At 72.1% G+C, this 55,401-nt stretch carries 51 protein-coding genes and 3 tRNA genes; 37 read left to right on the top strand and 17 right to left on the bottom strand.

What is annotated here, in order from left to right:
- Positions 1-143 precede the first annotated feature (143 nt).
- The 3 genes from ACTWQH_RS26015 to ACTWQH_RS26005 all read left to right on the top strand — a co-directional run bounded on the left by ACTWQH_RS26015 (position 144) and on the right by ACTWQH_RS26005 (position 5,169).
- The gene (locus ACTWQH_RS26015; protein WP_443289178.1) at positions 144-2,231 is read left to right on the top strand and encodes a SpoIIE family protein phosphatase; all 2,088 of its coding nucleotides are present in this window, start codon (positions 144-146) and stop codon (positions 2,229-2,231) included.
- Positions 2,228-3,157: a LacI family DNA-binding transcriptional regulator gene (locus ACTWQH_RS26010; protein ID WP_443289177.1), complete on the top strand. Its 930-nt coding sequence runs from the start codon at positions 2,228-2,230 to the stop codon at positions 3,155-3,157. Before ACTWQH_RS26015 ends, ACTWQH_RS26010 begins: the two co-directional genes overlap by 4 nt.
- A 290-nt stretch (positions 3,158-3,447) precedes the next feature.
- Entirely contained in the window at positions 3,448-5,169 is a 1,722-nt protein-coding gene (locus tag ACTWQH_RS26005; RefSeq protein ID WP_443289176.1) for a cellulase family glycosylhydrolase, read from the top strand.
- A 162-nt stretch (positions 5,170-5,331) separates the two neighbouring features.
- Here the strand turns inward: ACTWQH_RS26005 and ACTWQH_RS26000 are convergent, their stop codons facing one another.
- Positions 5,332-5,748, bottom strand: a complete 417-nt coding sequence (locus ACTWQH_RS26000; protein WP_443289175.1) for an alpha/beta fold hydrolase — start codon at positions 5,746-5,748, stop codon at positions 5,332-5,334.
- A 41-nt stretch (positions 5,749-5,789) separates the two neighbouring features.
- Here ACTWQH_RS26000 and ACTWQH_RS25995 point away from each other — a divergent pair, with 41 nt between their 5' ends.
- Together ACTWQH_RS25995 and ACTWQH_RS25990 are read left to right on the top strand one after the other, a co-directional pair.
- On the top strand, positions 5,790-6,548 hold the full coding sequence (locus ACTWQH_RS25995) for a Clp protease N-terminal domain-containing protein (protein WP_443289174.1): 759 nt from the start codon (positions 5,790-5,792) through the stop codon (positions 6,546-6,548).
- A gap of 63 nt (positions 6,549-6,611) precedes the next feature.
- Positions 6,612-7,601, top strand: a complete 990-nt coding sequence (locus tag ACTWQH_RS25990; protein WP_443289173.1) for an asparaginase — start codon at positions 6,612-6,614, stop codon at positions 7,599-7,601.
- A 27-nt stretch (positions 7,602-7,628) separates the two neighbouring features.
- Here the strand turns inward: ACTWQH_RS25990 and ACTWQH_RS25985 are convergent, their stop codons facing one another.
- Positions 7,629-8,927: an acetyl-CoA C-acetyltransferase gene (locus ACTWQH_RS25985; RefSeq protein WP_443289172.1), complete on the bottom strand. Its 1,299-nt coding sequence runs from the start codon at positions 8,925-8,927 to the stop codon at positions 7,629-7,631.
- A 113-nt stretch (positions 8,928-9,040) separates the two neighbouring features.
- On the opposite strand from ACTWQH_RS25985, the gene ACTWQH_RS25980 reads away from it, so the two are divergent.
- Positions 9,041-9,418 carry a nuclear transport factor 2 family protein gene (locus tag ACTWQH_RS25980; protein ID WP_443289181.1) on the top strand — a complete coding sequence of 126 codons (378 nt, stop codon included), beginning with the start codon at positions 9,041-9,043 and terminating at the stop codon, positions 9,416-9,418.
- Here the strand turns inward: ACTWQH_RS25980 and ACTWQH_RS25975 are convergent.
- Positions 9,412-10,128, bottom strand: coding sequence for a TetR/AcrR family transcriptional regulator (locus ACTWQH_RS25975; RefSeq protein ID WP_443289171.1), 717 nt, complete (start codon positions 10,126-10,128; stop codon positions 9,412-9,414). The genes ACTWQH_RS25980 and ACTWQH_RS25975 overlap by 7 nt on opposite strands.
- 81 nt (positions 10,129-10,209) lie before the next feature.
- Here ACTWQH_RS25975 and ACTWQH_RS25970 point away from each other — a divergent pair, with 81 nt between their 5' ends.
- The 5 genes from ACTWQH_RS25970 (at position 10,210) to ACTWQH_RS25950 (ending at position 13,852) form a co-directional block, all read left to right on the top strand.
- Positions 10,210-10,674: an SCP2 sterol-binding domain-containing protein gene (locus ACTWQH_RS25970; RefSeq protein ID WP_443289170.1), complete on the top strand. Its 465-nt coding sequence runs from the start codon at positions 10,210-10,212 to the stop codon at positions 10,672-10,674.
- A 29-nt stretch (positions 10,675-10,703) separates the two neighbouring features.
- Positions 10,704-11,942 (top strand): acyl-CoA dehydrogenase family protein, encoded by a 1,239-nt coding sequence (locus tag ACTWQH_RS25965; protein WP_443289169.1) that lies wholly within the window; start codon positions 10,704-10,706, stop codon positions 11,940-11,942.
- 163 nt (positions 11,943-12,105) lie between these two features.
- Positions 12,106-12,429: a hypothetical protein gene (locus ACTWQH_RS25960; protein WP_443289168.1), complete on the top strand. Its 324-nt coding sequence runs from the start codon at positions 12,106-12,108 to the stop codon at positions 12,427-12,429.
- 80 nt (positions 12,430-12,509) lie between these two features.
- Complete coding sequence (locus ACTWQH_RS25955; protein ID WP_443289167.1) at positions 12,510-13,160, top strand: DUF3105 domain-containing protein; 651 nt, start codon at positions 12,510-12,512, stop codon at positions 13,158-13,160.
- On the top strand, positions 13,157-13,852 hold the full coding sequence (locus ACTWQH_RS25950; protein WP_443289166.1) for a DUF305 domain-containing protein: 696 nt from the start codon (positions 13,157-13,159) through the stop codon (positions 13,850-13,852). The genes ACTWQH_RS25955 and ACTWQH_RS25950 overlap by 4 nt, the downstream gene beginning before the upstream one ends.
- A gap of 296 nt (positions 13,853-14,148) precedes the next feature.
- Here the strand turns inward: ACTWQH_RS25950 and ACTWQH_RS25945 are convergent, their stop codons facing one another.
- Both ACTWQH_RS25945 and ACTWQH_RS25940 read right to left on the bottom strand, forming a co-directional pair.
- Positions 14,149-14,424, bottom strand: coding sequence for a heavy-metal-associated domain-containing protein (locus ACTWQH_RS25945; protein ID WP_443289165.1), 276 nt, complete (start codon positions 14,422-14,424; stop codon positions 14,149-14,151).
- A gap of 141 nt (positions 14,425-14,565) precedes the next feature.
- Entirely contained in the window at positions 14,566-15,819 is a 1,254-nt protein-coding gene (locus ACTWQH_RS25940; RefSeq protein ID WP_443289164.1) for a PP2C family protein-serine/threonine phosphatase, read from the bottom strand.
- A 157-nt stretch (positions 15,820-15,976) separates the two neighbouring features.
- On the opposite strand from ACTWQH_RS25940, the gene ACTWQH_RS25935 reads away from it, so the two are divergent.
- Positions 15,977-16,513 (top strand): hemerythrin domain-containing protein, encoded by a 537-nt coding sequence (locus ACTWQH_RS25935; RefSeq protein ID WP_443289163.1) that lies wholly within the window; start codon positions 15,977-15,979, stop codon positions 16,511-16,513.
- Positions 16,514-16,596: 83 nt separating this feature from the next.
- Here the strand turns inward: ACTWQH_RS25935 and ACTWQH_RS25930 are convergent, their stop codons facing one another.
- Positions 16,597-17,898, bottom strand: coding sequence for a pectate lyase family protein (locus ACTWQH_RS25930; RefSeq protein ID WP_443289162.1), 1,302 nt, complete (start codon positions 17,896-17,898; stop codon positions 16,597-16,599).
- A gap of 222 nt (positions 17,899-18,120) precedes the next feature.
- On the opposite strand from ACTWQH_RS25930, the gene ACTWQH_RS25925 reads away from it, so the two are divergent.
- On the top strand, positions 18,121-18,609 hold the full coding sequence (locus ACTWQH_RS25925) for a hypothetical protein (RefSeq protein ID WP_443289161.1): 489 nt from the start codon (positions 18,121-18,123) through the stop codon (positions 18,607-18,609).
- A gap of 124 nt (positions 18,610-18,733) precedes the next feature.
- Positions 18,734-19,276, top strand: coding sequence for a hypothetical protein (locus tag ACTWQH_RS25920; RefSeq protein ID WP_443289160.1), 543 nt, complete (start codon positions 18,734-18,736; stop codon positions 19,274-19,276).
- A 21-nt stretch (positions 19,277-19,297) separates the two neighbouring features.
- On the opposite strand, the gene ACTWQH_RS25915 is transcribed toward ACTWQH_RS25920, so the two are convergent.
- From ACTWQH_RS25915 to ACTWQH_RS25895, 5 genes are all read right to left on the bottom strand, one after another.
- Positions 19,298-20,062, bottom strand: a complete 765-nt coding sequence (locus ACTWQH_RS25915; RefSeq protein ID WP_443289159.1) for a class I SAM-dependent DNA methyltransferase — start codon at positions 20,060-20,062, stop codon at positions 19,298-19,300.
- A 251-nt stretch (positions 20,063-20,313) separates the two neighbouring features.
- Positions 20,314-20,706 carry a type II toxin-antitoxin system VapC family toxin gene (locus tag ACTWQH_RS25910; protein WP_443289158.1) on the bottom strand — a complete coding sequence of 131 codons (393 nt, stop codon included), beginning with the start codon at positions 20,704-20,706 and terminating at the stop codon, positions 20,314-20,316.
- Positions 20,706-20,939: a hypothetical protein gene (locus tag ACTWQH_RS25905; RefSeq protein ID WP_443289157.1), complete on the bottom strand. Its 234-nt coding sequence runs from the start codon at positions 20,937-20,939 to the stop codon at positions 20,706-20,708. The genes ACTWQH_RS25910 and ACTWQH_RS25905 overlap by 1 nt, the downstream gene beginning before the upstream one ends.
- Before the next feature lie 282 nt (positions 20,940-21,221).
- A complete protein-coding gene (locus ACTWQH_RS25900; protein WP_443289156.1) occupies positions 21,222-21,998 on the bottom strand; it encodes a calcium-binding protein in 777 nt (258 codons plus the stop codon).
- A gap of 251 nt (positions 21,999-22,249) precedes the next feature.
- On the bottom strand, positions 22,250-22,951 hold the full coding sequence (locus tag ACTWQH_RS25895; protein ID WP_443289155.1) for a FadR/GntR family transcriptional regulator: 702 nt from the start codon (positions 22,949-22,951) through the stop codon (positions 22,250-22,252).
- Positions 22,952-23,230: 279 nt separating this feature from the next.
- On the opposite strand from ACTWQH_RS25895, the gene ACTWQH_RS25890 reads away from it, so the two are divergent.
- The 5 genes from ACTWQH_RS25890 to ACTWQH_RS25870 are packed head-to-tail and all read left to right on the top strand — an operon-like array spanning position 23,231 to position 30,314.
- The gene (locus tag ACTWQH_RS25890; RefSeq protein ID WP_443289154.1) at positions 23,231-24,847 is read left to right on the top strand and encodes an ABC transporter substrate-binding protein; all 1,617 of its coding nucleotides are present in this window, start codon (positions 23,231-23,233) and stop codon (positions 24,845-24,847) included.
- Positions 24,848-24,872: 25 nt separating this feature from the next.
- Positions 24,873-25,832 carry an ABC transporter permease gene (locus tag ACTWQH_RS25885; RefSeq protein ID WP_443289153.1) on the top strand — a complete coding sequence of 320 codons (960 nt, stop codon included), beginning with the start codon at positions 24,873-24,875 and terminating at the stop codon, positions 25,830-25,832.
- The gene (locus ACTWQH_RS25880) at positions 25,832-28,312 is read left to right on the top strand and encodes an oligopeptide/dipeptide ABC transporter ATP-binding protein (RefSeq protein ID WP_443289152.1); all 2,481 of its coding nucleotides are present in this window, start codon (positions 25,832-25,834) and stop codon (positions 28,310-28,312) included. Before ACTWQH_RS25885 ends, ACTWQH_RS25880 begins: the two co-directional genes overlap by 1 nt.
- A gap of 8 nt (positions 28,313-28,320) precedes the next feature.
- Positions 28,321-29,400: an oligopeptide/dipeptide ABC transporter ATP-binding protein gene (locus ACTWQH_RS25875; protein WP_443289180.1), complete on the top strand. Its 1,080-nt coding sequence runs from the start codon at positions 28,321-28,323 to the stop codon at positions 29,398-29,400.
- Entirely contained in the window at positions 29,397-30,314 is a 918-nt protein-coding gene (locus ACTWQH_RS25870; RefSeq protein ID WP_443289151.1) for a dihydrodipicolinate synthase family protein, read from the top strand. Before ACTWQH_RS25875 ends, ACTWQH_RS25870 begins: the two co-directional genes overlap by 4 nt.
- Before the next feature lie 59 nt (positions 30,315-30,373).
- Here the strand turns inward: ACTWQH_RS25870 and ACTWQH_RS25865 are convergent, their stop codons facing one another.
- From ACTWQH_RS25865 to ACTWQH_RS25855, 3 genes are all read right to left on the bottom strand, one after another.
- On the bottom strand, positions 30,374-31,495 hold the full coding sequence (locus ACTWQH_RS25865; RefSeq protein WP_443289150.1) for a sialidase family protein: 1,122 nt from the start codon (positions 31,493-31,495) through the stop codon (positions 30,374-30,376).
- 165 nt (positions 31,496-31,660) lie between these two features.
- Complete coding sequence (locus ACTWQH_RS25860) at positions 31,661-32,323, bottom strand: NAD(P)H-binding protein (protein ID WP_443289149.1); 663 nt, start codon at positions 32,321-32,323, stop codon at positions 31,661-31,663.
- Positions 32,324-32,369: 46 nt separating this feature from the next.
- A complete protein-coding gene (locus tag ACTWQH_RS25855; RefSeq protein WP_443289148.1) occupies positions 32,370-33,638 on the bottom strand; it encodes a hydrolase in 1,269 nt (422 codons plus the stop codon).
- A gap of 158 nt (positions 33,639-33,796) precedes the next feature.
- Between ACTWQH_RS25855 and ACTWQH_RS25850 the strand changes: the two genes are divergently transcribed.
- The 8 genes from ACTWQH_RS25850 to ACTWQH_RS25815 all read left to right on the top strand — a co-directional run bounded on the left by ACTWQH_RS25850 (position 33,797) and on the right by ACTWQH_RS25815 (position 38,668).
- Positions 33,797-33,869: transfer RNA gene (locus ACTWQH_RS25850), tRNA-Thr, on the top strand.
- Between the two features lie 21 nt (positions 33,870-33,890).
- A tRNA-Met gene (locus tag ACTWQH_RS25845) sits at positions 33,891-33,963 on the top strand.
- 94 nt (positions 33,964-34,057) lie between these two features.
- Positions 34,058-34,222, top strand: a complete 165-nt coding sequence (gene rpmG / locus ACTWQH_RS25840; protein ID WP_443289147.1) for a 50S ribosomal protein L33 — start codon at positions 34,058-34,060, stop codon at positions 34,220-34,222.
- A gap of 18 nt (positions 34,223-34,240) precedes the next feature.
- The gene (locus tag ACTWQH_RS25835; protein ID WP_443289146.1) at positions 34,241-34,729 is read left to right on the top strand and encodes an FAS1-like dehydratase domain-containing protein; all 489 of its coding nucleotides are present in this window, start codon (positions 34,241-34,243) and stop codon (positions 34,727-34,729) included.
- Complete coding sequence (locus ACTWQH_RS25830) at positions 34,726-35,160, top strand: MaoC family dehydratase (protein ID WP_443289145.1); 435 nt, start codon at positions 34,726-34,728, stop codon at positions 35,158-35,160. The genes ACTWQH_RS25835 and ACTWQH_RS25830 overlap by 4 nt, the downstream gene beginning before the upstream one ends.
- 115 nt (positions 35,161-35,275) lie before the next feature.
- Positions 35,276-35,830 (top strand): TetR/AcrR family transcriptional regulator, encoded by a 555-nt coding sequence (locus ACTWQH_RS25825; protein WP_443289179.1) that lies wholly within the window; start codon positions 35,276-35,278, stop codon positions 35,828-35,830.
- A gap of 170 nt (positions 35,831-36,000) precedes the next feature.
- Positions 36,001-37,452: an MFS transporter gene (locus tag ACTWQH_RS25820; protein WP_443289144.1), complete on the top strand. Its 1,452-nt coding sequence runs from the start codon at positions 36,001-36,003 to the stop codon at positions 37,450-37,452.
- 148 nt (positions 37,453-37,600) lie between these two features.
- Complete coding sequence (locus ACTWQH_RS25815; RefSeq protein WP_443289143.1) at positions 37,601-38,668, top strand: UDP-N-acetylmuramate dehydrogenase; 1,068 nt, start codon at positions 37,601-37,603, stop codon at positions 38,666-38,668.
- On the opposite strand, the gene ACTWQH_RS25810 is transcribed toward ACTWQH_RS25815, so the two are convergent.
- Both ACTWQH_RS25810 and ACTWQH_RS25805 read right to left on the bottom strand, forming a co-directional pair.
- The gene (locus ACTWQH_RS25810) at positions 38,665-39,693 is read right to left on the bottom strand and encodes an adenosine deaminase (protein WP_443289142.1); all 1,029 of its coding nucleotides are present in this window, start codon (positions 39,691-39,693) and stop codon (positions 38,665-38,667) included. The two genes, ACTWQH_RS25815 and ACTWQH_RS25810, sit on opposite strands and share 4 nt — an antisense overlap.
- A 37-nt stretch (positions 39,694-39,730) precedes the next feature.
- A complete protein-coding gene (locus tag ACTWQH_RS25805) occupies positions 39,731-40,990 on the bottom strand; it encodes a pyridoxal phosphate-dependent aminotransferase (RefSeq protein ID WP_443289141.1) in 1,260 nt (419 codons plus the stop codon).
- 140 nt (positions 40,991-41,130) lie between these two features.
- Here ACTWQH_RS25805 and ACTWQH_RS25800 point away from each other — a divergent pair.
- The 10 genes from ACTWQH_RS25800 (at position 41,131) to ACTWQH_RS25755 (ending at position 54,252) form a co-directional block, all read left to right on the top strand.
- A tRNA-Trp gene (locus ACTWQH_RS25800) sits at positions 41,131-41,203 on the top strand.
- A 66-nt stretch (positions 41,204-41,269) separates the two neighbouring features.
- Positions 41,270-41,539 (top strand): preprotein translocase subunit SecE, encoded by a 270-nt coding sequence (gene secE, locus ACTWQH_RS25795; protein ID WP_443289140.1) that lies wholly within the window; start codon positions 41,270-41,272, stop codon positions 41,537-41,539.
- Between the two features lie 45 nt (positions 41,540-41,584).
- Entirely contained in the window at positions 41,585-42,460 is an 876-nt protein-coding gene (gene nusG, locus ACTWQH_RS25790; protein WP_443289139.1) for a transcription termination/antitermination protein NusG, read from the top strand.
- A gap of 180 nt (positions 42,461-42,640) precedes the next feature.
- Complete coding sequence (rplK, locus tag ACTWQH_RS25785) at positions 42,641-43,072, top strand: 50S ribosomal protein L11 (protein ID WP_443289138.1); 432 nt, start codon at positions 42,641-42,643, stop codon at positions 43,070-43,072.
- 88 nt (positions 43,073-43,160) lie between these two features.
- Positions 43,161-43,877, top strand: coding sequence for a 50S ribosomal protein L1 (gene rplA / locus ACTWQH_RS25780; RefSeq protein WP_443289137.1), 717 nt, complete (start codon positions 43,161-43,163; stop codon positions 43,875-43,877).
- Positions 43,878-44,015: 138 nt separating this feature from the next.
- Positions 44,016-44,978 carry a hypothetical protein gene (locus ACTWQH_RS25775; RefSeq protein ID WP_443289136.1) on the top strand — a complete coding sequence of 321 codons (963 nt, stop codon included), beginning with the start codon at positions 44,016-44,018 and terminating at the stop codon, positions 44,976-44,978.
- A 266-nt stretch (positions 44,979-45,244) separates the two neighbouring features.
- Positions 45,245-45,784 (top strand): 50S ribosomal protein L10, encoded by a 540-nt coding sequence (gene rplJ, locus ACTWQH_RS25770; RefSeq protein ID WP_443289135.1) that lies wholly within the window; start codon positions 45,245-45,247, stop codon positions 45,782-45,784.
- 93 nt (positions 45,785-45,877) lie between these two features.
- Positions 45,878-46,267: a 50S ribosomal protein L7/L12 gene (gene rplL / locus ACTWQH_RS25765; RefSeq protein WP_443289134.1), complete on the top strand. Its 390-nt coding sequence runs from the start codon at positions 45,878-45,880 to the stop codon at positions 46,265-46,267.
- A gap of 506 nt (positions 46,268-46,773) precedes the next feature.
- Positions 46,774-50,256 (top strand): DNA-directed RNA polymerase subunit beta, encoded by a 3,483-nt coding sequence (rpoB, locus tag ACTWQH_RS25760; protein ID WP_443289133.1) that lies wholly within the window; start codon positions 46,774-46,776, stop codon positions 50,254-50,256.
- A gap of 96 nt (positions 50,257-50,352) precedes the next feature.
- The gene (locus ACTWQH_RS25755) at positions 50,353-54,252 is read left to right on the top strand and encodes a DNA-directed RNA polymerase subunit beta' (protein ID WP_443289132.1); all 3,900 of its coding nucleotides are present in this window, start codon (positions 50,353-50,355) and stop codon (positions 54,250-54,252) included.
- A 77-nt stretch (positions 54,253-54,329) separates the two neighbouring features.
- Here the strand turns inward: ACTWQH_RS25755 and ACTWQH_RS25750 are convergent.
- Positions 54,330-55,401, bottom strand: a 1,072-nt coding sequence (locus ACTWQH_RS25750) for an LCP family protein (RefSeq protein ID WP_443289131.1), incomplete at its 5' end; no start/stop codon positions are given.

Genomic DNA, 55,401 nt, shown 5'->3' with positions numbered 1-55,401 from the left:
GGGGAGTGGGCATTCCGAGAACCTTCAGCAGGTTTATCTTATATGTGGTGATATTGACCTATGGGCCCGTGGTGCGTCACGGCGACGCGCGCGGGGGTATGCCGCCGCGAGGTTTCCTGTGTGAGGGCTGAGGGTGAGCGACGATGGCGCACCGTGGCGATGCCGTTGTGGCTACGCTCACCGTGGACCCGGGCGGCACCGTCACGGGCTGGAGCGACGGCGCCCGCCGCCTGTTCGGCCATCCGGCGCAGGAGGCCGTGGGCCGCGCCATCACCGAGCTGCTCGCCGCCGACGCCTCCGACGAGGCGTGGCGGGCCCTCGCCGGGGAAGTCGTGTGGGGTGGAGCCGTCACCCTCCGCCGCCGGGACGGCCGCCGCATCGTCAGCGGCCTGCGGGCGTACCCGGCGCTGGACGCCGAGGGCAGGCCCAGCGGGTTCCTCCTGGCCATCGCCTCGGAGCCGGCCATGTTCGGCGAGGGCGATCCCCACCGGGCCCAGGAGCGGCTCGCCCTGCTCAACGAGGCGGGCGCGCGCGTCGGCACCACCCTCGACGTGCTCCGCACCGCCGACGAGCTGGCCGAGCTCCTCGTGCCCCGGCTCGCCGACTTCGTCAGCGTGGACCTGCTCGACTCGGTCTTCCGCGGAGAGGAGCCGACCGCCGGCCGCATCGACGTCGGTGCCGGGGTCGTCCTGCGCCGGGTCGCGCACCGGTCCGCCGACGAGGAGATCGAGCCCGTCATCGACCGGGGCGAGGCCGAGACCTACCCGCCCGACTCACCGCTGGCCCGCTCCCTGGCCGCCGACCAGCCCCTGCTGAGCGGCCTTGACGATCCCGCCTTCCTCCGGTGGCTGGAGAGCAACGACGCCAGAAGCACCCTCGTCCGGCGCACCAACACCCACTCCTGTATGGCGGTGCCGCTGCGGGCCCGCGGGGCCACGCTCGGCGTGGCCGTCTTCTGGCGCTGGTCGCGGCCGGAGCCCTTCGAACACGACGACCTGGTCCTCGCCGAGGAGCTGGCCGGCCGCGCCGCCGTCGCCATCGACAACGCCCGCCGCTACACCCGCGAACGCACCACCGCGCTCACCCTCCAGCGCAGCCTCCTGCCCGCCACGCTCCCCCCGCAGGCGGCCGTCGAGGCCGCCTTCCGGTACCTGCCGGCCTGGTCCCAGGCGGGCGTGGGCGGCGACTGGTTCGACGTGGTCCCGCTCTCCGGCACCCGCGTCGCCATGGTCGTCGGCGACGTCGCCGGCCACGGCGTCCACGCCTCCGCCACCATGGCCAGCCTGCGCATGGCGGTGCGCACCCTCGCCGACGTCGACCTGCCGCCCGACGAGCTGCTGACCCACCTCGACGGCCTGGTCACGCACCTCGCCTCCGACCACGGCTACCCCGGCGACCCCGGGGAGGTCGAGCAGCGCGGCGGCGAGTTCCCCGCCACCTGCCTGTACGCCGTCTACGACCCCGTCTCCCGCCGCTGCACCCTCGCCAGCGCCGGCCACCTCGCGCCCAGCGTCCTCTACCCCGACGGCACCGTCACCACCGTCCGGCTCTCCCCGGGCCCGCCGCTCGGCGTCGGCGGCCTGCCCTTCGAGACCACCGAGCTGGAGCTGCCCGAGGGCAGCCTGCTCGTCCTCCACACCGACGGCCTGGTCGAGACCCGCGAGCACGACATCGACGCGGGCCTCGCCCGGCTGCGCCAGGTCCTCGCCTCGCCCGCGCCCTCGCTCGACGTCACCTGCGACACCCTGATCAAGGAGCTGCTGCCCGAAGACCCCGCCGACGACGTCGCGCTCCTCGTCGCCCGCACCCGCGCCCTCCACACCGACCAGGTCGCCACCTGGGGCGTGCCCGCCGACCCCGAGCTCGTCGCCGACGCCCGCGCGCAGGCCACCCGGCAGCTCGCGGCCTGGGGCCTGGAGGAGGCGTCGTTCATCACGGAGCTGGTCGTCAGCGAGCTCGTCACCAACGCCATCCGCTACGGCGCCACCCCCATCCAGCTCCGGCTGATCCGCGATCGCACCCTGATCTGCGAGGTCTCCGACGGCAGCAGCACGGCCCCGCACCTGCGCCGCGCCCGCACCTTCGACGAGGGCGGGCGGGGACTCCACCTCGTCTCCCAGCTCTCCCAGGGCTGGGGCACGCGCCAGACCACCAGCGGCAAGACCATCTGGGCCGAGCAGCCCCTGCCCACGGCCGACGGGCACGGCGCCGCGTGGGAGGTGCTGGGGTGAATGACCGGCTCAACGACCGGCTCAACGACCGGCCCAACGACCGGACGAACGCCGGGCCCGCCGCCGCCCGGACGCGCGCCCTCGGACTCGTCTTCCCGCCGGCCGATCACAGCTACACCGCCATGCAGCTCGACTTCATCGGCCGCGTCGCCGAGGCCGCCCAGGCGCACGACTACGACGTGCTGCTCACCACCGGCAAGGAGGTCGATGACCCCCCGTTCCAGCGGATCCTGACGGACCGCCGGGTCGACGGCCTGATCCTGATGGAGATCCGCCTGGAGGACGCCCGCGCCGAACACCTCACCGCGCTGGGCTTCCCCTTCGTGAGCATCGGGCGCCCGCGCCGGGAGGACTCCTGGTGGGTGGACATGGACTGGGCGGCCCTCGGCCGCGGCTGCGTGCGGCACCTCGCCGAGCTGGGCCACCGCAGGATCGCCTTCGTCAACCGCTCGGAGGCGTTCTTCCGCATCGGGTACGAGTCCGCCCACCGCGGGCTCGACGGCTACAACCAGGGCATGGCCGAGCTGGGCGCGGAAGGCAGGGCGTACTTCTGCGGCGACGACGACGCCGCGGGCCGGGCGTGCCTGGAGCGGATCCTGCGGGACGACCCGGGCACCACGGCGGTCGTGTCGATCAACGAGGCGGCCCTGGGCGGCATGTACCGGGCCCTCACGCGCGCCGGCCGCGTCGTGCCCCGCGACTTCTCGGTCGTCCACCTGGCGGCCGGGCCGTGGGCGGAGTCGGTGACCCCGCCGCTCACGGCGGCCGACTACCCCGTCGACGACATCTGCCGGATCGCCGTCCAGCTGATGATGGAACGCCTCCGGGCCCCCGACACCCCTCCCCGCCACGTGCTGCTGAAGCGCTTGATCACCCTGCGTTCCAGCACGGGCCCGGTCCGCCCGGTGCCGGGCGTTCACCCGTGACCACGGCCGGGTCCGCGCCGTGCCCCTGTCCCCGGACCCGCCCCGTCGGGCCCCTGGTTGACGTGTCCACGGCGTTACGGCTAGCGTCCCGGTGAAACGAGCGTATCGGGTCAGAGTCGAACGTATTCGACACCAAAACCGCTCAGACTTCGCCCACGACTCCGGCCCGGCCACCACCACGCGAGGGCAGCCCAGCCGACCGTGCCCCCCATCCGTCGCCACCGCCCGGTCACGCCCCCGGGGCGCGAGCTGTCCCGACCCCCACAGAAGGGACGACCGTGAAGAGCCGCATGCACAGACTCCTGACCGCCCTGGCGGCGGTCCTCCTGGGCCTGGCGGCCCTGCCCGCCACCGCCCTTGCCACCAACGCCGGCGACGGCGCCGGCGAGGCGGCGGCGGAGCGAGGCCGCCCGCAGGTGACCGCCGCGCAGGAGACGGTGGCCGCCATGCAGCCCGGCTGGAACCTGGGCAACAGCCTCGACGCCACCGGCTCCGACGAGACCTCCTGGGGCAACCCGAGGATCACCCCGGAGCTGATCAGCAACGTCGCGGCGCAGGGCTTCAAGAGCATCCGGATCCCGGTGACCTGGGGCCAGCACCAGGGCGGGGCCCCGAACTACGCGATCGAGGCGGCGTACCTCGACCGGGTCGAGGAAGTCGTGAACTACGCGCTGGACGAGGGGCTCTACGTCCTGATCAACATCCACCACGACTCCTGGCAGTGGGTCCACCAGATGCCCACCCAGCACGACACCGTGCTCGCCCGCTACTCCGCGATCTGGACCCAGCTCGCCGAGCGCTTCCGCGACGCGCCGCCCGAGCTGCTCTTCGAGAGCGTCAACGAGCCGCAGTTCGAGGGCAGTTCGGGCGCCGCCCAGGAAGCCGAGCTGATGGACGAGCTCAACACCACCTTCCACACCATCGTCCGCGACTCCGGCGGCAACAACGCCGACCGCGTGCTGGTGCTGCCCACCCTCCACACCTCCTCCGAGCAGGCCCTGGTGGACGAGCTGGCCGCCACCATCGCCGCCCTGGACGACCCCAACATCGCGGCCACCGTCCACTACTACGGCTTCTGGCCCTTCAGCGTGAACATCGCCGGCTACACCCAGTTCAACGAGGAGGTCCAGGCCGACATCACCAGCTCCTTCGACCGCGTTTACGACTCCTTCGTCTCCCAGGGCATCCCGGTCATCGTCGGCGAGTACGGGCTGCTCGGCTTCGACACCGACATCAACGCGATCGAGCACGGCGAGATGCTGAAGTTCTTCGAGTTCTTCGGCTCCTACGCCCGCGAGAAGCAGCTCACCACGATGTGGTGGGACAACGGCCAGCACCTCGACCGCACCGCGTTCGAGTGGCAGGACCCGAGCCTGTACCGGCAGATCCAGTCGAGCTGGACGACCGACTCGGCGACGGCCTCCAGCGACCAGATCTTCGTGCGCGCCGGCCAGGAGCCGGAGGACGCGACGCTGACGCTGAACCTCAACGGCAACAGCCTGACCTCGGTCGCCAACGGCTCCGAGGAGCTGGTGCGCGGCGAGGACTACACCGTCAGCGGCGACCAGCTCACCATCGCCGCCGCCACGCTGGGCCGCCTGACGGAGGGCCAGGGCCAGGGCGTCAACGCCGCGCTGACGCTCCAGTTCGACGGCGGCGTGCCGTGGGACGTGAACGTCATCACCTACGACACCCCGGTTCTGGAGGACGCCGACGGCACGGCCAGCGGCCTGACCATCCCGGCGGCGTTCAACGGCGACCAGCTGGCCACCATGGAGGCGGTCTACGCCGACGGCACCAACGCCGGCCCGCAGGACTGGACCCCGTACAAGGAGTACGCCTACACCTTCTCGCCCGACTACGAGGCGGGACAGATCACCCTGAAGCAGGAGTTCTTCGCCGAGACCAGGGCCAACTCCACCATCAACCTGACGTTCCACTTCTGGAGCGGCGAGACGGTGGCGTACACGCTGACCAGGTCCGGCAGCACCGTCACCGGCTCCGCCGGCTGACGCCCGAGCCACGGCAGCGGCCGTGTGCGGTGACCTCACCGCACACGGCCGCTCGCGCCGTCGCTGACCACCGACCGCCAGCCGCTGCGCCCGCTCGCCCAGGCCCCCGGGGGGAGCTCGCCGCCGCACTCGTCGTCCGCGGCAGCACCGCGCCGCCACCCGTCACCCGGCGGTCCGCAGGAAGCCGACGACGCGCTCGCCGACCTCCTCCGCCCGCTCCTGCTGGGTCCAGTGCCCGCAGCCCGGCAGCACGGCCACCTCTCGCAGGCCGGGCACGGCGGCGTACATCGGCTCCAGCGAGCCGAAGCGGTACGCCGAGTCCCGCTCGCCGGCCACGAACAGCACGGGCTGCTCCACCGGCAGCGTCTCCACCTCGGGCAGCTCGTGCCAGTCCGCGTCCAGCGCCCGGTAACGCCGGAGGGCGCCCGCGAAGCCCGTGCGCGCGAACTCGGCGGCGTAGACGGCGAACGCCCCCTCCGCCAGCCAGTCGCACCAGCCCGAGACGGGCCCCGGGTCGGGCAGCGGATCGAGAAGGCCCGAGCCCTCGGGGGTGCGCAGCAGCCACTCCTCCGCGAGCACGGCACTTCTATCCATAACCCCCTGGGGGTTATGGTGGGGGCATGCCTAAGATCAACGTGTATCTGCCCGACGAACTGGCCGAGGCGGTCAAGGCCGCCGGCGTGCCGGTCTCCGCCGTCTGCCAGCGCGCCCTGGAGAACGCCGTGCGGCGCGTCACCGCCATACGGGAGACCGTGCTGGGGGACGTCGACGCCGAAGAACCGAGCGGCGCGCTGGCCCACTTCACCCCAAAGGCCCGCGCCGTGCTGGCCCTCGCCATCGAGCGGGCCCGCGAGGACGGCGCCCCGCGCATGGCGACCGGGCACCTGCTGGCAGCCATGCTGCAGGAGGGCACCAACCTGGCCCTCCACGTGCTGCGCGCCATGGAGATCGAGCCCGGCGACGTGGCCCGCGACCTGGACCGCCAGTGGCCCGAACGCCGCGAGCCCGCCCCCGAGGACGCCGACCCCCGGCGGTTCGACGGGCCCGCCGCCGCCGCGCTGGAGCTGACCGTCACCGAGGCGACCTCCCTCGGGCACAACTACGTCGGCTGCGAGCACCTGTTGCTCGGCCTGGCCACCGAGCCCGACGGTGTCGCGGGCGGCGTCCTGCGCGGGCTGGGCGCCGAGCCCCGGCTCGTACGCCGCGCCGTCACGGCGGCGCTGGCGGGCTACGTCCACCTGCGGGCCCAGCAAGGCCAGCAGGCGGCGCCGCAGGGAGGCGAGGCGCTGGCGGCGATCGTCCGCCAGGAGATCGCGCCCCTCGGCGAGCGCATCGCGCGGCTGGAGGAGCACCTCGGCCTGACCCCCGGCCATGACTGACGGGGACTGGCGGCGGCTGCTCCTGCTGGCCGCCCTGGTCTTCCTGGCGACGGGGGTGCTGTGGTGAGGCGCGTGCTGATGCTGGCGACCGGCGACACCCTCGCCTACGTCCGCGACCCGGACCGGCCGCGCGTCGCCGCGGGCGCCGAGCTGCTGGCGACCGTTCCGGCTGACGCTCGCCCGGCGCGGGTGATGGTGGAGGTCGAGGACGTGCTGGCCGAGCCGAGCTGGGACATCTCGACCGCGACCATGCTCCGCCTGGGCCGCCGGGCCCGGTCCGCGCTGCTGGACGACGGGTTCGACGGGGTCGTCATCACCCACGGGCCCGACACGGTGGAGGAGACGGCGTTCCTCGTCGACCTGATGGCGGGTCAGGCGACGTGGCGCGGCGGCATCGTCCTCGCCACCGCCGTGCGCAGCCTCGGCGAGCTCTCCGCCGACGGCCCGCGTAACCTCGCCGCCTCCCTCACGGCCGCCGTCGACCCGGCGCTGCGGGGCGCGGGCGCCGTCGTCTGCGTCGACGACCGGCTGCACGCCGCCCGCTGGGTGACGTACGCCGACGCCACCGGCGTGGCGGGCTTCACCTCCGCGCCCCACGCGCCGGTGGGCCGGGTGGCGGGCGGGCGCGTCGAGACGGTCTCGGCGCCGCCCGCAAGGCCGCCGGAAGGGGTGGGGGAGTGGGCGGAGCCGGAGCCGAACGTCGCCCTGATCGCGACCCATCCCGACGTCGAGCCCGCCCTGCTGACCACGGTCGTGGACGCCGGGGCCCGGGGCGTCGTGCTCGCGGGCACCGGCCGGGGCAACATCCCCGTCGGCCTGCTCACGGCGGTCGCCGAGCTGACGGAGTGGGACATCCCCGTCGTCGTCGCCTCGCGCTGCCACACGAGCGCGGCGCCGCTGGAGGACGGCCCGCTCGACATCGGCCTCGCCGCCAAGGTGGGAGCGATCGGCGCCCGTGGCCTGGCCCTGCCGAAGGCGCGCCTGGCCCTGATGGCCGCGCTCGGCGCGGGCGGCGGAGTGGCCGCCGCCCGCGCCTGGTTCGCGAGCCTGTGACCGTGCCGGCCCGGCCCGGCCCTGCCCTCAGCCCGCCCCTTCCAGGATCGCGGTCACGCCCTGCCCGCCCGCCGCGCAGAGCGAGATCAGCCCGCGAGACCCCGTTTCCCGCTCGTGCAGCAGCTTGGCGAGGGTGGCGACGATGCGTCCACCCGAGGCGGCGAAGGGGTGGCCGGTGGCGAGCGAGGAGCCCGCGACGTTGAGCCGCGCGCGGTCCACCGCGCCCAGCGGCTTGTCCCGGCCCAAGCGCCGCTCGCAGAACGCCGGGTCCTCCCAGGCGGCCAGCGTCGCAAGCACCTGGGAGGCGAACGCCTCGTGGATCTCCAGCAGGTCGAGGTCGGCCAGCGTCAGCCCGGCGTCGTCCAGCAGCCTCGGCAGGGCGTAGGCGGGGGCCATCAGGAGGCCGTCCTCGCCGGGCTCCCCGTCGAGGAAGTCCACGGCGCCGGTGCGCGCGTGGGTGACGTACGCCAGCACCGGCAGGCCGCGGGCGGCGGCCCACTCCTCGCTGGCCAGCAGGACCAGCGCGGCGCCGTCCGTGAGGGGTGTGGAGTTGCCCGCCGTCATCGTCTCGCCGTAGACGGGGCGGAGGCGGGCCAGCCGCTCGGGGGTGCTGTCCGGCCGCAGGTTCTGGTCGCGGGCGAGGCTCCGGAAGGGCGTCACCAGGTCGTCGAAGAGGCCGCGTTCCCAGGCGGCGGCCAGCCGCCGGTGGCTGGCGGCGGCGTAGGCGTCCTGCTCGGCGCGCCCGATGCCCCAGGCGGCGGCGGTCAGCGCGGCGTGCTCGCCCATCGACAGGCCGGTGCGGGGCTCGGCGTTGCGCGGGACGTCCGGCGCCACGTGCCGGGGCCGCAGGCGGCCGAGCGCGCGCAGCCGCCCGCCGAGGGAGCGCGCCCGGCGGGCCGCGAGGATGACGCGGCGCAGCTCGTCGTTGAGCCCGAGCGGGGCGTCGCTGGTGGTGTCGACGCCGCCCGCGATGCCGCTGTCGATCTGGCCCAGGGCGATCTTGTTGGCGAGGAGGATGACGGCCTCCAGGCCGGTGCCGCACGCCTGCTGGACGTCGAACGCCGGGGTGCGGCTGTCGAGTTCGCTGCCGAGGACGGTCTCGCGGGCCAGGTTGAAGTCGCGGCTGTGCTTGAGGACCGCCCCGGCGGCGAACTCCCCGATCGTCTCGCCGCGCAGCCCGAACCGGTCCACGAGACCGGCCAGCGTGGCGGCGAGCATCTCCTGGTTGGACGCGGTGGCGTACGGGCCGTCCGCGCGTGCGAAGGGGATGCGGTTGCCGCCGACGATCGCCACCCTTCTCGCTCCCCGTCCCAGTCCCACTCTCACCCTTCTCACTCCTCCCGCCGTGATTTAACTTCTCGGTAGACTTACTCCTTGGTAAGGAGGAATGCAATGGCCGACCGGTAACCTCGCGTCACGAGTACGCTGCGGGCATGACCATGACCAGCGCGCACGAGGTGGTCGCGGCCTACTGGGCCGCGGCGGAGGCCAGGGACTGGGACGCGTTCGGCGCGCTGCTCGCCGACGACGTGGTCTACCGCGGACCGCAGACCAGGGAGCAGGTGCGTGGCCGGGACGCCTACATCCGCTTCAACGTGGAGGGCTTCCCCTACGACTGGCACGTCGCGGTGCGGCGGATCGTCGGCGAGGGCCGGCATGCCGCGAGCTGGATCGACTTCACCGGGCCGGAGGGAACGCAGCCGGGCCTGTGCTTCTTCGAGCTCGGGGACGACGGCCGGATCACCCGCATCACCGACTTCTGGCCCGATCCCTACGAGCTGCCGGCCAGCCGCGCCCACCTGGTTGAACGCTACTGATGCCGCTCCTGGCCCGCCGGGGCCCAGGCCTCGCCCGCCAGCACGTTCCGCATCCCCACCCACACCATGTTCATCAGCCGCGTCGTGACCCGCTCCGGCGACTCCCCGGGGTGCCGCTCCATCCAGTCCGTCAGCGAGTCGGCCGCCCCGACCAGGGCGTGCGCCACGAAGTCGGCGTCCTCCGCGCCCAGCCGGGTGGCGGCCCGCGCGCGGCCCTCGGAGATGCCGTCGCCGATCAGCCCCGTGACCTCCGCCATGACCGAGCGCCGCGCCGCGACCAGCTCCGCCGCTATCCGCTCGCTCTGCTCGGGGGCCTGCCGGTGCAGCACCACCCAGCTGTCCCGGTGCTCCGCGACGAAGCCGAAGAACGCCGTGAGCCCCGCCGACAGCCGCTCCTCCGGCGCGCCCCCGGCCCGCGCCGCCTCGCGGAAGGCCGCCACCAGGCGCTGCGACTCGCGCTGGATGCAGGCGACGAACAAGCCTTCCTTCGAGCCGAGGTAGAGGTACACCATCGGCTTGGAGATCCCGGCCAGGTCCGCGATCTCGTCGACGACGGCGGCGCGGTAGCCGCGCTTGGAGAAGACCGGCAGCGCCGCGTCGATGATCTCCTGCTCGCGCACGCTGCGGGGCAGGCGGCGCCTCGGCCGGTCGGGGTGGTCGGAGGGGTCGGAGGGGTCGGTGTGATCGGTGTGATCGGTGTTCTCGGGCACCTTGTCAGGCTACTCACGCGGCACCTAATCTCACTCCCCGGTAAGTCTACTTTCCGGTAAGAAGCATGGGACGGGAGCGGGATGGACGACCTGGGCGGCCTGGACGGCCTCGACTTCGCGCGCGTGACACCGGCCGAGTTCGCCGCGCTCGTCAGGAAGCTCTCCGCCAGGGAGATGGCCGAGCTGATGCGCGGCGAGCTGCGCGCCCGCGTCCTGGCGGAGATCTTCGGCCGGATGGAACACGTCTTCCGCCCCGAGGCCGCCGGCTCCCTCGCCGCCCTCATCCGCTGGGAGGTCACCGGAGACGCCGACGAGCCCACCGAGGTCTGGGAGACGACGATCGCCGACGGCGCCTGCACCGTGCGGCGCGGCCCCTCGGACGCCACGCCGCGCACCACCTTCACCCTGGCCGACACGGAGTTCCTGAAGCTCGTCTCCGGCAACGCCAGCCCGGTCGTGATGTTCATGACCCGCAAGGTGAGGATCGGCGGCGACATCGGCCTGGCGAGCGGCCTCACCCGGATCTTCGACATCCCGAAGGCGTGAGGAGCAGGCGTGAGGAGGAGGGCAACGACATGACCGGTTTCTCCCTCGACCTGACCGAGGAACAGCGCGACCTGCGGGACTGGGTGCACGGCTTCGCCGCCGACGTCGTACGCCCGGCCGCCGCCGAGTGGGACGAGCGCGAGGAGACCCCCTGGCCCGTCATCCGGGAGGCGGCCAAGATCGGCCTGTACGGCTTCGAGTCGCTGGCCGAGATGTTCGGCGACCCCACCGGGCTGTCGCTCCAGATCGCCAACGAGGAGCTGTTCTGGGGCGACGCCGGCATCGGCATGGCCCTGTTCGGCACCTCGCTCGCCGTCGCCGGGATCTTCGCCGCCGGCACGCCCGACCAGCTCGCGGAGTGGGTGCCGCAGTGCTTCGGGGACGCCGGCGACCCGAAGGTGGCGGCGTTCTGCGTCTCCGAGCCCGAGGCCGGCTCCGACGTCTCCGCGCTGCGCACCCGCGCCCGGTACGACGAGGCCCGCGACGAGTGGGTGCTGCGCGGCCAGAAGGCGTGGATCACCAACGGCGGCATCGCGAACGTCCACGTCGTCGTCGCCTCCGTCGACCCCGAGCTCGGCGCCCGCGGCCAGGCGGCGTTCGTGGTCCCGCCCGGCACCCCGGGCCTGGCCGGCAACCGCAAGATCAAGAAGCTCGGGCTGCGCGCCTCGCACACCGCCGACGTCTTCCTCGACGACGTGCGGGTGCCCGGCCACTGCCTCCTCGGCGGCAGGGAGAAGCTCGACGCCCGGCTGGCCACGGCTCGCGAGATGGCCCGGGCGAAGGCCGCCGTGGGCGCGCGGACCAGGGGGCAGGCGGCGATGGCGACGTTCGAGGTCTCCCGCCCCACCGTCGGCGCCCAGGCCCTGGGCATCGCGCGCGCCGCCTACGAGTACGCGCTCGACTACGCGGGGCAGCGCGTGGCGTTCGGCCGCCCGATCATCGACAACCAGGCGGTGGCGTTCGCCCTGGCCGACATGCGCACCGAGATCGACGCGGTGCGGCTGCTGATCTGGCGCGCGGCCTGGATGGGCCGCAACGAGCGTCCCTTCACGGCGGGCGAGGGCTCCATGGCCAAGCTCCGCGCGGGCGAACTCGCGGTGAGCGCCACGGAGAAGGCCGTCCAGATCCTGGGCGGGGCGGGCTACAGCCGGGAGCACCCGGTGGAGCGCATGTACCGGGACGCCAAGATCTACACGATCTTCGAGGGCACCAGCGAGATCCAGCGCCTGGTCATCGCCCGCGCCATCGCCGGCCGCCACATTCCGTGATAAAGCCCCGATCCCGGCGGCCGCGGCCGGCGGCCGGCGACCGGCGGCGAAAGAGGCTCTGGGACGCGGCGCGGGCGTTTGGTAGGTTCATCAGAGTTACCCGTGACACTCAGGTTTGTTGGGGTGAAATGAACACCGCGTTGGCGCTCGGCGGGCCGAGCCGATGGCGCTGAGCCCTGCGCGCCTGTTCGTCGTGGCGCTCGCCATCCTGGCGCTGACGCTCGGCGGGCGCGCCGTGGCAGCGGAAACGCCACACACGGCCGCGCCCTGTGACCACTGTGTCCAGGACGGACGCCAGCACTGCACCGTTCCGAAGAACGAGGCCGTGCGCGACACCTCGCCCCACAAGGAGCACCGCCACGCGCCGGGCTGCGGGCAGCCGCACGCCCCCGCCTGGTGGGCGGCACAGCCCGCCGACACCTCCCGCCTCACCGGCGAGCCCCCCGGCGCGCCGGATCTTCACGAGCTGCAACGCCTGCGGGTGTAGGGGCCCCGGAAAGCGAAGCGAGTCAAGCGAGCGAAGCAAGCGATGCAGGCGAAGAAGACCAGGGAAGCGAAGGAGAGGCCATGAGTTCTCGAGCGAAGGCCAAGGACGAGGCCCGCCGAGCGCGCGTCGCGGAGATGCGGCGCGCCGAGCTGGCGCGCAAGCGCCGAATACAGATCATCAGCGTCGTCAGCGTCACCGTGCTCGTCGTGGCGGTGATCGTCGGGGCCGTGGCCCTGACCGCGGGCTCCAACGACGACGACTCCGGCGGCGGGGGCGGCGGGGAGCAGGCCCAGGCCGGCGACATACGCGGCGAGAAGGTCTGGGAGGACCTGGGCCGGACTCACGTGAGCGGGGACGTGGAATACCCGCAGAGCCCGCCCGTCGGGGGCGACCACCACCAGATCTGGGCCGACTGCGACGGGACGGTCCACGACGAGGAGCTCGTCGAGGAGGAGGCCGTGCACTCTCTGGAGCACGGCGCGGTGTGGGTCACCTACACCGACCAGGTCGGCGACAAGGACGTCCAGGAGCTGACCGACCGGGTCTCCTCGACCCCGTACTCGATGATGAGCCCCTACCAGGACCAGACCTCGCCGATCACGCTGACCGCCTGGGGCCACCAGCTCGGCGTTGACAGCGCCTCGGACCCGCGGGTCAAGGAGTTCTTCAAGACCTACGTGCAGGGCGAGCAGACCCCCGAGGTGGGCGCGGCCTGCACGGTGCCGCAGTGACCGGCGCGCGGCTGGCCCGGGGGTGGTGGGCGGCCGCGGCCGCCCTCGGGCTGGTCGCGCTCGCGCTGCTGGGGACGCGCGCCCTGGCGGACGGCGACGACGACGGGGGTGACGGCGGTGAGCCGGCGGTGCCCGCCGCCGACTCGGCGGACGTCGGCTTCTCCCGGGACATGGCCGTCCACCACCAGCAGGCGGTGGAGATGTCCTTCATCGTCCGCGACCGCACCGACGACCGCGAGGTGCGCAACCTGGCGTACGACATCATCAACACCCAGGCGAACCAGCGCGGCATGCTGCTCGGGCTGCTGACCTCCTGGGAGATGCCGCTGTCCTCCTCGGAGCCGCCCATGACGTGGATGGACCACGACATGGCGGACATGGGCTTCGAGCCGCACGACGGGGCTCTCATGCCGGGCATGGCCACGGACGCCCAGATCGAGGAGCTGCGCGAGGCGGAGGGCCGGGAGGCCGAGGTGCTCTACCTGCGGCTGATGACCGAGCACCACCGCGCCGGCGTGGACATGGCCGAGGGCGCCGTCGCGTCGGCGGAGGACTCCGTCGTCGTCCGGCTCGCGGAGGGCATGGTCGAGGGCCAGGAGTCCGAGATCCAGCTCATGGCCGACCTGCTCGACGAGCGCGGCGCGGGCGCCTCCGGCGGCGGGCCGTCGCAGGAGAACGAGCACCGGCACTGATGCGCGCGAGGCGCGCGGAACGCGGCGGCTTGGCGGGTCCGATGCCCTCGGCGTCGGACCCGCCGGCCATGCGCGGCGCCCTCGGCGTCGCGGCGCCGCCGGTCTGTGCGGGCCGTGCCCTGTGCCGCCCGCTGGTGTGCCCGCCTCCGCCCTCCGCCCTTGGCCGAGACTGCCCACGCCAGCGGGGTGCGGACCCGCGCCGGGACTGCGAGCTGCCCGACGGCGCGGCCGGGTCGACCGCTCAGGCCGCCTCCGCGACCGCCAGGTCACGGGCGGCTCGGCGGTGTCCGCTTCGGTCAGTGGCAGCCGCCGCCGCAGCAGCTCGCCGCCGGGGGCTCGGGCTCCTCGGCCGCGGCCAGCTCGTACCCCGCCTCGGTGACGGCCGCGGCCACCGCGGACCGCTCCAGCGGGGCCTGGCTCGCGACGGTCACCAGGCCGCTGGCGAGGTCGACCTGGACGTTCGCGACGCCGGGGAGCTTGCCGACCTCCTCGGTGACCGAGCTGACGCAGTGGCCGCAGGTCATGCCGGTGACGGTGTAAGTGGAGAGGGAGGTGGAGGTGGAGGTGCTCATGGTGGTGTCTCCGTTTCTGGCGAGGCGGGCGGCGTGGCGGTGCGCCGAGGCGCAGCTGACCCCAAAACTAAATACCCCTAGGGGGTATAAGTCAAGCAGCGATTCTCCGAGCGCGGTTCTCCACTGCCCGGCGGGCTCGGTCTACAGGCGCAGGATGACCAGGGCGATGTCGTCGGTGGCCCCGCCCTGCGGGATCAGGTCGGCCAGCAGGGCGTCGGCGAGGGTCTCGGGATCCGCGCCCAGGTGGCGGGCGAGGGAGTCGGCGAGCCGGGCCAGGCCCGCGTCGATGTCCTCGCGGCGGCGTTCGATCAGCCCGTCGGTGTAGAGCACGAGGGTCGCGCCCTCGGCGAACACGGTCCCGGCCTCGGGCCGGGGCACGTGCTCGGGGCGGGCGCCCAGCGGCGGGTCCGTGGCCTGGTCGAGGAAGACCACCGCGCCGTCCGGGCGCTGCAGGGCGGGGGGCAGGTGGCCGGCGCTGCTGTAGCTGAGCCGCCGGGCGTCCCAGTCGATGAAGACCTTCACCGCCGTGGCCGACTCCGCGCCCTCGACCGAGCGGGCGTACAGGCCGAGCACGTCGAGCGCCCGCGCCGGGCCGTCGGCGACGCGGGCGGCGGCGCTCAGCGCGCTGCGGAGCTGGCCCATGACCCCGGCGGCGGCCAGGCCGTGGCCGACGACGTCCCCGACGGCCACCGCCACGCGGTCGCCGGGCAGCTCGATCATGTCGTACCAGTCGCCGCACACGTTCAACGCCCCGACCGCCGGGCGGTAGCGCACCGCCACGCGGTGGCGGCCCACCGGCCTGAGGGCGGGCAGCATCGACTCCTGCAGGGTGAGCGCGACCTCCCGTTCGCGGGTGTGGGCGCGCCGCAGCCGCTCGTTGACCTCCTGCAGCTCCCGGGCGCGGCCGTACAGCTCGGCCTCCAGCACCGTGGCCCGGTCACCGTAGCGCCGGCCGTGGGCCCGGATCAGCTCCGTGACCTCCTCCGCCCGGTGCAGCACCAGCGCCACCTGCCCGTCCGGCCCGAAGACGGGCATGTTGACCAGGCTCCAGTACCGCTCCTCCCACTCGCCCGGCCGGTCGGGATGCTCCAGGTCGTAGCGCAGCAACGCCGTGGCGTCGCGCTCCCCCGTGGTGGCCACCCGCCGCAGCGAGCGGTACACGTCGCCCCTGGCGCTCGCGGCGGGGTCGTCGGGGTTCTCGGGGAAGGCGTCGAACACGTAGCGTCCGATCAGCTGGTCGCGGGTACGCCCCACCAGCTCGAGATACGCGTCGTTGGCGTCGACGTACACCAGCTCCGTGGTGAACAGCGCCAGCCCGCCCGGCACGGCGCGGAAGACCGCCTCGAAGTCGATCCCGGGGATCCCGGAGATCTCGGAAGTCCGGGAAGTCTTCATGATCGCCACCCACCCGCCCGCGACGCCGCGTCGAGGATGCTCGCCACTCCCACAGTAGGCACACCCATCACAAGAAGCAGGTCAGGAGCGCGGCGGTCCCGGCGGCGCGCAGGTCCCCGCGCCGCGCAGGTCCCCGCGCCGCGTAGGCTCGGTCGCCATGGACAACGCCGGTGATCCCCGGGCGCGGCCGCGCGAGCGGCTCGTGGCGTTGGGGGAGGAGCTGATCGACATCCACGAGGGGCTGCGCGGCGAACTGGCCCGGCTGCGCGAGGACCTCGGGGCTGGCCGGCCGCGGCGGCTCAAGGCACACTGCCTGGCGTTCTGCTCGGCGCTGACCGCGCACCACACGGGCGAGGACGGCGGAGCGTTCCCCGCGCTGGCCAGGGAGTTCCCCGAGTTGCGCCCCACCCTCGACAAGCTGGTGGAGGACCACGAGCTGATCAGCGTGATCCAGGACCGGCTGGAGCGGCTGCTGGACGGCGTCGCGGAGGAGCCGGACGCCGCCGAGGCCGCGCGGGTGCGGGGGGAGCTGGACGGGCTGGCCGCCATCCTGGAGTCGCACTTCGCCTTCGAGGAACGCCGGATCGTCGCGGCCCTCGACGCCCTCCCGCCCGAGGCGGGCACCGCCGCGAGCCTGCTCGGCGTCCCGGCCCGTCACGGCCGGGCCCGGCCCGGCCCGCTCACGCGCGACTGACGGGCGGCCCGAGCACGCGGTCGAGGTAGGCGTTGACGAAGACGCCCTCCGAGTCCCACGTGCCATGTCGCAGGTCTCAGATCTCAGGCCACGAGGCCGTTGACGTAGCGCTCGATGTTGCTGTACCCGCTGGCGTCCGTGTCGGCGGCGTCGGCGGCGTCGTCGGGGTTGAGGCCCTCGGCGGTCTCCCAGTCGTCCGGCATGCCGTCGCCGTCCGCGTCGGCCGGCGGGGTGCCGCCCTCCAGGCTGCCGAAGCCGCCGATGCTCTCCGGGTCGGTGATGATGGCGCCGGTCTGGTTGATCACGTCGTTCACCAGGCGGGTGTCGATGGCGTCGCGCGAGAGCGAGGCGCCCGCGCCCGCCACCACCGTGTCGTACGCCTCCTGGGCGGTCTGGACGGTCACCGGCGGGAAGTCGAAGGGCTCGTCCATGATGGTGGCCGGCCCGAGGTCCTCGTCGGTCGTCTCCCGGCCGTCGACCTGCCCGTTCACGTCGCCGTCGAAGTAGTTCCCCGCGGCGTAGATCTGGTAGTTCGCGTTGGCGCGGGTGAACGGGTCGCCGGTGGTCGAGGGCCCTGCGATGAAGTAGTTCCCCTCCGCGTTGGCGTTGGATATGCCCGCCGAGTCGCCGAGGATGTAGCCGTCCGAACCCCAGTTGTAGATCACGCTGTTGACGAACTGCAGACGGCCCTTGGACTTGGGGTTGCGAGTCTTGTTGTGGATATACAGGTTGTGGCTCAGCGTCACGCCGTCGCTCTGCACCAGGCCGCCGCAGGAGTGCGGGTCCAGGCCCTCGGAGATGATCGAGTGCTGCACGGTGACGTTCGTGCTGTTGTTGATCGAGAAGTTCTCGTCGCGGCCCCAGGACGCCGACACGTGGTCGAAGACGATGTTGCTGGCGCCGTCCATCGTCACGGCGTCGCGGTTCTGGTCGGGCGTCAGGCCGTGGCGGAACCGCATGTAGCGGACGATGACGTTGGACGAGTCCGAGAAGGAGACCTGATATCCCCGGGTGGCCACGCCCTCGCCCGGTGCGGTCTGTCCGGCGATGGTGATGTCGCTGGCGACGTGCAGCGGCTCAGCGAGTTCGATATAGCCGCCGACGTCGAAGACGACGATGCGCGGGCCCTCGCTCACCGCGTCCCGGAAGGAGCCCGGGCCGGAGTCGTCGAGATTGGTGACGTGGTATATCTCCCCGCCCCGGCCGCCGGTGGCCTGCGCCCCGAACCCCTCGGCCCCGGGGAACGCCACCGGAGCCTGGGCCGTGCCGTTGCCGCCCGGGGCCGGCGAGCCCTCCGCCGCCGTGATCGGCAGCAGCGCGCCCGACACGGCGACGGCCGCGACCACCCCCAAGGCGTTTCCGGCGTTGCTCCACCCGCGTGACACGCCCGTCACTCCCTTCCGACGACAGAGTCCCTCGCCTCTCCCGACCTGTTGTCGCATCCGGGCACGGGAAGGTTGCCGCCGGGCGGGCGCCACCGCCGGGGCGCCGCCGCCGCCACCCGTTCACCCGCCAGCGGTGGCGGCCGGGCCGGTGCCCGGCGACGCTCGAGCCAGCGCGCCGCCTCCGTGGCGCGCTCACGAGACCCACGGGAGTTGTCAGTCGTCATGAACAGGAATGCCCTCGCCTCCCTCGTGGCCCTCGGCCTCATCGTCACGCTGGCCCTGAACCCGTCGTCCGGTGCACTGGCCCACCCGGCTACCGACGCCGGCACGGAGGAGATCTGGACGCACTTCGGCTCTCTCAAGGGGGCCACCGCCGCCTACCGCGACGTGGCCGCGGCGGAGGCCGACGGCTACGTCCGGACCTCCGACTGCGTAGCCGGCAAGGGGATCCACTACCTCCGCACGGTCGCCGAGGGCCCGGACGAGCTCGACATCGCCCGGCCCAACGCCCTCGTCTACGCCCCCCGGGCCGACGGCAGCCTGGAGCTCCACGGGATCGAGTACGTCTCCAGGACCCCGGCCACCCTCTTCGGCGTCCCCTTCGAGCTGTCGAAGGCCGTGTACCACTACACGCTGCACGTGTGGCTCTGGGAGAAGAGCCCCGAAGACCTCTTCGCCGCCGACAACCCGCGCATCACCTGCGAGGCGTGAGGTGTGAGGGCCGAGGCGTCAGGGGCGAGGGGCGAGGGGCGAGCCGGGGAGGGCTCCCCGCGATTCCGTGCCACGCTGGCGGCAGCGGGCGCGGGAGCGCGGGGCCGAGCGAGGGAGACGGGCCATGGCGATGTTCGGTGGTCGGGGGAACGGGCGGCTGTCGAGGATCCCGCTCGCCCGCGACGAGCCGATCGAGCGCTGGCAGCGGCGGCTGGCCGAGGCCGGCCTGCGGTTGGTGGAGATCAAGCAGACCGACAGCGGGATCTACCAGACGCTCGCCGGCGACGACGCTGAGCAGGCCAAGGACTTCCTGCGGCACGAGACCGTGGAGAAGGAGCAGTACTACATCGTCGTCGAGACCCCGGACGGGAACTGGGGCGCCGACATCAACGGCCTGTTCCTCGAAAACCTGCGCCCCTGGCAGACGGACACCGCGACCGCCGAGTGCCGCGGCCAGCTCAGGGGCCTGATCGGCGGCGGCGAGGGCATCGCCGCCGCCGCCCACGGCTGGGTCGACAACTACCTGGTCCAGGTGGGCTGCGGACGCTGCGGCCACGAGTGGATCGACGGCATCCGCTTCCGCGACGCCACCCTGGTGCGGTGCCCCGCCTGCCACGCGCGCAACCTGGTCGACTCGGGGGCGGTCACCTACACCGAGTTCGGCTGATGTCGGACCGACCGACCGCCTTCACGCGGGCTTCTCCCACACCGACACGTGCTTCCCGCTTTCGCTGGTGAACGGCTCGCGGCTCCAGTCCGCCCAGCGGTCGCGCAGCCGCAGCCCGGCGATCCGCGCCATCAGATCCAGCTCGGACGGCCACACGTACCGGAAGGGGATCGACCGGAAGGAGCCCCGGCCATCGGCGGTGACGTCGACGTAGTTCGAGCTCATCGCCTGCGTGGCGGTGTCGTACACGTCGTACGCCCAGCCCGTGTCGCTCACGCGGAACGGCACGACGCTGTGCCCCGGCGGCAGCCTGCGCAGCTCGGGAACGCCGACCTCGATCACGAAGACGCCGCCGGGCGCGAGGTGGTCCGCCACATTGCGGAAGCAGGCCACCTGCGCCTCCTGCGTCGTGAGGTTGTTGATCGTGTTGAAGACCAGATACGCCAGCGAGAAGGTGCCCGCCCCCTCCACCCGCGTCGTGGCGAAGTCCCCGATCACGACCGGGATCGCGTCCCCACCGGGCTTGTCCCGCAGCCGCGCCACCATCGCCCGCGACAGGTCGATCCCGTGGACGCCCACGCCGCGCGCCGCCAGCGGCAGCGCGATGCGCCCCGTCCCGATCCCCAGCTCCAGCGCTGTGCCCTCACCGGCCAGCTCCGCGAGCACCCCGACGGCCGCGTCGATGGCCGCCGGGTCGAACGCCCCGCCCGACGACTCGTCGTAGGTCGCCGCGATGCTCTCGCCGAAGAAGCCGTCGTTCACATCATCGCTGTCCACGTTGACCACCGGCCGACCGTACCCCGCGCCGCCACCGCGACGCTCCCGGATTTCGCCGGGCGTCGTCGTGTCCCTCAAACACCACTCGTCGAGTCGGCGGACAGGCCGCGCCCCTCGTTCCGGGCCGGTGTGGCTACTGCGTCACCTCGTCCTCGCCGGGCCCGCCCGAGAGGGCGTCCGTGCCCGGGCCGCCGAGGATGATGTCGTCGCCGTCGGCAAGCAAACGCCATGGCGTCGGTTGATATCCGTGCGCATGGCTTTCACGACGGAGTGTCGACGGGCAGCCCTGCGGCACGTGCGGCGTCGGCCAGCCGCTTGTCGTAGGTAATGAACGAGGTGAGTTGCGGACGGATGGACAGGGCTGTGCCCAGGTGGATGGCGTCCAGACTTCGAACAGTCGTCGGCCGCACGGTTTGGGCCAGGATGCGGATGGCCGGGGCCATTTCCACCATGTCGATCAAGTCCAGGATCGAGGGGAGTCGTGTAACGGAGTGTGGGGCGTGACGCGCCAAGGCCCGGAATGACTCGATCTCCACTAGGACCGAACTGGTCCAGCCCGTCTCCGCTCGCTCGTCCAGCCAGTCCCTCAGCGCCTGCGACTCGGCTTCGGCGTGGACGAGTTTGACGACTGCGGCGGAGTCGAGATAGATCATCAGCGCTCTTCCCCGCGCTCTCGGGAGATCTCTGCGGCGACATCAATGCCGTCGGGTTCGCCCAGCGGCATGCGCAGAGCCGCACGTCGCATGGCGACCGCGCGTTCCCTGCGCATGGCGGTTTCCAGCACAGCCTGGCGGATGGCGGCCGATCGCGAGCTGCCATCATGGGTGAGGACGTCGAGAGCGTGCTCGGTTTCGGCATCGCTGCGGATGGTGATTGTGTCAGCCATACGACCAATGTAAGACAAAACGTCTTACGCGGCAAAGGGTGCGCCGCCGAGGGGCGAGTGGAATGGGGGGCGCGGTGGCAGCCTCTCGCTGTCCTCCCAGGCGGCAGACCAGCCTCCGGTGACGTGCCGTGCATGCGCGGCTGCAGGGAACACGAGTATCTGGGAGTCTGCCCCTAGACGCCGCCCTGGCAGCCCTGCCGTAGGCACGTCTCGCGCGGTGAACCACGAGGGGCACGGCTCGGCGCCGCGCCCCTCGCTCCGGGCCTGCCTGTTCCGTACGGCCTACTGCGTGACCTCGTCCTCGCCCGGCCCGCCCGAGAGGGCGTCCGTGCCCGGGCCGCCGAGGATGATGTCGTTGCCGCTGTTGCCGTAGAGGGTGTCGTCGTCGGGGCCGCCCGAGACGAGGTCGGCGCCGCGGCCGGCCCGCACCTCGTCGTCGCCGGAGTTGGCGTAGATGGTGTCGGCGCCGTCGTACGCCTCGATCATGTCGTCGCCGCGGCCGCCGTAGAGCTCCTCGGCGGAGGCGTCGCCCATCAGGTGGTCCATGCCGTCGCCGCCGTCCAGGACGGCGTCGCCCATGATCATGTCGTCGCCGTCCTCGCCCATCACCATGTCCGCGGTGTGGGCGTGGAGTTCGTCGTTGCCGGGGCCGCCGTGGACGGCCGCGACGCCGGGGTCGCTGGTGAAGATGCTGTCGTCGCCGTCGGCGAGGAAGGCGTGGATGTCGTCGGGGAGGGTGCTGTCGGTGGGCAGTTCGCAGACGACGAAGGTGTCGTCCTCCGGGTCGAGATATCTGCAGTGGTCGCCGGGCTGTATCGCGGCCTCGTCGTTGAAGCCGATCTCCCGGACGTCCTCGCCGACGGCCATGGCGGTGATGTAGAGGTCGTTGACCTGACCCTCTCCGGCCATATACATGATCGACTGGTTCTCCCAGTCGGCGCTGACCATGGCCATGGTCTGGGCGTTGGCGGGGGTGGCGGCGAGACCGGAGGCCAGCAGCGCCAGGGCGCCGGCCGTGACGGCGGTGCTCGCGGTGATGGTGGTCCGTGACGTGGGCATGGGGTGCGTCCTCACCTCAAGGTGTCAAGGAGTTCATGGAGTTCATGGAGTGCCATGAGTGGGCTGTCATGGCTGGGACAACACAGTGGCGCAAGTGGCTCGTTCGCGCCAGATCCCCACAGGCCGCTTCGACGCAACACCTCGAACGCGGTCTACCAGGTCCGCCCCCCGGCCGCGCCGCCGCGCGCTGCGCCGGCTCCTCGGCGCCTGGCCGGCGCCCGACCGGCGCCGAACCGGCGCGGCCGGGACGGTCAGCCGCCCGCCGCGCCCGGCGTCAGCAGGTGGCGTATCCCCGCGAAGTGGTGCCGCATCGCGTCCGCCGCCGCCGGGCCGTCGCCCGCCTCCAGGGCTGTGAGGATGTCCTGGTGGCGGGCGTGCGTGACGTGCGGATCCTGGTGCACCTCCCGCAGCTCCTCCCGCACCCGGTGCAGCGCGGCCCAGAAGGCGTCCAGCACCTCGCTCAGCAGGTGGTTGCCGAGGGAGCGGTAGAGCGCGATGTGGAACGCCCGGTCGGTCGCCGCCGTGACGCGGCCCTCGGTCGCCGCCTCCCGCTTCATCGTCTCCACCAGCTCGCGCAACGCCGCCAGGTCCGCCTCGGGCACCCTTCCGGAGACGCTGCCGATGAGGCCGGACTCCAGCGCCTCGCGGACCTCCAGCAGCTCGTACAGGCTCGGCTCCCCGTGGCGGTGGCGCACGGCGGCGCGGAAGACGACGCCCTCGACGAAGGAGTCCAGGCTCAGCGACCCGACGAAGGTGCCGAAGCCGTGGCGGATGTCCACGATGTTCACCGCCTGGAGGGCCTTGAGCGCCTCGCGCACCGAGTTGCGGCTGACGCCGAAGTGCCGCATCAGCTCGCTCTCCGTGGGAAGCGCGTCCCCGGGGGCGAGGCGGCGGAGCAGTATCAGCTGCTTGATCCGCTCCTGCACCTCGTCGGACATCACGCGCCGGGCCATGGCCGTCCCTACCTTTCCTCTCCCCCCGACACCGTCTCTTGACCTTAAGTTCACCTTGGTCTCCCGGACATAGGACATGGGATGTCCCGCTCGGGCAAGAGGCGGCAAGAGGCGGCGAGTGGTGGCAAGAGGTCTTGACCACTCATCAGGTCCCTCTTACCGTCGGTGCATCACTCGGACGTAGAACGTAGGACCTCCCACGACCAGCGACGTGGCCGGTCTCCCTGCGGCACGGGGGCGACGGGGTGCGGCGCGGCACCACCTGTCTGGAGCGGCATCGTGAGCGACGTTGTCAACGGATTCAACCGCAGGGCGTTCCTCAGGCTCTCGGGCGCGCTGGGCGCGGCGGGCGCGATCGGCGCCGGCCTCGGCGCGTGTTCGGGGCCGGAGTCCACCACCAGCAGCGACGACGAGGACGGGGTCCAGACGCTCACCGCCGTCATCGGCTACGGCAACGATCAGAGCTGGGACCCGACGATGACCGCGTCGGCGTTCTCGATGGCGGCCAACAACCACATCTACGAGGGCCTGCTGGATACCGATCCCATCACCCGCGAGCCATACGCGGCGCTGGCCACGGCGATACCGGAGGACCTGAACGCCACCACCTGGGCGTTCACCCTGCGCGAGGGCGCGGTGTGGCACGACGGGCAGCCGGTCACGGCCGACGACGTCGTCTTCACCTTCGACCGCATCCTGGGGGAGGAGACGGTCACCCTGGCCCGCTCCTTCTTCGTCACCTGGCTGGACGGCGTCCGCAAGACCGGCGAGCGCAGCGTCGAGCTGGACCTGCGCTTCCCCTTCCCGGACGCCGCGCCCCGGCTGACCATCGCCAAGATCCTGCCGAAGCACGTCTACAGCGCGGACGGCGCCTGGGACGAGCTCGACGGCGGCCGGCTGGTCACCGGCTCGGGACCCTACCGCCTCACCGCCCACCAGCCGACGACGAACAGCGAGTTCGAGGCCTTCAAGGACTACAACGGCCCGCGCAAGGCGGCGTTCCCCAAGATGAACTGGCTGACGATCGTGGATGGAGCGCCGCGCGTGGCGGCGATATCCGGGGGCAGCGCGGACGCGCAGATCGCCGACAACATCCCGTACGCCAACGTCGACCAGCTCCGCAACGACGGCCTCACGGTCGAGGGCGGCGCGGGCATGAACCACATGTTCCTGATGTTCAACACCGGCAACCCGCCCTTCGACGACGTGCGGGTGCGGCAGGCGCTGTTCTACGCCATCAACACCGAGCAGATGATCGAGGTCGGGCTGCGCGGCTACGGCAAGGCGCCGACCTCGTTCCTGAATGAGGGCAACGCAGCACACCAGCGCGCCGTCACCGTATACACGTACGATCCCGACCGCGCCCAGCAACTCCTCGACGAGGCGGGGGTCACCGGCCTGCGGATCAACCTGATGGCCGTCAACGTGAGCTGGATCGTGGACTGCCTGCCCACCATCAAGGAGTCCTGGGACGCGATCGGCGTCAATACCACGCTGGAGCCGCAGGACACATCGGCGCTCTTCACGAAGATGGATCAGAACCAGGACTACCAGGTCGTGGCCGCCGCCTCCAACCCCAACCAGTTCGGCCTCGACGCCGACCTGATCATGCGTTACAACTACACCGCCGGCGGCGGGTGGATGGGCTACACCCGGTGGGACGGCACCAACGACGCGAAGGCGCTGTTCGACCTGATGGACCAGGCCACGCGGGAGCAGGATCCCGAGCGCAAGCTGCGGCTCACCCACGAGTACCTGGACGTCATCGCCGAGCAGGCGGTGCTCTACCCGGTCGTGCACAACGAGCTGCTGACCGCCTGGGACCCCGAGCGCATCACGGGGGTCGAGCCGCAGCCCTACCCCGGCATCAACCTCCTCCAGGCGAAGCCGGCCTGACGCCGCAGCCGCAGGCCGACCAACCATGGCTGTCATCGCACGCATGCTGCTGCGTCGCGTCGCGACGCTCATCCCGCTGACGCTGGGCATCGCCCTGTTCGTCTTCCTCGTCATGGAGTTCTCCGACACCGACCCCGCCGCCGCGTACTTCATGGGAGGCAACCCGACGCAGGAGCAGCTCCACCAGTTCCGGGAGGAGAACGGCCTGCTCGATCCGCTCCCGGTGCGGTACGTGGCGTTCGTCGGCGACCTGCTGCGCGGCGACATGGGCACCAGCGTGCTGGGCCAGGAGCCGGTCGTCGACCAGGTCACGACGGCGCTGCCGCTGACCATGCAGCTCACCTTCCTGGGGCTCGGCCTCGGCGTGGTGCTGGCGCTGCTGCTGGGCGTCACCGCCGCGATCTACCGCGACCGGCTGCCCGACCAGCTCATCCGCGTCGTCTCGCTCACGGGCGTGGCCGCGCCGAGCTTCTGGATCGCGCTGCTGATGATCCAGTACCTGGCGGTGGAGCTGGGGTGGTTCCCGACCAGCGGCTACACCAACCCCGGCGACTCCCTCACCGGCTGGCTGGAGACCATGACCATGCCGGCCGTGGCGCTGTCGCTGCCGGTGGCCGCCGCGCTCACGCGCATCGTGCGCACGGCGGTGGTGGAGGAGCTGGACAAGGACTACGTGCGCACCGCCATCGGCAGCGGCCTGCCGCCGGTCGTCGTGGTCGGCCGCAACGTGCTGCGCAACGCCCTGATCAACCCGCTCACGGTGCTCGGGCTCCGCGTCGGGTACCTGATGGGCGGCGCGGTCGTCATCGAGACGATCTTCGGCCTGCCCGGCATGGGCAAGCTGATGATCGACGCCGTGCGCAACGGCGACCCGGCCGTCGTGCAGGGCGTGGTGCTGACGACCGCGGTGATCTTCGCGGTGGTCAACTTCGTGATCGACATCCTCTACCTGCTGGTCAACCCCCGGCTGAGGAGCGCTGACTGATGGCATCGCTGCTGACGCGCAAACGCCTCGCGGAACGCCTGTCGCGGCCCGGCGCGTACCGGATGGGCGGGCTGGGTGGCGTACGCCGGGGGCTGCGGCGGCTGCCGGTGATGTCCCGGGCCGCGCTGGGCGTGCTCCTGGTGGTGGTGCTGACGGCGGTGTTCGCCCCGGTGCTGACGCCGCACGACCCGCTGGCGCTGTCGGCCGACCCGCAGGGGCCGTCGGCGGACCACTGGATGGGGCAGGACAGCCAGGGGCGGGACATCCTCAGCCGGCTGATGTACGGGGCGCGGCTCTCGCTGGTCATCGGCCTCGGCGCGACGCTGCTCGGCCTGGTGGCGGGCGCGATCCTGGGGTCCATCGCGGCGACCTCCCGTAAGGCGGTGGACGAGGCCGTGATGCGCTGCCTGGACGTGGTGATGGCGTTCCCCGGCATCGCGCTGGCCGCCGTCCTCGTCTCGGTCTTCGGCGGCGGCATCCCGGTGCTGATCTGCGCCATCGCCTTCCTCTACACGCCGCCGATCGCGCGCGTGGTGCGCGCCAACGTCATGGCCCAGTACGGCGAGGACTACGTCACGGCGGAGCGGATCATCGGCGCGCGAACGCCGTTCATCCTGATCCGGCACGTGGCGGTGAACTGCGCGGCGCCGGTGCTGGTCTTCTGCACGGTGCAGGTGGCCGAGGCCATCGTCTTCGAGGCGTCCCTGTCCTTCATCGGCGCGGGCGTGCGCCCGCCGGACCCGTCCTGGGGCAGCGTCATCGCCGACGGCAAGAACATGGTGCTGCTCGGCGGCTGGTGGGCCACGGTCTTCCCCGGCCTGCTGATGCTCGTCACCGTGCTGTCCCTCAACATCCTCTCCGAGGGCATCTCCGACGCCTGGGCCGCGCCGGCGGCCCGCCCGCTGACCGGCGGCGTCGGGACGGCGGACGCCGCGCCGGAGGTCACGGCTGCCGCCGGGGGAGCGCCGTCGGTCGAGGTCCCGGGCCCGGACCCGGCCAGCGGCGATGGCGAGCCATCACTGTCGCCCGGCGCAGCCGGAGCCGAGGCGTCGCCGCAGACGCGCGGTGGCGCCGGGCGTCCGCCCCAGGACGACGGCGAGGGCGTGCCTGGCGCGGCCGGATCCGTAGCCGATGCCGAACCCGAAGCGAATGCCGACGCCGACGCCGACGCCGAGGCGGACGGCGCCGAGCTGGCGCCGCCCGCGTCGCCGGAGCGCGGCCTCGGTACCGACCGGAGGCCGACGTCGGCTGACGGCGCTGACGGCGCTGACGGCGCGGATCTCCCCGACGCCGCTCCGACCGAGCCGGCGGCCGCATCGCCGGTCGCGTGGCCCGCTGCCAAGGGCGGCGGGGCGGCGGGCGCCTCCGTGCGCATTCCCGCGCAGCTCTCGGGGGTCCAGGGGGCGGAGCCCCCTGAACTGAGGAAGGGGCGGGGCGGGGGAGAACCCCTCTCGCTCCCGCCCGGCCTCTCCGAGGCCGGCGCGCGGCTGCGCGAGCGGGCGCGCCCGCCCGTGACGGGCGCCCCCGTGCTGTCCGTGCGCGACCTCCGCATCGGCTTCGACCGTCACCACGGCGGCATCGACGTCGTCGACGGCATCAGCTTCGACGTACGCCCCGGCGAGGTGCTCGGCCTGGTCGGCGAGTCCGGCTGCGGCAAGTCCCTGACCGCCCTCACCGTGATGGGGCTCCAGCCGCGCGACGCCCGCGTCCACGGCAGCATCACCTTCGACGGCCGCGAGCTGCTCGGCATGCCCGCCCGCTCCCGCCGCCGCCTGCTCGGCCACGAGATGGCGATGGTCTACCAGGACGCCCTCTCCTCCCTCAATCCCGCCATGACCATCCGCGCCCAGCTCAAGCAGCTGGTGCGGCGCGGCGGCAAGCGCACCCCCGAGGAGCTGCTCGGACTCGTCGGACTCGACCCCGGCCGCACCCTGCGCAGCTACCCGCACGAGCTCTCCGGCGGCCAGCGCCAGCGCGTGCTGATCGCGATGGCGCTCTCGCGCAGCCCGCGCCTCATCGTGGCCGACGAGCCGACGACCGCGCTCGACGTCACCGTCCAGGCGCAGATCATCGAGCTGCTGCTGCGGCTGCGCGCCGAGCTGGGCTTCGCCCTCGTCCTCGTCTCGCACGACCTGGCGCTGGTCGCCGACGTCACCGACCGGGTGGCGGTGATGTACGGCGGGCAGATCGCCGAGACCGGCATCACCCACGAGCTGGTGGCCGCCCCGGCCCACCACTACACGCGCGGGCTGCTCGGCTCGGTGCTCTCCCTGGAGTCGGCCGCCCCTCGCATGACGCAGATCCGCGGCGTGGTGCCCTCGCCCGCCGACTTCCCGCCCGGCTGCCGGTTCGCCGACCGCTGCCCGATGGCGAGCGAGGTCTGCGCGACCGAGGTGCCCACCGTCCCCGCGCCGGGCGGCAACCACTCGGTCGCCTGCCACCACCCCGTCCTCACCCCGGAGAGGGAGGCCGCACGGTGACCAAAACGGTGACCCGAGAGACCGGGGAGACGAGGAACGCCGCCCTGCTGACCGTCGAGGACGCGCACGTCGTCTACGCCGCCCGCAGCGGACACCTCTTCCGCCCCGACCGGGTCTACGCCCTCACCGGCGCCGACCTGGCCATCGCCCCCGGCGAGACGGTCGGCGTCGTGGGCGAGTCCGGCTGCGGCAAGTCCACCCTCGCCCGCGTGCTGGTCGGCGTGGAGAAGCCGACCAGCGGCACCATCGCCTACCGCGGCCGCGACCTGTGGGGCATGCCGTCCGCCGAGCGCCGCGCCGTCATCGGCCGCCACCTGGGCATGGTGTTCCAGGACCCGGCCACCGCCCTCAACCGGCGTATGCCCGTACGCCGCGTGCTGCGCGACCCGCTCGACGTGCACCGCCACGGCACCCCGGCGCAGCGCGAGGAGCGGGTGCGGGAGCTGATGTCGCTGGTGGGGCTGCCCGCCCAGCTCGCGGACGCGCTGCCCGGGCAGCTCTCGGGCGGGCAGCGGCAGCGTGTGGCCATCGCCCGCGCGCTGGCGTTGGAGCCGGAGCTGGTGATCGCCGACGAGCCGACCAGCGCGCTCGACGTCTCCGTCCGCGCGCAGATCCTCAACCTCCTGCTCGACCTGCGGGAACGCCTCGGCCTCGCCATGGTCTTCATCTCCCACGACATCCAGACCGTGCGCCGGATGAGCGACCGGGTCATCACCATGTACCTCGGGCGGATCGTGGAGGAGGCGCCCGCCGCCGAGGTGACCGACCGTGCCCGGCACCCGTACACCCGCGCGCTGTTCTCCGCGACGCCGGGCCTGCTGGACCCGATCGACCCGATCCCGCTCTCCGGGCCCGTGCCCTCCGCGACGCGCCCGCCCTCCGGCTGCCCGTTCCGCACCCGCTGCTGGCGGGCGGACGCCGAGTGCGCCGCCACCATGCCGGACGTCACCGCGAACGGCGACGCCGAGGGCGGCGCGCACCGATTCCGCTGCCACCACCCGGTGGCCGGTGACGAACCCACCCGCACCCTCGTTCTCGAAGCGACCCGCACGACACCAGCACCATCAGCACCACCGGAGCATCCATGACCCTGCCCGCCCGCCTCGGCGGCGTCATCCCGCCCGTCTGCACGCCCCTGAACCCCGACGGCGAGGTGGATGACCGCTCCCTCATCCGGCTCGTGGACCACCTGAGGGACGCCGAGGTGGACGGCCTGTTCGTGCTCGGTTCGACCTCCGAGGCCGCCTTCCTCACCGACCGGCAGCGCCGCACGGTGGTGGAGACCGTCGCCGGACACCTCGGCGGCGCGCTGCCGCTGCTGGCCGGCGCCATCGACATGACCACGCCCCGGGTGCTGGACCACGCCCGCGAGGCTCTGGCGGCGGGCGCTGACGCCATCGTCGCCACCGCGCCCTTCTACGCCCCCACCGGCCCGGCCGAGACCGAACGCCACTTCCGGCTGCTCGCCGAACGCACCGGCGCGCCGCTGCTCGCGTACGACCTGCCGAGCGCCGTGCACACCAAGCTCGCGCCGGAGCTCGTGCTGCGGCTGGCCGCCGACGGCGTGCTGGCGGGGCTGAAGGACTCCAGCCCCGACCAGATCGGCCTGCGCCGGGTCATCACCGCCGCCCGCGCGCACCACGGCATCCGCGACCGCGACTTCGCCGTGTTCACCGGCTCGGAGAACACCGTCGACACCGCCCTGCTGATGGGCGCCGACGGCGTCGTGCCGGGCCTGGGCAACGTCGACCCGCACGGCTTCGTCCGGCTGGTGCGGCTCTGCGCCGCCGGCGACTGGGAGCGGGCGCGCGCCGAGCAGGAGCGGCTGCTGGCGCTCTTCGCGATGGTGCGCGGACGGCCCTCCGCCATCGGCGCGTTCAAGGCCGCGCTGCGGCTGCGCGGCGTCATCGCCCACGCCACCACCGCCGAGCCCCAGCGCCCCCTGACCGACGCCGACGTCGAAGAGGTCGCCAAGCACCTCGCCACCGCCGGGCTGCTCTAGGCGGTGTCCGGGCTGCTCCAAGCCATCAGCATCCCCCTCCCCTTCCCACCTCTCCCCTCTCAGCCCAGCTCCCGCAGCGGCAGGCGCCGCAGCTCGATCGACTCGTACGGCCCGGCCTCGCCCGTCTCGTACAGCACGCCCACGGTCTCCTCGTCCACCAGCACCAGGTCCGAGTACGCCGCCGGCCGCCCGGACAGCGTCGCCACCTTCCGGTAGGTGCGGCCCCCGTCGTCACTGCGCCACACCGCCATGGCCTCGCGCGCCTCGGGGTTCGACGGGCCCGAGAAGAACACCGCGTCGCCGACCGCCAGCACGCTCCCCTGCACCACCGGCACGTCCGCGAGCGTCGGCTGCGGCGCGTACGGCGCGTCCAGCGTCTCGCCGCCGTCGCTGGAGTAGGCGTCCATGCGCCCGCCGGGGGCCGTGCCGTTCTGGTCGCGGCAGGTGAAGTAGAGCCGCCCGTCGGGCAGTTCGGCCGCTATCGACTCGTTGGCGTTGACCTCCCCGTCGTAGTCGCCGTCGACGAAGCCGGTCCGCCAGTTCGCCCCGCCGTCGTCGCTCAGCAGCGCGTGCCCGCCGTAGTACCTGTCCTCCTCTCCCGTGTCGGCCGAGCCCTCCTCCGGCCGCGTCGAGTGGTTGGCGGGCACCACCAGCCGCCCGGCGTGCGGCCCGCGCGTCAGCGCCACCGCGTGGCCCGGGCCCGTGGCGTACCAGCGCCAGCCGGCCGGCTTCACCGCCTCGGTGATCTCGCGCGGCGGGGAGAAGCTCAGCCCGCTGTCCTCGCTGGTCTGCACGAAGACGCGCCGGGACTGCTCGGGGGGCACCTCGCCGCGCATGATCTCGCCCTCCTCCGCCGTGCCGCCGTTGAAGCAGGTGACCAGCACCAGGCGGCCGGTGGCCGGGTCGACGACGGGCGCCGGGTTCCCCCGGGTGTCGCCGCGGCCCGAGGCGACCAGGGTGATCGGGCCCCAGCTCAGCCCGCCGTCGGTGGAGCGCCGCACCACCACGTCGATGTCTCCCGTGTCGGCCGAGCCGCCCACCCGGGCCTCGGCGAAGGCCAGCAGCGTGCCCTCGGGCGTGGTGACGGCGGCGGGGATCCGGAAGGTGTCGTACCCGCCCTCGCCCGAGACATAGGGCACGGAGAACGACGGCGCGGAGGTCGGTGACGACGGCGAAGACATGACGCGGCTCCCTTGGCGCGAACGAGGCCTTGATGACAAGGCGTTGACGACAGGCGTTGACGACAGGCGTTGGAACGGAGGCGTTGCGTCCGGACGTAGGAGGTGGGATGTCTGGACGGACGATAGGGCCCCGCCCGAGGGCCCACAAGACGGTCACCTCCCGGCTCAGACCACGGCGGCCACCGCCTCCGGGATCGGCGTCTCGCCGCCCACCAGCTCCAGCGTCAGGCCCGCCGTGCGCGGCTCGTCCAGCAGCGCCAGCAGCACCGCCGCCACGTCGTCCCGCGAGACCGCCCCCCGCCCGATCGTCTCGACCGGGCCCAGCCGCACCCGCCCCGTGCCCGGCTCGTCCGTCAGCCGCCCCGGCCGAAGGACCGTCAGGTCCAGACCGGACCGGCCGCGCAGCTCCGCGTCGGCCGCACCCTTGGCCCGCAGGTACGCGGCGAAGACCGGATCGGTGCCCGGCGGCGGCTCCCCGTCCACGCCGATGGCCGAGACGACGAGGAAACGCCGCACCCCGGCCCGCTCCGCCGCGTCCGCGAAGAGCACCGCCGCCGCCCGGTCCACGGTCTCCTTGCGCGCCGCGCCGCTGCCGGGCCCCGCGCCCGCCGCGAAGACGGCGGCGTCCGCGCCCCGCAGGTGCCGCGCCACCTCCTCCGCCCCGGCCGACTCCAGGTCGCAGACGACCGGCTCGGCGCCCGCTCCCAGCAGGGCGCCGGCCTGCCCGGGCCTGCGAATGAGCCCGGCGACCTGGTCGCCGCGCCCCGCCAGCAGCCGCTCGAGCCGCCGGGCGATCTTTCCGTGTCCTCCAGCGATGACGATGCGCATGTCCCCGACCGTACGCCCGGCCACTGACAGTCGCGGTGAATCCACGTTAGGTGAACTCGCCGGTGGCCTGCCGGGGCAGCGCCGCCGACGCGGCGGCCGGCGTCCCGCCGTACTCCCGCACCGCGCTCGTCCGCGACACGATCCGCCCCCCGTGGATCACCACGCGGCTGTAGGCGAGCGAGAGCGCCCCCGCCAGGCCCTGCCCGCGCACCGCCAGCAACTCGGCCGGGAACCCCGCCTCGACGCGCACCTCGGGCAGGCCGAGCGCCGCCCTGGCCCCGGCGCTGACGGCCCGGTAGGCGTCGTGCGGCGCGAGCCCGCCGAGCGAGGCGAGCAGGTAGGCGGCCTCCAGCGGGTCGCCGCGCCCCACCGGGTTGGCGGCGTCCAGCAACGCCCCGCTGCCCGCCGCCACCCGTACCCCTGCGGCGTCCAGCAGCCGCACCAGCGAGCCGGTCCCGGACGCGCCGTCACCGGAGCCGCCCCCGCACCGCCCCTGCGGCAGGCACACCACGGTGACCCCCGCGGCGGCGAGCCGGTCCGCGGCGCGGGCCGCGGCCTGAGGCGCCAGCCGCGCCAGCCCCGCGCACGGCCCGATGGTGACCGCCGAGCGGCAGGCGGCGACCGCCGAGGCCAGGCGCGCCAGCCGGGCCGGGTCCGCCGCGTCCGTGTGCAGGTCCAGGGCACACCCCTGCTCGTCGGCGATCCGCAGCAGTACCTCCACGAACCCGGCCGGGTCGGGGTCGAGATCGGGCGCGCCGCCCAGCGCGCCCGCGCCCATCTTCGCCGCCTCCGTCAGCAGTGCCCGGTCGTCCGCGCCGCCCCGCCCGGTCAGCAGCCGGGGCACGGCCACGGTGGTGATCCCGGCCAGCCCTCCCAGCGCCCGCCCCGCCTCCAGCGCCGCCTCCAGCGCGGCCAGCCCGTGGACGTCGCCGACGCGGACGTGGGTGCGCTGGGCGGTGGCCCCGTGCCCGAGCTGGATCAGGGCCGCCTCCGTCACGCGGCGCCGCAGCTCACCCGGCGAGAAGTCCGGCGCCCCGGTGGCGCCGCCGGTCAGCGCGGTGTCGTGGTGCGCGTGGGGCTCGGCGGGCGCCGGCAGCAGCAGATAGCCGCTCAGGTCCAGCCGCGTAACGCCTGGCGAGACGCCTGGCGTAAGGCCTGGCGTGACGCCCGCGGCCGTGCCCGCCAGGCTCCCCGGCGTCCCCACGGCCTCGATGCGTCCGCCGCTGATCCGGACGTCGACGGTGCGGCCGTCGGCGAGCCGGGCCCCGCTGAGGACGAGGGCGGTGGCGTCGGCGGCCAGGCTGCGGTCAGGCACGAGGCGAGCGTACGGGGCGTGTGGGGCACTGGTGGCGAAGGGGAAAATAGTCGTACCGCCGGCGACGGCCGCGTCGCGCCTCGTCCCGTATGGCGTTGTTGGGGCGGCCCTTATGGATTTCTCCTTCGCCGCCCGAGCGTGTAATCTCTTCAGCGCTCGCCCCAATAGCTCAGTCGGCAGAGCGTCTCCATGGTAAGGAGAAGGTCAACGGTTCGATTCCGTTTTGGGGCTCTGGGGTGCGAACCACCTCATGGCGGCGTAGCTCAGTCGGTAGAGCAAACGGCTCATAATCGTTGTGTCACCGGTTCGAGTCCGGTCGCCGCTACGCCAAGTAGCCGATTGCGGGGTCCGCCCTGACGATCGGCTACTCTTTCTGCGTCCACCCCCGTCCATATAAGCCGTCCGCCGAGGAGCGCTCCGTGGCTGCCACCGACGTCCGACCGAAGATCACGCTGGCCTGCGTGGACTGCAAGGAGCGCAACTACATCACCAAGAAGAACCGGCGCAACGACCCGGACCGTCTGGAGATGAAGAAGCACTGCCCGCGCTGCAACGCGCACACGGTGCACCGCGAGACGCGCTGACCGGGCAGGCGAACGCCGATGGCGCTCGATGAGTCCTTCGTCGGCCGCACGTACCCGGCCGACGAGCCCTACGAGGTGGGGCGGGAGAAGATCCGCGAGTTCGCCTCGGCGATCGGCGACGACAACCCCGCCTACACCGATCCGGACGCGGCCAAGCAGCTCGGGCACCCGGACGTGATCGCCCCGCCCACCTTCGTCTTCGCCGTCAGCTACGGCGCCGTCCAGCGGCACGTCCTGACCGACGAGGAGCTGGGCCTGGACTACGACCGGGTGGTGCACGGAGACCAGAAGTTCGCCTACTCCCGCCCGGTGCGGGCGGGCGACCGGCTGCTGGTGACCACCACGATCGAGTCGATCAGGTCCATCTCGGGCAACGAGATCCTCGGCATCCGCGGTGAGGTGCACGACGCCTCCGGCGAGCACGTCGTGACCGCCCTCACCAAGCTGGTGGTCCGCGCGAAGGACGACGAGGACGACGAGAGCAACGCGGGGGAGGAGACGGCGTGACGGCGCGCATCGCGTACGCCGACGTGGAGGCCGGCGCCGAGCTGCCGGCCCGGACGTTCCCGGTGAACCGGGCGACCCTCGTGCGTTACGCCGGGGCCTCGGGCGACTTCAACCCCATCCACTGGAACGAGCGCTTCGCCCGCGAGGTCGGCCTGCCCGACGTCATCGCGCACGGCATGTTCACCATGGCCGAGGCCGCGCGGGTCGTCACGGACTGGACCGGCGACCCCGGCGCGGTCGTCGAGTACGGGGTGCGCTTCACCAAGCCCGTCGTCGTCCCGGACGACGACGCGGGCGCGCTCATCGAGGTGACGGGCAAGGTCACCGCCAAGCTGGACGACGACGCCCGCACCGTCCGGGTGGACCTCACCGCCCGCAGCGCGGGCGAGAAGGTGCTCGGCGCCGCACGCGCGGTCGTACGCCTCGCCTGACGGGTGACAGAGGGCCGGGGACGCCGACGAGACCGGCGGGATCGGCAGGATCCGGGATTGACGTAGTTAGTGATTGGGCACTAACTTTCTTCTCATGGCACGAGAGAGCGCCCGGATGAGCGCGGAGGAGCGGCGCGAGAGCGTGTTGCGCGCCGCCATCACCGAGTTCGCCCGCGGCGGGTACGCCGGCACCTCCACCGCCGCCATCGCGCGCCGCGTGGGGGTCTCGCAGCCGTACCTCTTCCGGCTCTTCCCCGACAAGCGGGCGATCTTCCTGGCGGCGGCCCGGCGCTGCACCGAGGAGGTCCGGCGGGGCTTCGAGAGCGCGGCCGAGGGGCTCGACCCCCAGGGGGCGTACGAGGCCATGTGCCGGGCGTATACGGACCTGATAGCCGACCGCGACCGGCTGATGCTCCAGATGCAGATGTGCGTCGCGGTGCACGTCGCGGAGGAGGCCGGGGACCGGGAGTTCGGGGAGGAGATCCGCGAGGCCTGGGCCGGCATGTGGGACTCCGTCCGCCTGATGCTCGGCGCCGACGAGGGGCTGGTCGGGTCCTTCTTCGGCAACGGCATGTTCATCAACACCGCCCTGGCGCTCGGCTTCCCCGAGGGCCACCGGGTCTGGACCACCTGCGACATCTTCAACATGGACGACGGCAAGGGCGGCTGACCGGCCGCGTTCCCCTCCCCTCGCCACCCCTCTCCACCCCTCTCCACCCCTCTCCACCGTTCCCCTCCGCTTCACTTCGCTCCGCTTCGGCGCACTCGTGTGTCGCCGAAAGTTATTGACCAATCACTAGTTTCGAGAATGAAGGCACAGAGGCCATGAAGGCAAACGCCATGCCAGACCAGGAACCATCACCGAGCACCAGCCGGCGCGCCCTCGCCGTGTGGACCATCGTCGTCACCGGCGTCGCCAGCTTCATGGCCGCCCTGGACAACCTCGTCGTCACCACCGCGCTGCCCGTCATCCGCGACGACCTCGGCGGCAGCCTCACCGACCTCGAATGGGTGGTCAACGGCTACACCCTGCCGTTCGCCTGCCTCCTGCTCCTCGCCGCCGCCGTCGGTGACCGCTTCGGCCGCCGCCGCGTCTTCATCCTCGGCATAGCCCTCTTCACCGTCGCCTCCGCCGTCGCCGCCCTGGCCGACACCACCGGCCAGCTCATCGCCGCCCGCGCCGCTCAGGGCGCCGGCGCCGCGATCCTCATGCCGCTCAGCCTCACCCTCATCTCCGCCGCCGTGCCCGCGGAACGCCGCGGCACCGCCTTCGGCATCTGGGGCGCGGTGCAGGGCCTGGCCGTGGCGGGCGGCCCTCTGGTCGGCGGCGTCATCACCGAGCACATCGCCTGGGAGTGGATCTTCTGGCTCAACGTCCCCCTCGGCATCGCCCTGCTGCCGCTGGCCCGCCTCCGCCTCGCCGAGAGCCGGGGCCCCAACAACCGCCTCGACCTCCCCGGCACCGTGCTCGCCAGCGGCGGCCTCTTCGGCCTCGTCTACTCCATCGTCCGGGGCGCCGAGCACGGCTGGACCTCCGGCCCGGTGCTCGCCGGCTTCGCGAGCGGCGGCGCGCTGCTGGTGGCGTTCGTCGCCTGGGAGCTGCGCACCGCCAACCCCATGCTGCCGATGCGCTTCTTCCGCTCCCGCGCCTTCAGCGCCATCAACGCCGCCAGCCTGCTGATGTTCGCCGGCATGTTCGGCTCGATCTTCCTGCTGACCCAGTTCCTGCAGCTCGTCCAGGGCTACGCCCCCACCGAGGCCGGGCTGCGGATGCTGCCGTGGACCGCCATGCCGATGGTGGTCGCCCCCCTCGCGGGCGCGCTCACCGACCGCATCGGCGGGCGCCCGATCGTCGCCACCGGCATGGTGCTGATGGCCATCGGCCTCGGCTGGCTGGCGTTGCTCAACGACCCCGGCGTCAGCTACCCCAGCCAGATCCCCGCCTTCGTGCTGTGCGGCACCGGCATGGCGATGTTCTTCGCGCCCAGCGGCGCCATGGTGATGGGCGCGGTGCACGAGTCCGAGCAGGGCATCGCCTCCGGCGTCAACAACGCCCTGCGCGAGGTCGGCGGCGCGCTCGGCGTGGCCGTGCTCGCCTCCGTGTTCTCCGCGCAGGGTGGCTACGAGACGCCGCAGGCGTTCAGCGACGGGCTCGTGCCCGCGCTCTGGGTCGGCGTGGCGGCGCTGCTGCTGGCCGCGGTGGCCACGCTGGTCGCGCCACGGCGCGGCCGCGCCCGGCCCCGCACGCCTGGCGCCCCTCGTCCGAGCCGCGACAAGGTGCTGGTCCCGTGAGGCTGATTCGCCGATCCGCCCACCGGGACCTGGCCCCCCGGAACCCCGGGCGGGTGGGGCGGCGACGTGCGGGCCGTGGCCCCACCCACCCGGGGGCGCCCACCGGCTCGGCGGGTGGGGTAGCGGCGCCCGCCCGTATCCTGAGCGGGTGCAGGAGACCCGGAACGCCCCCCTCGCCCCGCTGACGACACTCCGCCTCGGCGGACCTGCCGCGCGGCTCCTGACCGCCGTCACCGACGACGAGGTCATCGCCGCCGTCCGCGAGGCCGACGACGCGGGCACCCCCCTCCTCCTCATCGGCGGCGGCAGCAACCTCGTCATCGCCGACACCGGATTCCCCGGCACCGTCGTCCGCATCGCCACCACCGGCTTCCGCCTCGACGGCACCCGCCTGGAGCTCGCCGCCGGCGAGGACTGGTCGGCCGCCGTCGCCCGCACCGTCGAGGCCGGGCTCGCCGGGATCGAGTGCCTGGCGGGAATCCCCGGCAGCGCGGGCGCCACCCCCATCCAGAACGTCGGCGCGTACGGCCAGGAGGTCTCCGCCACCGTCACCGAGGTCGTCGCCTACGACCGCGCCGCCCGCGCCACCGTCACCCTCCCCGCCGCCGACTGCGGCTTCGCCTACCGCCACAGCCGCTTCAAGGCCGACCCCGGCCGCTTCGTCGTCCTCCGCGTCCGCTTCGCCCTCGACGACGCGAAGGGCCTCTCCGCCCCCATCCGCTACGCCGAGGCCGCCCGCACGCTCGGCGTACGCCCCGGCGCGCGCGTGCCGCTGGCCGACGCCCGCGAGGCCGTGCTGAAGCTGCGCACCGGCAAGGGCATGGTGCTCGACCCCGAGGACCACGACACCTGGTCCGCCGGCTCCTTCTTCACCAACCCCCTCCTCACCTCCGCCGAGCACGCCGCCTTCCTCACCCGCGTCGCCGAACGCCTCGGCACCGACGCCGCCCCGCCCGCGTACCCGGCCGGCGAGCCCGGCGGCGAGGGACTGGTGAAGACCTCCGCCGCCTGGCTCATCGACCACGCGGGCTTCCCCAAGGGCTACGGCACCGGCCCGGCCCGCATCTCCGGCAAGCACACCCTCGCCCTCACCAACCGGGGGAGCGCCACCACCGCCGACCTCCTCGCGCTGGCCCGCGAGGTCCGCGACGGCGTGCGGGCGGCGTTCGGCATCACCCTCGTCAACGAGCCGGTGACCGTCGGCGTCAGCCTCTAGGACCCGAGCCAGCCGTCGATCTCCACCAGCAGCTTCTCCCGCACCTCGGCCGGCGCCGCGCTCGCCCGCACCGACTGCCGCGCCAGCTCCGCCAGCTCCGCGTCCGTGAAGCCGTGGTGCAGCCGCGCGATCTCGTACTGCGCCGCCAGCCGCGCCCCGAACAGCAGCGGATCGTCCGCCCCCAGCGCCATCGGCACCCCCGCCTCCCACAGCGCGCGCAGCGGCACGTCGGCGTACTCCTGGTAGACGCCGAGCGCCACGTTCGACGCCGGGCAGACCTCGCAGGTCACCCCCGCCTCGGCCAGCCGGGCCAGCAGCCGGGGGTCCTCGGCCGCCCGCACCCCGTGGCCGATCCGTGCCGCCCGCAGATCGTCCAGGCAGTCCCGCACGCTGGCCGCCCCCGCCAGCTCTCCGCCGTGCGGGGCGGCCAGCAGCCCGCCGTCCCGGGCGATGGCGAAGGCCCGGTCGAAGTCGCGCGCCAGGCCCCGCCGCTCGTCGTTCGACAGCCCGAAGCCGACGACCCCCCGGTCCCGGTAGCGCACGGCCAGCCGGGCCAGGGTGCGGGCGTCCAGCTGGTGCTTGGTGCGGTTGGCCGCCACCAGCACCCGCATCCCGAGCCCCGTCTCGCGGGCCGTGGTCTCCACGGCGTCGAGGATGATCTCCAACGCCGGGATCAGCCCGCCGAGACGGGGCGCGTACGAGGTCGGATCGACCTGGATCTCCAGCCAGCGCGAGCCGTCCCGCAGATCCTCCTCGGCCGCCTCCCGCACCAGCCGCTGGATGTCCTCAGGGGCGCGCAGGCAGGAGCGGGCGATGTCGTACAGCCGCTGGAAGCGGAACCAGCCGCGCTCGTCCGTGGCGCGCAGCCGGGGTGGGCCGCCGCCGCTGAGCGCCTCCGGAAGGTGCACCCCGTACCTGTCCGCCAGCTCCAGGAGCGTGCCCGGCCGCATCGAGCCGGTGAAGTGCAGGTGGAGGTGGGCCTTGGGCAGCAGCCGGATGTCGCGAGCGCTTTCCACACGTTCCATCCGAGGATGGTGCCCCACCGGCCCAGAGGGCGGGAAATCAGCCCTTTGCCTCCGCTGTCTCCGCTGTCTCCGCCAGCAGCTTCTGCATCCGCGAGACGCCCTCGACGAGGTCCTCGTCGCCCAGCGCGTAGGACAGCCGCAGGTAGCCCGGAGTGCCGAACGCCTCGCCCGGCACCACCGCCACCTCGGACTCCTCCAGCAGCAGCCCGGCCAGCTCCAGGCTGCTCTCCGGGCGCCTGCCGCGGATCTCACGGCCCAGCAGCCCGCGCACCGACGGGTAGGCGTAGAAGGCACCCTGCGGCTCAGGACACGTCACGCCGTCGATGTCGTTCAGCATCCTGACGATCGTCTCGCGCCGCCGGTCGAACGCCCGCCGCATCCGAGCCACCGCCTCCAGGTCGCCGGAGACCGCGGCGAGCGCGGCGGCCTGCGAGACGTTGGCGACGTTGGAGGTGGCGTGCGACTGGAGGTTGGCCGCGGCCTTCACCACGTCCTTCGGGCCGATCAGCCACCCCACGCGCCAGCCGGTCATGGCGTACGTCTTCGCCACGCCGTTGACCACCACGCAGCGCTCGGCGAGCTCGGGCACGGCCACGGGCATCGAGGTGAAGCGCGCCTCGCCGTAGACCAGGTGCTCGTAGATCTCGTCGGTCAGCACCCACAGGCCGTGCTCGGCGGCCCAGCGGCCGATCGCCTCCACCTGCTCGCGCGGGTAGACCGCGCCCGTGGGGTTCGAGGGGGAGACGAAGAGCAGCACCTTCGTGCGGGCGGTGCGGGCCGCCTCCAACTGCTCGACGCTGGCCAGGTACCCGGTGGTCTCGTCGGTCACCACGTCCACCGGGACGCCGCCCGCCAGGCGGATCGACTCCGGGTAGGTCGTCCAGTAGGGGGCGGGCACCAGCACCTCGTCGCCCGGGTCGAGCAGCGCCGCGAACGCCTCGTAGATCGCCTGCTTGCCGCCGTTGGTGACCAGCACCTGCGACGCCTCGACCTCGTAGCCGGAGTCGCGCAGCGTCTTGGCGGCGATGGCCTCGCGCAGCTCGGGCAGCCCGCCCGCCGGCGTGTACCGGTGGTAGCGGGGCTCGCGGCAGGCCGCCACCGCCGCCTCGACGATGTAGTCGGGCGTCGGGAAGTCGGGTTCGCCCGCGCCGAAGCCGATCACCGGGCGCCCGGCGGCCTTGAGGGCCTTGGCCTTGGCGTCCACGGCGAGGGTGGCGGACTCCGCGATGGCGCCGACCCGGGCCGAGACCCGGCGCGTGGGCGGGGGTGCTTGTGGAGAAGTCGCGTGCTCGCTCATGGGGGCATCATCACAGACGGCCGTCGGCCATGGCACACGAGTTGTCGCGGTTACGCGATCGACGGACGACGCACCGACCACGTACACTCATGCCTCGTTGGTCCTCACCCACCGTCCTCGGGTAGGTTGAGGGCACGCCTAGGGTCGTAGCTCAATTGGTAGAGCACTGGTCTCCAAAACCAGCGGTTGGGGGTTCAAGTCCCTCCGGCCCTGCTGCACGCACAGCCGTCCGGGCGTGCCGGGCGGCTTATGACCATGACCGGGATCAGGTGAGGACGAGTGGCTGGGATCACGGACTCCGTAGAGACGCCGGAGCCCCGGGGAGAAAACGCCGGTCGCCGGGGCAGGCGCGCGAAGCGAGGACCACTGGGCAGGCTCGCCCTGTTCTACCGCCAGGTCGTCGCCGAGCTGCGGAAGGTCGTCTGGCCCACCAGGCGCCAGCTGTCGACCTACACCACGGCGGTGATCGTCTTCGTCGTCATCGTCATCTGTCTCCTGGTCGTGCTTGACTGGGGATTCAGCCGGGGCGTCGAGTGGATCTTCGGCTGATCACGTACCACCCCACCACCGGAAAGCCAGGAAGAAGCAGCTACCGTGTCTGAGCCGTCTGACCCGAACCTCAATGCCGTGCCCGCCCCCGAGGGCGAGGACACCGAGCGCGACATCGTCGAGGCAGCGGACACCGTTGACCAGGCAGAGGCTGCCGAGGCCGCGGCGGGCACGCCCGCCGAGGAGGCCGCGGTGACCGAGCCGGCCGCCGAAGCCGAAGAGGCCGAAGCAGCCGAGCAGGCTGCTGAAGAAGCCGAGGAAGCGGACGCCGAGGAAGCGGAAGCGGCGGAAGCGGCGGCGGAGCCGGTCGACCCGGTGGCCCAGCTCCGCGAGGAGCTGCGCACGCTGCCCGGCGAGTGGTACGTCGTGCACACGTACGCGGGGTACGAGAACCGCGTCAAGACCAACCTGGAGCAGCGAGCGGTCTCGCTCAACGTCGAGGACTACATCTTCCAGGTCGAGGTGCCGCAGGAGGAGGTCGTCCAGATCAAGAACGGCGACCGCCGCACCATCAAGCAGAACAAGCTCCCCAGCTACGTCCTGGTCCGCATGGACCTGACGAACGAGTCCTGGGGCGTGGTGCGCAACACCCCGGGCGTCACCGGATTCGTGGGGAACGCCTACGACCCGTATCCGCTGACCCTCGACGAGATCGTGAAGATGCTCGCCCCCGAGGCCGAGCAGAAGGCCGCCGCCGAGGCCGCGGAGGGCGGCGCCGCTGCCGCGGGCCGCAAGGTCGAGGTCCAGGTCCTCGACTTCGAGGTCGGCGACTCCGTCACCGTCACCGACGGCCCCTTCGCCACGCTCCAGGCGACGATCAACGAGATCAACCCCGACTCGAAGAAGGTCAAGGGCCTGGTCGAGATCTTCGGCCGGGAGACCCCGGTCGAGCTGAGCTTCGACCAGATCCAGAAGAACTAGCCGGTCCCGGGCCGAACCCAGCCGGGACCATCTTCCGGAATCCCGCCGGCCCCGGCCGGATTTTGGCCCCATCCCCGCACCCGCTACCGTGGTGCGGTATGCCTCCGTCCGGACGATGGCACGTCCCGGAGGCGTTCCTCTCGAACCACTCATGGCACTCACGAAGGACCCGGAGACAGCATGCCTCCCAAGAAGAAGGTCGCGGGGCTGATCAAGCTCCAGATCCAGGCCGGCGCGGCCAACCCGGCCCCGCCCGTCGGCCCGGCCCTGGGCCAGCACGGCGTCAACATCATGGAGTTCTGCAAGGCGTACAACGCCGCGACCGAGTCGCAGCGCGGCTGGGTCATCCCGGTGGAGATCACGGTCTACGAGGACCGCTCGTTCACCTTCATCACCAAGACGCCGCCGGCCGCCAAGATGATCCTCAAGGCCGCGGGCGTGGAGAAGGGCTCGGGCGAGCCGCACAAGACCAAGGTCGCCAGGATCACCCGCGCCCAGGTGCGCGAGATCGCCACCACCAAGATGCCCGACCTGAACGCCAACGACCTGGACGCCGCCGAGAAGATCATCGCCGGCACCGCCCGCTCCATGGGCGTCACCGTCGAGGACTGATCACCCCTCGACGACACACCTTCCACCGTGGCAGGGCCCGGCGCTGGCCCGGACCACGACTCCGACACCACTTCACACGGGAGCAGCAGTGAAGCGCAGCAAGAATCTCAGGAGCGCGGACGCCAAGGTCGACCGCACCCGCGTCTACGCCCCCCTGGAGGCCGTCCGCCTCGCCAAGGAGACCTCCGCCGCCAAGTTCGACGCGACCGTCGAGGTCGCCATGCGGCTGGGCGTCGACCCCCGCAAGGCCGACCAGATGGTCCGCGGCACGGTGAACCTGCCGCACGGCACCGGCAAGACCGCCCGGGTCCTGGTCTTCGCCACCGGTGACCGCGCCGCCGCCGCCGAGGCCGCGGGCGCCGACATCGTCGGCTCGGACGAGCTGATCGCCGAGGTGGCCGACGGCCGCCTCGACTTCGACGCCGTCGTCGCCACCCCCGACCTGATGGGCAAGGTCGGCCGCCTGGGCCGCGTGCTCGGCCCCCGCGGCCTGATGCCCAACCCCAAGACCGGCACCGTCACCCCGGACGTCGCCAAGGCCGTCACCGACATCAAGGGCGGCAAGATCGAGTTCCGGGTCGACAAGCACTCCAACCTCCACTTCGTGATCGGCAAGGTCTCCTTCGGCGAGCAGCAGCTCGTGGAGAACTACGCCGCCGCGCTGGACGAGGTGCTGCGGCTGAAGCCGTCGGCGGCCAAGGGCCGGTACCTGCGGAAGGCCACCATCACCACCACGATGGGCCCCGGCATCCCGGTCGACACCAACCGCACCCGCGACCTCCTCGCGGAGGAAGCCGCCGTCTGACGTCTCCGGCTCTCCGGCGTTCGCCTGTCCCCGTTCTGTCACAGAGCGGGGACAGGCGTTTTTGTTACCGGGGCAGCACGTTACGGTGACGTTGTCCGCAACGCGTCCTCATCCGCCCACAGTTCGGGGGAGTTCCTCATGCGTCCCTCTGTCAAGGCCGCCCTGACCGGCGCCACGATCGCGCTCCTGGCCACGGGAACGGCGGCGTGCAGCGGCTCGGACTCCGGCTCCGACGGGCGGAGCACGGGGAACGCCGACAGCGCCGACAGCGCCCAGAACGCCGGCGGCTTCGGCGGAGACGCCACCCAGGCCGTCCAGGCGCTCGTCACCGCCGCCGAGACGACCGAGGAGATAACCTCCGCCGACTTCGAGGCCGTGACCACCTCGCCCGGCTCGGGCGGCGAGGAGGTGGAGATGTCCGGCTCGCTCTCCTGGGGGGAGAGCCTGGCCATGGAGATCAGCATGAGCGGCGACCAGCTCCCGCTCGGCGGGGACGTGTCCGCCACGCCCGGCGAGGTGTCCGTGGTGTGGCTCGACGGCGTCATGTACATGGACATGGGCGCCGAGTTCGCCGCCGAGTTCGGCCGCGGCTGGATGCGGATGGACCTGATGGACATCGCCGAGCAGACCGGCGACGAGGCGCTGACCGGCGCCATGTCCCAGGGCCTGGACGAGACCAGCCAGGACCCGGCCCAGCAGATGGCGCTGCTCCTCGAATCGCCCGACATCGAGCTCGTCGGCGAGGAGACCCTGAACGGCGCGCCCGTCGACCACTACCAGGGCACCATCTCCATCGAGGACGCCCTGGCGTCCGGCGACGGCGGCGCGGACCTGCTCACCGAGCGGCAGCGCGAGGAGATCACCGAGAGCATGCGCGACCTGGGCACCGACTCCTACGACATCGACGTCTGGGTCGACGAGAACGACTTCCCGGTGCGCATCCGGCAGTCCTACGAGTCCGACCTCGGCCCGGTGGAGTCCGAGGTGACCTACAGCAACCTCGGCACCGAGGTCTCCGTGGCCGCCCCGCCCGCGGACGAGACCGTGGACTTCATGGACCTCCTCGGCCGGCTGGAGTCGGGCCTCGGGTCCGGGATGTAGCTGATTTGGCTAACGCCAGGCCGTTCGCGTAGTCTCCTTCCGAAGCCGAAGACCGCTGGTTGCCGGCGTGTGCTCCCTCCCGGGGGGCGTGCGACGGCCGAAGGATCCGCCGAGGGCGGGCGACCCGCGCAGGTGACATGGAAGACGAGGGCCCCCTCGGGGGTTCCACGCCCTGTGCGCCTGCGCCAGGGCGTTTCGTTTGTCCGGCCCCTTCCGTGCGGTCCGCATCAACCGGAAACACCCGGAACCGGAAGGAGGGCACAGGTATGGCGAGTCCCGACAAGGTCGCGGCCGTCGCGGAGATCAAGGAGAAGTTCGAGAACTCCTCCGCGGCCCTCGTCACCGCGTACACCGGCCTCACCGTGGCACAGCTCAAGGAGCTGCGCCGCTCGCTCGGTGAGAACGCCCAGTACCGCGTGGCGAAGAACACGCTGACCAAGATCGCCGCCAACGAGGCCGGGGTCACCGGGCTCGACGAGTTCTTCACGGGCTCGACGGCCGTCGCCTTCGTCACCGGTGACCCGGTGGAGGCGGCGAAGGGTCTGCGCGACTTCTCCAAGGACAACCCCGCCCTGGTGATCAAGGGCGGCGTCCTGGACGGCAAGTCGCTGACCGCCGACGAGATCGTGAAGCTCGCGGACCTGGAGTCTCGCGAGGTGCTGCTGGCCAAGCTGGCCGGCGGCATGAAGGCGTCCATGGCCAAGGCCGCGGCGACCTTCCAGGCCCCGCTGTCGCAGTTCGCCCGCACCGCCGACGCGCTGCGCGAGAAGGTCGAGCAGCAGGGCGGTGGCGCGGCGGCCGAGTGAGGCTGCTCACAGCGCCAGCCGATCCCGGCGCCGTGCGCACCGGATCACCCAGACCATCCCAGCCCACCAAGACCAAGTGGAAGGACCGCCACCATGGCGAAGCTGAGCCAGGACGAGCTGCTGGAGCAGTTCGGCGAGATGAGCCTCATCGAGCTGTCGGAGTTCGTGAAGGCCTTTGAGGAGAAGTTCGACGTCAAGGCCGCCGCCCCGGCCGCCGTGGCCGTCGCCGCTCCGGGCGCCCCGGGTGCCGCCGCCGAGGCGGAGCCCGAGAAGGACGAGTTCGACGTCGTCCTCACCGGCGCCGGCGACAAGAAGATCCAGGTCATCAAGGTTGTGCGCGAGCTGACCTCCCTCGGCCTGAAGGAGGCCAAGGACCTGGTGGACAACACGCCGAAGCCGGTCCTGGAGAAGGTCAACAAGGAGGCCGCCGACCAGGCCAAGGAGAAGCTGGAGGCCGTCGGCGCCGGCGTCGAGGTCAAGTGATCCGGGCGGGTGCCCAGCAGGGCCCTGCCTGATGCCTACCGGGGGCGATCACCCAGTCGGGTGGTCGCCCCCGTCGCCGTGGCGACCGCCTCCGCGCGCCGAGGGGGCCGGGGGTATGGTGATCTCCGTCGGCCGTCGCCACCCTCACGGGGTCCCGGAGACGGGGCCTTGACGAACCGCGGCGGGCGCGCGATTCTCAGGTCGTCTCAGATGACCGTCGGGCGGTCGTCGGACGCCGCTCGCCAGATCGATCCATGATCCGAGGCATGGATTCGCGGCGAAGCGGGAAGTGATGCGGCAGACGGGTCCGCGCCCGGTACCGAGGCGGCTGGGAGCGGAGCGCGCGAACACCGAGGGTGGCTCCTCGATGATTGATAGCGGCATTGGACATCAGTGGGTCTCATGGCTACACTGACCCTTTGCGCTGCCTATTAGCTGTCCCCTGCCCGTCACCCAGGGGGGCCGGTATGCGCGCAGAGAGTCCGAGCCCTCGGAAGGACCCCCTCTTGGCCGCCTCGCGCAACGCCTCGACCAGTATCAACAACGGCACCAGCACCGCACCACTGCGTGTCTCCTTTGCGAAGATCAAAGAGCCCCTTGAGGTTCCGAACCTCCTTGCGCTGCAAACTGAGAGCTTTGACTGGCTTCTCGGCAATGACGCCTGGAAGGCCCGCGTCGAGGCAGCGCTGGAGAGTGGACACGACGTGCCCAGGACGTCGGGTCTGGAGGAGATCTTCGAGGAGATCTCCCCGATCGAGGACTTCTCCGGCTCCATGTCGCTCACCTTCCGTGACCACCGTTTCGAGCCGCCGAAGAACTCGATCGACGAGTGCAAGGAGCGCGACTTCACCTACGCCGCGCCGCTCTTCGTGACCGCCGAGTTCACCAACAACGAGACCGGCGAGATCAAGTCCCAGACGGTCTTCATGGGCGACTTCCCGCTCATGACCGACAAGGGCACCTTCGTGATCAACGGCACCGAGCGCGTCGTGGTCTCGCAGCTCGTGCGCTCGCCGGGCGTCTACTTCGACAGCACCATCGACAAGACCTCCGACAAGGACCTGTTCTCCGCCAAGATCATCCCGTCCCGGGGCGCCTGGCTCGAGATGGAGATCGACAAGCGGGACATGGTCGGCGTCCGCATCGACCGCAAGCGCAAGCAGTCCGTCACCGTGCTGCTCAAGGCGCTGGGCTGGACCTCCGACCAGATCCTCGAGGAGTTCGGCGACTACGAGTCCATGCGCGCCACCCTGGAGAAGGACCACACCCAGGGGCAGGACGACGCGCTGCTCGACATCTACCGCAAGCTCCGGCCCGGCGAGCCGCCGACCCGCGAGGCCGCGCAGACGCTGCTGGAGAACCTGTACTTCAACCCCAAGCGGTACGACCTGGCCAAGGTCGGCCGTTACAAGATCAACAAGAAGCTGGGCGGGGACGAGCCCCTCGACGCGGGCGTGCTCACCGTCGAGGACATCGTCGCCACCATCAAGTACCTGGTGAAGCTGCACGCCGGCGAGACCGAGACCACCGTCGGGGGCGGCCGGACGATCGTGGTCGAGACGGACGACATCGACCACTTCGGCAACCGCCGCCTGCGCAACGTCGGCGAGCTCATCCAGAACCAGGTCCGCACCGGCCTGGCCCGCATGGAGCGCGTCGTCCGCGAGCGCATGACCACGCAGGACGTCGAGGCGATCACGCCGCAGACCCTGATCAACATCCGCCCGGTGGTGGCGTCGATCAAGGAGTTCTTCGGCACCAGCCAGCTGTCCCAGTTCATGGACCAGACCAACCCGCTCTCCGGGCTCACCCACAAGCGCCGCCTGAACGCGCTGGGCCCCGGCGGCCTCAGCCGCGAGCGGGCCGGCCTCGAGGTCCGTGACGTGCACCCCTCGCACTACGGCCGGATGTGCCCGATCGAGACCCCCGAGGGCCCGAACATCGGCCTGATCGGCTCGCTCGCCGCCTTCGGCCGGCTCAACGCCTTCGGCTTCGTCGAGACCCCGTACCGCAAGGTCGAGAACGGCATCGTCACCGACGAGGTGCACTACCTCACGGCCGACGAGGAGGACCGGTACGTCATCGCGCAGGCGAACGCCAGGCTGACGGACGACTACCGCTTCGCCGAGCCCCGGGTGCTGGTCCGCCGCCGTGGCGGCGAGGTGGACTACGTGTCGGGCACCGAGGTCGACTACATGGACGTCTCGCCGCGCCAGATGGTGTCGGTGGCCACGGCCATGATCCCGTTCCTGGAGCACGACGACGCCAACCGCGCGCTCATGGGCTCGAACATGATGCGCCAGGCGGTGCCGCTGATCCAGGCCGAGGCGCCGCTGGTCGGCACCGGCATGGAGTACCGCTGCGCCGTGGACGCCGGGGACGTGATCAAGGCCGAGCAGGACGGCGTGATCACCGACGTCTCCGCCGACTACGTCTCCATGCAGCACGACGACGGCACCCACGTCACCTACCGGCTGGCGAAGTTCCACCGCTCCAACCAGGGCACCTCCTACAACCAGAAGGTGGTCGTCGAGGAGGGCCAGCGGGTGCAGGCCGGCGAGGTCATCGCCGACGGCCCCTCGACCGACCGCGGCGAGATGGCCCTCGGCAAGAACCTGCTGGTGGCGTTCATGCCGTGGGAGGGCTACAACTACGAGGACGCGATCATCCTCTCCCAGCGCCTGGTCCAGGACGACGTCCTCTCCTCGATCCACATCGAGGAGCACGAGGTCGACGCCCGCGACACCAAGCTGGGCCCGGAGGAGATCACCCGCGACATCCCGAACGTCTCCGAGGAGGTCCTGGCCGACCTCGACGACCGCGGCATCATCCGCATCGGCGCCGAGGTCGAGGCCGGCGACATCCTGGTCGGCAAGGTCACCCCGAAGGGCGAGACCGAGCTGACCCCGGAGGAGCGGCTGCTGCGCGCGATCTTCGGCGAGAAGGCCCGCGAGGTCCGCGACACCTCCCTCAAGGTGCCGCACGGCGAGACCGGCAAGGTCATCGGCGTCCGCGTCTTCGACCGCGAGGAGGGCGACGAGCTGCCGCCCGGCGTCAACCAGCTGGTCCGCGTCTACGTGGCGCAGAAGCGCAAGATCACCGACGGCGACAAGCTGGCCGGGCGCCACGGCAACAAGGGCGTCATCTCCAAGATCCTGCCCGTGGAGGACATGCCGTTCATGGAGGACGGCACCCCGGTGGACATCATCCTGAACCCGCTGGGCGTCCCCTCCCGGATGAACCCCGGACAGGTCCTGGAGATCCACCTGGGCTGGCTCGCCTCCCAGGGCTGGACGATCGACGGCGACGACGCGGAGTGGAAGGAGCGGCTGCGCTCCATCGGCGCCGACGACGTCGCAGCCCGCACCAACGTCGCCACGCCGGTCTTCGACGGCGCCCGCGAGGACGAGATGGCCGGTCTCTTCGAGTCCACCATCCCCAACCGCGACGGCGACCGGCTCGTCCTGCCCTCGGGCAAGGCGCGCCTGTTCGACGGCCGCTCCGGCGAGCCGTTCCCCGACCCGATCTCCGTCGGGTACATGTACATCCTCAAGCTCCACCACCTGGTCGACGACAAGCTGCACGCCCGCTCGACCGGCCCGTACTCCATGATCACCCAGCAGCCGCTGGGCGGTAAGGCGCAGTTCGGCGGCCAGCGCTTCGGCGAGATGGAGGTGTGGGCGCTGGAGGCGTACGGCGCCGCCTACGCCCTGCAGGAGCTGCTGACCATCAAGTCCGACGACGTCACCGGCCGCGTGAAGGTCTACGAGGCGATCGTCAAGGGCGAGAACATCCCGGAGCCCGGCATTCCGGAGTCCTTCAAGGTGCTCATCAAGGAAATGCAGTCGCTCTGCCTCAATGTGGAGGTGCTGTCCAGTGACGGTATGTCCATCGAGATGCGTGACACCGACGAGGACGTCTTCCGCGCCGCGGAAGAGCTCGGCATCGACCTGTCCCGGCGCGAGCCGAGCAGCGTCGAAGAGGTCTGACGGGTCTGGCCGGAGGCGGCACCAGCCTCCCCCGGCCTTCCCCGCGGGACCCCGACAGACCATTGACTGACACGACCCTGAGAGGGATTGACGAGAGTGCTCGACGTCAACTTCTTCGACGAGCTGCGGATTGGCCTGGCCACGGCTGACGACATCCGGCAGTGGTCCCACGGCGAGGTCAAGAAGCCGGAGACCATCAACTACCGCACCCTCAAGCCCGAGAAGGACGGACTCTTCTGCGAGAAGATCTTCGGCCCGACGAGGGACTGGGAGTGCTACTGCGGCAAGTACAAGCGCGTCCGCTTCAAGGGCATCATCTGTGAGCGCTGCGGCGTCGAGGTGACCCGCGCCAAGGTGCGCCGTGAGCGGATGGGCCACATTGAGCTGGCCGCGCCCGTCACCCACATCTGGTACTTCAAGGGCGTCCCCTCGCGCCTTGGCTACCTGCTGGACCTGGCGCCCAAGGACCTGGAGAAGGTCATCTACTTCGCCGCGTACATGATCACGTACGTGGACGAGGAACGCCGCACCCGCGACCTGCCGTCGCTGGAGGCCCACATCTCCGTGGAGCGCCAGCAGATCGAGCAGCGCCGGGACGCCGACCTGGAGGCCCGCGCCAAGAAGCAGGAGGCCGACCTGGCCGAGCTCGAGGCCGAGGGCGCCAAGGCCGACGTACGCCGCAAGGTGCGCGAGGGCGCCGAGCGGGAGATGAAGCAGATCCGCGACCGGGCCCAGCGCGAGCTGGACCGCCTGGAAGAGGTCTGGAACCGCTTCAAGAACCTCAAGGTCCAGGACCTGGAGGGCGACGAGCTGCTCTACCGCGAGCTGCGCGACCGCTTCGGCACCTACTTCGACGGATCGATGGGCGCCGCCGCGCTGCAGAAGCGGCTGGAGAACTTCGACCTGGACGAGGAGGCCGCCCGGCTGCGGGAGATCATCCGCACCGGCAAGGGCCAGAAGAAGACCCGCGCCCTGAAGCGGCTGAAGGTGGTGTCTGCGTTCCTGCAGACCTCCAACAGCCCCAAGGGCATGGTGCTCGACTGCGTCCCGGTGATCCCGCCGGACCTGCGCCCCATGGTGCAGCTGGACGGTGGCCGCTTCGCCACCTCCGACCTGAACGACCTGTACCGCCGCGTCATCAACCGCAACAACCGCCTGAAGCGACTGCTCGACCTCGGCGCGCCCGAGATCATCGTGAACAACGAGAAGCGGATGCTCCAGGAGGCCGTGGACGCGCTCTTCGACAACGGCCGCCGGGGCCGCCCGGTGACCGGGCCCGGCAACCGGCCGCTGAAGTCGCTGTCCGACATGCTCAAGGGCAAGCAGGGCCGCTTCCGCCAGAACCTGCTGGGCAAGCGGGTGGACTACTCGGCCCGCTCGGTGATCGTCGTCGGCCCGCAGCTCAAGCTGCACCAGTGCGGCCTGCCCAAGGCGATGGCGCTCGAGCTGTTCAAGCCCTTCGTGATGAAGCGCCTGGTCGACCTGAACCACGCGCAGAACATCAAGTCCGCCAAGCGGATGGTCGAACGCCAGCGCACCGTCGTGTACGACGTGCTGGAGGAGGTCATCGCGGAGCACCCCGTGCTGCTCAACCGGGCGCCGACGCTGCACCGCCTCGGCATCCAGGCGTTCGAGCCGCAGCTGGTGGAGGGCAAGGCCATCCAGATCCACCCGCTGGTGTGCACGGCGTTCAACGCCGACTTCGACGGCGACCAGATGGCGGTGCACCTGCCGCTGTCGGCGGAGGCCCAGGCCGAGGCCCGCATCCTGATGCTGTCCTCGAACAACATCCTCAAGCCCGCCGACGGCCGGCCCGTCACCATGCCCACCCAGGACATGGTGCTGGGGCTGTTCTTCCTCACCACCGACGAGGAGGAGCGCGAGGTCAAGGGCGAGGGACGGTCGTTCTCCTCGACCGCCGAGGCGATCATGGCGTTCGACGCCGGGGAGCTGTCGATCCAGGCCAAGATCGACATCCGCTTCCCGGTCGGCTCGGTCCCGCCGCGCGGCTGGACCCCGCCGGAGCCCGAGGAGGGCGCCGCCGAGTACCAGCCCGGTGACACCTTCCGGCTGCGCACCACGCTGGGCCGGGCGCTGTTCAACGAGCTGCTCCCGGAGGACTACCCCTTCGTCGACCAGACCGTGGGCAAGCGGCAGCTCTCCCAGATCGTCAACGACCTGGCCGAGCGCTACCCCAAGGTCATCGTCGCCGCCACGCTGGACAACCTGAAGGCGTCGGGCTACTTCTGGGCCACCCGCTCCGGCGTCACCATCGCTGTCTCCGACATCGTGGTGCCCGACGCGAAGCGGGACATCCTCGCCGCCTACGAGGCGCAGGACGAGAAGGTCCAGAAGCAGTACGAGCGCGGCCTGATCACCAAGGACGAGCGGACCCAGGAGCTGATCGCCGTCTGGACGAAGGCGACCAACGAGGTCGCCGAGACCATGAGCGAGAACTTCCCGAAGACCAACCCCATCTTCATGATGGTGGACTCGGGAGCCCGCGGAAACATGATGCAGATGCGTCAGATCGCGGGTATGCGCGGCCTGGTGTCCAACGCCAAGAACGAGACCATCCCGCGGCCGATCAAGGCGTCGTTCCGCGAGGGCCTCACGGTGCTGGAGTACTTCATCTCCACGCACGGCGCCCGCAAGGGCCTGGCCGACACCGCCCTGCGGACCGCCGACTCCGGGTACCTCACCCGGCGTCTGGTGGACGTCTCCCAGGACGTGATCATCCGCGAGGAGAACTGCGGCACCGACCGCGGCCTGAAGCTGGAGATCGCGGCCAAGGGCGCGGACGGCGTGCTGCGCAAGGCGGAGAACGTCGAGTCCAGCGTCTACGCCCGCTGCCTGGCCGAGGACGTGGTGGTCGACGGCAAGGTGCTGGCCCCGGCCGGCACCGACCTCGGCGACGTGCTCATCGACGAGCTGGTCCTCCACGGCGTGGAGACGGTCAAGACCCGCTCGGTCCTCACCTGCGAGTCGGCGGTCGGCACCTGCGCCATGTGCTACGGGCGTTCGCTGGCCACGGGCAAGCTGGTGGACATCGGCGAGGCGGTCGGCATCATCGCCGCCCAGTCGATCGGCGAGCCCGGCACCCAGCTGACGATGCGCACCTTCCACACCGGTGGTGTGGCCGGTGAGGACATCACGCAGGGTCTGCCGCGCGTGGTCGAGCTCTTCGAGGCCCGTACGCCCAAGGGCGTGGCGCCGATCTCGGAGTCCTCGGGCCGGGTGCGGATCGAGGAGACCGAGAAGACGAAGAAGGTCGTCGTCACGCCGGACGACGGCTCCGACGAGACCTCCTACGCCGTCTCCAAGCGGTCCCGCCTGCTGGTGACCGAGGGCGACCACGTCACCGTCGGCCAGCCGCTGACGGTCGGCGCGGCCAACCCGCACGACGTGCTGCGCATCCTCGGACAGCGCGCCGTGCAGGTCTACCTGGTCAACGAGGTCCAGAAGGTCTACAACTCGCAGGGCGTGTCGATCCACGACAAGCACATCGAGATCATCGTCCGGCAGATGCTGCGCCGGGTGACGATCATCGAGTCCGGCGACGCGGAGCTGCTGCCGGGCGAGCTGGTGGAGCGCTCGAAGTTCGAGACGGAGAACCGGCGCGTGGTGGCCGAGGGCGGCCACCCGGCGTCCGGCCGTCCGCAGCTGATGGGCATCACCAAGGCCTCGCTGGCCACGGAGTCGTGGCTGTCGGCGGCGTCCTTCCAGGAGACGACGCGGGTGCTCACCGACGCGGCGATCAACGCCAAGTCGGACTCGCTGATCGGCCTCAAGGAGAACGTGATCATCGGCAAGCTCATCCCGGCCGGCACGGGCCTGTCCCGGTACCGGAACATCCGGGTCGAGCCGACCGAGGAGGCGAAGGCCGCGATGTACTCGACCGTCGGCTACGACGACATCGACTACTCGCCCTTCGGCACGGGCTCCGGCCAGGCGGTGCCCCTGGAGGACTACGACTACGGTCCCTACCAGGGCTGACGCCCGGGAAACCCACGGCGGCCGCCGCGTCCCTCCGGGGAGCGGCGGCCGCCGGCTTTCGGGGCACTCAGCACTTACTAGCGGATGTCGGCGCCGAGCTCGTCCGGGGCCCGCCCGGAGGCCAGGTACTCGGGCATGGCGTCCTGCCGCATCGCGTCCCACAGGGGCGCCGCCGCGTTCTCGTCCAGCAGGACCACCGACTGGCCGTCGATGTAGTCCGTGCCCGTCACCGGGGCGTTCATGAAGTGGACGTCGGAGGAGCGGATGCCGCGCATGTCCCACAGCAGGCCGCGCAGGTCGCCGTTGCTGAGCTGGTCGTCGACGCTGATCACGTCGCCGACCGTGTTGAGCAGGCCGTTGAGCCGTCCGGGGTTGGCCAGCGTGCCGGCGCTGAGGGTCCGGGTCATCAGCGCCCGCAGGAACGCCTGCTGGCGGCGGGCGCGGTCGAAGTCACCGCCCGGCAGCGACTTCCGCTCCCGGACGTACTCCAGGGCCTGCGCGCCGTCCATGTGCCGGCCGTCCAGGTCAACGCCGCCGACCGTGTCGGTCAGCTCGCGGAACCCGGACCAGTCCATGACGGCGAGGTGGTCGACGCGGATGCCGGTGAGGTTCTGGACCGTCTCCACCATCAGCGGCGGGCCGCCCCAGGAGTAGGCGGCGTTCAGCTTGGCGTCGCCGTGACCGGGGATGTCCACCCACGTGTCGCGGGGGATGGAGACCAGGGAGGCCGTCTCGCGGTCCCCGGAGACCTGCAGCAGCATCATCGTGTCGCTGCGCGCGGCGCCCGCCTGCCACGCGGGGCCGGGCTCGGGCGTGAAGTCGGCGTCGAGGCCGACGAGGAGGTAGACCTGGGCCTCGCCCGCGACGCGCGGCGGCTGCTGGCCCTCGGGCAGCGTGGGCAGGGCGTCCGGGATGCGTTCGATGGAGTCCAGCGCCTGCTCGGTGCGCCAGTAGAGCCAGCCGGCGCCGGTGAGCAGCAGGACGAGGAGCCCGGCGAAGGAGGCGAGCAGGACGCGAGGCCACCGCCGGCGGCGCGGCGGCGGCGTGCCGCCACCGGACTCGTCGGACTCGTCGGCCTCGGCCGCGTCGGCTTCGCCTTCGGCGGCCCGGGAACCGCCCCCGGCCCCGGAAGCGGAAGGGGTGGGCGGG

This window comes from Streptomyces sp. 6N223 (assembly GCF_052246635.1).
Lineage (GTDB): Bacteria > Actinomycetota > Actinomycetes > Streptomycetales > Streptomycetaceae > Streptomyces.
The sequence above is the reverse complement of the archived record's forward strand: the minus strand, read 5'-3'. Positions and strand labels throughout refer to the sequence as shown.

What these genes read in the sequence shown, in the direction of transcription:
- ACTWQH_RS26015 (WP_443289178.1), top strand. Translation starts at nt 144, where the DNA reads ATGGCGCACCGTGGCGATGCCGTTGTGGCTACGCTCACCGTGGACCCG.
- ACTWQH_RS26005 (WP_443289176.1), top strand. Translation starts at nt 3,448, where the DNA reads ATGCACAGACTCCTGACCGCCCTGGCGGCGGTCCTCCTGGGCCTGGCG.
- ACTWQH_RS25995 (WP_443289174.1), top strand. Translation starts at nt 5,790, where the DNA reads ATGCCTAAGATCAACGTGTATCTGCCCGACGAACTGGCCGAGGCGGTC.
- ACTWQH_RS25980 (WP_443289181.1), top strand. Translation starts at nt 9,041, where the DNA reads ATGACCAGCGCGCACGAGGTGGTCGCGGCCTACTGGGCCGCGGCGGAG.
- ACTWQH_RS25970 (WP_443289170.1), top strand. Translation starts at nt 10,210, where the DNA reads ATGGACGACCTGGGCGGCCTGGACGGCCTCGACTTCGCGCGCGTGACA.
- ACTWQH_RS25965 (WP_443289169.1), top strand. Translation starts at nt 10,704, where the DNA reads ATGACCGGTTTCTCCCTCGACCTGACCGAGGAACAGCGCGACCTGCGG.
- ACTWQH_RS25960 (WP_443289168.1), top strand. Translation starts at nt 12,106, where the DNA reads ATGGCGCTGAGCCCTGCGCGCCTGTTCGTCGTGGCGCTCGCCATCCTG.
- ACTWQH_RS25955 (WP_443289167.1), top strand. Translation starts at nt 12,510, where the DNA reads ATGAGTTCTCGAGCGAAGGCCAAGGACGAGGCCCGCCGAGCGCGCGTC.
- ACTWQH_RS25945 (WP_443289165.1), bottom strand. Translation starts at nt 14,424, where the DNA reads ATGAGCACCTCCACCTCCACCTCCCTCTCCACTTACACCGTCACCGGC.
- ACTWQH_RS25940 (WP_443289164.1), bottom strand. Translation starts at nt 15,819, where the DNA reads ATGAAGACTTCCCGGACTTCCGAGATCTCCGGGATCCCCGGGATCGAC.
- ACTWQH_RS25935 (WP_443289163.1), top strand. Translation starts at nt 15,977, where the DNA reads ATGGACAACGCCGGTGATCCCCGGGCGCGGCCGCGCGAGCGGCTCGTG.
- ACTWQH_RS25925 (WP_443289161.1), top strand. Translation starts at nt 18,121, where the DNA reads ATGAACAGGAATGCCCTCGCCTCCCTCGTGGCCCTCGGCCTCATCGTC.
- ACTWQH_RS25920 (WP_443289160.1), top strand. Translation starts at nt 18,734, where the DNA reads ATGGCGATGTTCGGTGGTCGGGGGAACGGGCGGCTGTCGAGGATCCCG.
- ACTWQH_RS25910 (WP_443289158.1), bottom strand. Translation starts at nt 20,706, where the DNA reads ATGATCTATCTCGACTCCGCCGCAGTCGTCAAACTCGTCCACGCCGAA.
- ACTWQH_RS25905 (WP_443289157.1), bottom strand. Translation starts at nt 20,939, where the DNA reads ATGGCTGACACAATCACCATCCGCAGCGATGCCGAAACCGAGCACGCT.
- ACTWQH_RS25900 (WP_443289156.1), bottom strand. Translation starts at nt 21,998, where the DNA reads ATGCCCACGTCACGGACCACCATCACCGCGAGCACCGCCGTCACGGCC.
- ACTWQH_RS25895 (WP_443289155.1), bottom strand. Translation starts at nt 22,951, where the DNA reads ATGGCCCGGCGCGTGATGTCCGACGAGGTGCAGGAGCGGATCAAGCAG.
- ACTWQH_RS25885 (WP_443289153.1), top strand. Translation starts at nt 24,873, where the DNA reads ATGGCTGTCATCGCACGCATGCTGCTGCGTCGCGTCGCGACGCTCATC.
- ACTWQH_RS25880 (WP_443289152.1), top strand. Translation starts at nt 25,832, where the DNA reads ATGGCATCGCTGCTGACGCGCAAACGCCTCGCGGAACGCCTGTCGCGG.
- ACTWQH_RS25870 (WP_443289151.1), top strand. Translation starts at nt 29,397, where the DNA reads ATGACCCTGCCCGCCCGCCTCGGCGGCGTCATCCCGCCCGTCTGCACG.
- ACTWQH_RS25865 (WP_443289150.1), bottom strand. Translation starts at nt 31,495, where the DNA reads ATGTCTTCGCCGTCGTCACCGACCTCCGCGCCGTCGTTCTCCGTGCCC.
- ACTWQH_RS25860 (WP_443289149.1), bottom strand. Translation starts at nt 32,323, where the DNA reads ATGCGCATCGTCATCGCTGGAGGACACGGAAAGATCGCCCGGCGGCTC.
- ACTWQH_RS25835 (WP_443289146.1), top strand. Translation starts at nt 34,241, where the DNA reads ATGGCGCTCGATGAGTCCTTCGTCGGCCGCACGTACCCGGCCGACGAG.
- ACTWQH_RS25825 (WP_443289179.1), top strand. Translation starts at nt 35,276, where the DNA reads ATGAGCGCGGAGGAGCGGCGCGAGAGCGTGTTGCGCGCCGCCATCACC.
- ACTWQH_RS25820 (WP_443289144.1), top strand. Translation starts at nt 36,001, where the DNA reads ATGCCAGACCAGGAACCATCACCGAGCACCAGCCGGCGCGCCCTCGCC.
- ACTWQH_RS25810 (WP_443289142.1), bottom strand. Translation starts at nt 39,693, where the DNA reads ATGGAACGTGTGGAAAGCGCTCGCGACATCCGGCTGCTGCCCAAGGCC.
- ACTWQH_RS25805 (WP_443289141.1), bottom strand. Translation starts at nt 40,990, where the DNA reads ATGAGCGAGCACGCGACTTCTCCACAAGCACCCCCGCCCACGCGCCGG.
- rplK (WP_443289138.1), top strand. Translation starts at nt 42,641, where the DNA reads ATGCCTCCCAAGAAGAAGGTCGCGGGGCTGATCAAGCTCCAGATCCAG.
- ACTWQH_RS25775 (WP_443289136.1), top strand. Translation starts at nt 44,016, where the DNA reads ATGCGTCCCTCTGTCAAGGCCGCCCTGACCGGCGCCACGATCGCGCTC.
- rplJ (WP_443289135.1), top strand. Translation starts at nt 45,245, where the DNA reads ATGGCGAGTCCCGACAAGGTCGCGGCCGTCGCGGAGATCAAGGAGAAG.
- rplL (WP_443289134.1), top strand. Translation starts at nt 45,878, where the DNA reads ATGGCGAAGCTGAGCCAGGACGAGCTGCTGGAGCAGTTCGGCGAGATG.